Consider the following 55,280-nt stretch of genomic DNA (forward strand, 5'->3'; position numbering starts at 1 on the left):
GGCCGGGAGTGAGCGGGGGCGGGTTTCGCGGGCGCCTCGTGCGAGCCGTTGAGGGTCGCCGTCACGCTCTAGGGGCGGCCGCGTCTATCGGCGCCGTGGGCGCCGGGGCTGGCCGCCGTGCGTGACGCTCCGCGTCACGCGTCGTGGTCGGTGGTGAGGAAGGTCGCGAGCTCCTCGAGCACGGCCTGCTCGTTGTCGCCCTCGACGCTGACGGTGAGCTCGTCGCCGTGCTCGATTCCGAGCGAGATGATCCCGAGGATCGACGCGGCGTTGACCGGGGTCGCGTCGCCCTTGGCGACGAGGACCTTCTGACCCGACTTCGCCGCGGCCTGGCTGAAGAGCGAGGCGGGGCGGGCGTGGAGGCCCTTCGACGATGCAACCTGCACGGTGCGCTCGACCATGAACGTTTCTCCTTGATCCTGCAGTCGCGACTGCATCAGTGGTGCCCGGAGTCGGGCTCGCCCGGACGGACCGGGCGGGTGGAGGAGTCCCCGTCCGCGCCTGCGACGACCGCGCGAGCGGCGAAGAGGACGGGCAGGGTCTCGAGCACGGCATCGGCACCGTGCGCTCCGAAGACATCGGGCGGGAGGAGGGCGGCCGCGGCTCCCACGAGCTCCGCACGGTGGCGGAGCCCGTCGAACTGCGACTCGAGGTGCGGCCCCACGAGGAGGACGTCGGCCTCGGGGAGGGAGTGGTCGAGACCAGTGAGGGTCTCGGAGCGGAACACGGCATCCATGCCGCGCTCCTTCGCGCCCGCTCGCAGCCGGTGGGCCAGGAACGTGCTCGACGCGCCTGCACCGCAGACGATCAGGATCTTCCGCACCTCGTTCGCCTCCTCGCGTCCGGGTCGTGATTCATCCAAGCATCCTCTCGGAGGGGCGGCACCCTCCAGCAGACAATCTTCCGCGGGGGCGGAAGACGGCCCCTCCCGCCCGCGGCGCGGGGGCTCCCGGGCGCGTCGCCGGGGTGATTGACTGACGGGACGTACGACTCGCCGCCCGCGTCCTGCGGGCCCGCGGCAGGGTCGTGGCGCTCCCGGCGCCCGCCCCGACCGCACGCCTGGAGCCTGATGCCTGACAACCGCGAACGACTGCTGGAGTACCTCTCCCGCGCCGACGGCTGGGTGACGGCGCACGAGCTCGCCGACAGGCTCGGAGTCACCACCCGCAGCGTCCGCAGCTACGTCACCGCGGTGAAGGCGCAGGCCGCCCCGCTGGAGCCGGTCGAGTCCTCCGCGAACGGCTACCGGCTCGCGCGCGAGGCGTACGCGGCGTACCTGGAGGCGCAGCGCAGCCGCGACGTCGAGCCCGACACCCCGCGCGACCGGCTGTACAGCATCGTCCGCCGCCTGGTCGACTCCGACGAGGGCCTGGACGTCTTCGCCCTCGCCGACGCGCTGTCGGTGAGCGAGTCGACCGTCGACGCCGACCTGCGCCGGGTGAAGGCCCTCGCCGACGAGGCCGGCCTCGGGCTGGTCCGGCGCGGCCCGTCGGTGCGCCTCCAGGGCAGCGAGGAGGCCCGCCGCCGCCTGATCTCCCGGATGTTCCGCGACGAGAGCGCGCAGGGCGTCTTCACGCTCGACGACGTCCAGCGCGAGTTCGCCTCCTCCGGCCTCGGCGCCTTCAAGACCGAGCTGCTGGCCGAGCTCGAGACCCGCGGCTACTACATCAACGACTACGGCGTGAACAGCGTCCTCCTCCACATCGCGATCGCCGTCGACCGCGTCGCCCGGGGCATCGGGGACCCCTCCGGCTCCCGCCCCTCCCCCGCGATCCACGGCGAGCTCGCGGCCCTGCTGGCGGAGCTGGTGGAGCGGCACTTCGCGACGCGCCTGACCGACGCCGAGCTCGCCCAGCTCGCGATCCTGATGACGACGCGGGTGGCGACGCCCGGGCAGAACGAGCCGGTCGCCGCCGTGGTCGAGAACTACCTCGACCCGGAGGACCTCGCCGTCGTCCGCGAACTCGTCGCCGACGTCAACCGCGAGTACCTGGTCGACCTCGACGACGAGGGCTTCATCGTCCGCCTCGCCCTGCACGTGCGGAACCTGATCGCCCGGGCCGCCGAGGGCGGCTACTCCCGCAACCCGCTGACCCGCTCGATCAAGACCAGCTACCCGATGACCTACGAGATCGCGGTGTTCCTGGCGAGCGGGCTGCAGCGCCGGCGGGGCATCGTGGTCAACGAGGACGAGATCGCCTACATCGCCCTCCACGTCGGCTCGTTCCTCGAGCGGGTGTCGCGGCGGGAGGAGCGTCTGTCCTGCGTGATCGTCTGCCCCAACTACTACGACCTCGCGCACATGCTGCGCCTGCGCGTCGAGCGCTCGCTCGGCACCGAGGTGGAGGTGCGCTCGCTGATCACGCGGAGCGACGTCGACTGGGACCGGCTCACCGCCGACCTCGTGATCACCACGATCGACGAGCGCCCCGCGTCCGACGACGTCGTGGTCGTGCAGCCGTTCCTCACCGACCACGACGTCGAGACGGTGCGCCGGGCGATCGCCCGCGTCCGCCGGCACCGCCGCCGCGCGCAGATCAAGGACGAGCTGCTGCAGTTCTTCGACGAGGAGCTGTTCTTCCGCAACGTGCACGCGCGGGACGAGGCGGCGATGATCCGGATGCTGGGCGAGCGGATGATCGCCGGCGGCATCATCGACGAGGACTACGTCGACGGCGCCATCGAGCGCGAGCGGATGAGCTCCACGGCGTTCACCGACAACCTCGCGGTCCCCCACGCGATGGCGATGAGCGCCCGCCGCACCTCGATCGCGATCGTCGTGAACGACACGGCGATGGAGTGGGGCGAGCAGCGGGTGAACGTGATCGCGATGATCGCGTTCGCCTCGGCCGGCCGCAGCACGTTCCAGTCGGTGTTCGACCAGTTCGTCGAGGTGTTCGCCGACCGGGCGGAGGTGCAGCGCCTCATCCGGCGCTCCACGGACTTCGGCGGCTTCATCGAGGAGCTGGTGCGGGTGATCGACAGCTAGCCGCCTCCCGCACTCCGGGTGGAGCCGCAGGGCGCTGTCGTCCTCTCGCTCCCGCGCCCTGTGGGCGCCCGGCGGACCCGCGCCGGGCTCGAGAGGCCGACAGGAGCCTCCTCCGCATCGGATCGGAGGAGCTCTGCGCTGGGGCCTCTAGGCGAAGGGCGTCGGCACGATCCCGTAGGGGGCGAGGCCGGCCGCGCCGCCGTCGGCGAGCGTGGTGACCCAGATGCCGTCGTGGTGCACGGCGACGGAGTGCTCCCAGTGGGCGGCCATGCTGCTGTCCTCGGTTGCGACCGTCCACTCGTCCTCGCGGACGAAGGTCTCGGCGCTGCCCGCGGTGACCATCGGCTCGATCGCGACGACGAGTCCCGGCTTCACCTCGGGGCCGCGCTGGCGCACCCGGTAGTTGAAGACCGGCGGAGCCTCGTGCATGGTGCGCCCGATGCCGTGGCCGATGTAGTCGGTGAGGATGCCGTAGACGCGGCCCGAGTGCTCGGCCTCGTCCTCGATGTACTCCTCGATCGCCGCGCCGACCTCGTTGAGGTGACGGGCGGAGGCGAGGGCGGCGATCCCCCGCCAGAGGGATCCCTCGGTGACCCGCGAGAGCTCGGCGCGTGCCGCGACCTCCTCTGGACGGGAGGGGTCGGGCAGGACGACCGTCATCGCGGAGTCGCCGTTCCAGCCGTCGATCTCGGCGCCGCTGTCGATGGAGACCAGGTCGCCCGGCTCGAGCACGCGCCCGCCGGGGATGCCGTGGACCACCTCATCGTTGACCGAGGCGCAGATCGTGTGCCGGTAGCCCGGGACGAGCTGGAAGTTCGAGTGGCCGCCGAGCGCGACGATCGCCGACTCGGCGATCGCGTCGAGCTCGAGCGTGGTGACGCCCGGGCGGATCGCCGCGCGGACCGCGTCGAGCGAGGCGGCCGTGGCGAGGCCCGGAGCGAGCATCGCCCGCAGCTGCGCGGGTGTCTTGTAGAGCGAGGAGCGGAACGCCACGGCTCAGGCGGCCGGGGTGTCGAGGCGGCCCACGCGGTGGCCCTCGAGGGCGACGACGATCCGCTCGGTCACCTCGTCGACCGGTCCGAGGCCGTCGACCACGACCACGAGCCCGCGGGCCGCGTAGACGTCGATGAGCGGAGCGGTCTGCTCCTCGTAGAGCGCGAGTCGGCGCCGGATGACGTCCTCGGTGTCGTCGCTGCGCCCCTGCTCGAGCGAGCGCTTCAGCAGGCGGCCGACGACCTCGTCGGGGTCGGCCGTCAGCTGGACGACCGCGTCGAGCCGGTTGTCGTCCGCGGCGAGGATGCGGTCGAGCTCGTCGACCTGCTCCGTGGTGCGCGGGTAGCCGTCGAGCAGGAACCCGGTCGACGCGTCCGCCTCCTGGAGACGGTCGTGCACGATCGCGTTGGTCAGCTCGTCCGGCACGTAGCGCCCGTTGTCGAGGTAGGCCTTCGCCTGGAGACCGAGCTCGGTCTCGTTGGCGACGTTCGCGCGGAAGATGTCCCCGGTCGAGATGGCGGGCACCCGGAGGATGTCGCTCAGCCGAGCGGCCTGGGTCCCCTTGCCTGCGCCGGGAGGGCCGATCAGCAGGAGACGGAAGCCGATCGGGTGCGACGTCATCGGAGGAGTCCTTCGTAGTGGCGCTGCTGCAGCTGGGAGTCGATCTGCTTCACCGTCTCCAGGCCGACTCCGACGATGATCAGGATGGACGTGCCGCCGAAGGGGAAGTTCTGGTTCGCACCGACCAGCGCGAGAGCCACGAGGGGCACGAGCGCGATGAGGCCGAGGTAGACCGATCCGGGCAGCGTCACCCGGGTGAGCACGTAGTTGAGGTACTCGGCGGTCGGGCGGCCGGCGCGGATGCCGGGGATGAAGCCGCCGTAGCGCTTCATGTTGTCGGCGACCTCGTCCGGGTTGAAGGTGATCGCGACGTAGAAGTAGGTGAAGCCCACGATCAGGAGGAAGTACAGCGCCATGTAGAGCGGGTGATCGCCCTTGGTGAGGTAGTTCGTGATCCAGGTGACCCAGACCGGGGCCTCCTGGCCCGCGGCGGGCTGGTTGAACTGCGCGATGAGCGCGGGCAGGTACAGCAGCGACGAGGCGAAGATGACGGGCACGACGCCGGCCATGTTGACCTTGATCGGGATGTAGGTGTTGTTGCCGCCGTACGTCCGGCGGCCGACCATCCGCTTGGCGTACTGCACGGGGATCCGCCGCTGCGACTGCTCCACGAAGACCACGGCGACCACGAGCACGAGGCCCACGCCGAGGACGAGGAGGAAGGTCTCGAAGCCGCGCGACTGCGCGATCGACCACAGGGAGGTGGGGAACTGGGCGGCGATCGAGGTGAAGATCAGCAGCGACATGCCGTTGCCGATGCCGCGCTCGGTGATGAGCTCGCCCATCCACATGATGATGCCGGTGCCCGCGGTCATGGTGATGACCATGAGGAGGATGGAGTACCACTCGTCGGTGATGATGAGCGCCGAGCACTCCGGGACGCCGGAGTTGCCGAAGAGAGCGCCCGAGCGGGCGACGGTGATCAGCGTCGTCGACTGGAGGACGCCGAGCGCGATGGTGAGGTACCGCGTGTACTGGGTGAGCTTGCCCTGACCGGACTGCCCCTCCTTGTACAGCGTCTCGAAGTGAGGGATGACCACGCGCAGCAGCTGCACGATGATCGACGCCGTGATGTACGGCATGATCCCGAGCGCGAAGATCGACAGCTGGAGCAGTGCTCCACCGCTGAAGAGGTTCACGAGCTCGTAGAGACCCGAGGTGCCCTGGTTGCCGGCGAGACAGGCCTGCACGGCGCTGAAGTCGACGAACGGAGCAGGGATGAAGGATCCCAGCCGGAAGATCGCCACGATCGCGAGGGTGAAGCCGATCTTGCGGCGGAGGTCGGGGGTGCGGAAGATCCGCGCAACGGCGCCAAACACTACCTAAGGTCTCCTGCTCAATTCTGTGGTGCGGGATACAGGTCGAGCTTGCCACGCGCTCCCGGAGGGAGTCGGCGTGGCAAGCTCGACCGACAAGCTGCTGGTGCTACTTGATGGATCCGCCCGCAGCGACGATCTTCTGCTCGGCAGAGCTGGAGACCTTGTCGACCGCGACGTTCAGCTTAACCGCAATGTCGCCGTCCCCGAGGACTTTGACCTTCTCGTTCTTGCGGACAGCACCCTTGGCGACCAGGTCGCCGATGGTGACGTCGCCGCCCTGGGGGTAGAGCTCCGCGAGAGCGGACAGGTTCACGACCTGGTACTCGACCCGGAACGGGTTCTTGAAGCCGCGGAGCTTCGGGGTGCGCATGTGCAGCGGCATCTGCCCACCCTCGAAGCCGACGCGCACCTGGTAGCGGGCCTTGGTGCCCTTGGTGCCGCGACCGGCGGTCTTTCCCTTGGAGCCCTCACCGCGACCCACGCGGGTCTTGGCCTTCTTGGCTCCGGCAGCGGGGCGGAGGTGGTGGACCTTGAGCACGTGCTCCTTGGTCGCCGGCGCCGCCGCGCCCTTCGTGGTGGTCGCCTGCCCGGGAGTCGTGGACTCCGCGGCGGCGGCCTTCTTCGTCTCAGCCATTAGTCAATCTCCTCGACCTTCACCAGGTGGGCGACGGTCTTCACGTATCCGCGGTTCTGGGCGTTGTCCTCGCGGACGACGCTCTGACCGATCTTCCTGAGGCCGAGCGAGCGCAGCGTGTCGCGCTGGTACTGCTTCTCGCTGACCTTCGACTTGATCTGGGTCACCTTGAGCTGGGCCATCAGGCACCTGCCTTCGCGTTGGACGCGGCGGCGAGGGCGTCGGCCTCGGCACGGACGAGACGTGCCGGCGCGACCTGGTCGAAGTCGAGACCACGACGAGCTGCAACGGCGCGCGGCTCCTCGAGCTGCTTCAGAGCCTCGACGGTCGCGTGGACGATGTTGATGGTGTTCGACGAGCCGAGCGACTTGCTCAGGACGTCGTGGATGCCGGCGCACTCGAGGACGGCGCGGACGGGACCGCCGGCGATGACACCGGTACCCGCGGCGGCGGGGCGCAGGAGCACCACACCGGCGGCGGCCTCACCCTGGACGGGGTGCGGGATGGTCGAGGCGACGCGGGGGACGCGGAAGAAGTTCTTCTTCGCCTCCTCGACGCCCTTGGAGATGGCGGTCGGGACCTCGCGGGCCTTGCCGTAGCCGACGCCCACCAGTCCGTTGCCGTCTCCGACGACCACGAGCGCGGTGAAGCTGAAGCGACGACCGCCCTTGACGACCTTCGACACGCGGTTGATGGTCACGACGCGCTCGAGGAACTGGCTCTTCTCGGCGTCACGGCCACCGCGGTCGCGGCCACCCTGGTTGCGGTCGCGGCCGCCGCGGCGGGGCTCACGAGCCTCCTGCTGCGGCTGCGTGGACGCAGCGGTCTCGACGGGGGCCTCCGACACAGCGGCGACCTCGGGTTCCTTGTTCTCTGCGGCGCTCACAGGTTGAGCCCTGCCTCTCGTGCTCCATCGGCGATCGCGGCGACGCGACCGGCGTACTTGTTGCCTCCGCGGTCGAAGACGACCGCCTCGACACCGGCGTTCTTGGCGCGCTCGGCGACGAGCTCGCCGACCTTGCGGGCCTTGGCGGTCTTGTCGCCGTCGAACACGCGCAGGTCGGCCTCGAGGGTCGACGCCGACGCGAGGGTGCGGCCCTGAGCGTCGTCGACGACCTGCACGAAGACGTGGCGGGCCGAGCGGTTGACGACGAGGCGGGGGCGCTCGGCGGATCCGACGACCTTCTTGCGCAGACGGTCGTGACGACGACCGCGCGCAGCGGACTTGCTCTTTCCTCTGGTTCCGAGTCCCATGATCACTTACCGCTCTTTCCGGCCTTGCGGCGAACGACCTCGCCGGCGTAGCGCACGCCCTTGCCCTTGTAGGGCTCGGGCTTGCGGATCTTACGAATGTTGGCGGCCACCTCACCGACGGCCTGCTTCGAGATGCCGTGCACGGTGAGCTTGTTGTTGCCCTCGACCGTGAACGAGATGCCCGCGGGCGGGGTGACGACGACCGGGTGCGAGAAGCCGAGCGCGAACTCGATGTCCGAGCCCTTCGCCAGCACGCGGTAACCGGTTCCGACGACCTCGAGGCCCTTGGAGTAGCCCTGCGTGACACCGATGATGTCGTTCGCGATGAGCGTGCGGGTGAGTCCGTGGAGCGAGCGCGACTCGCGCTCGTCATCGGGACGCGAGACCAGCACCTGGCCGTTCTCGACGGACACCTGGATGGGGCTGGCGACCGAGACGGTCAGCTCGCCCTTGGGGCCCTTGACGGTCACAGCGGAACCGGCGACGGAGACGTCGACGCCCGCCGGGATCTCGATGGGGAGTCTTCCAATACGCGACATGAGGGGTTACCACACGTAGGCGAGGACTTCCCCACCCACGCCCTTCTTCTCGGCCTGGCGGTCGGTCAGGAGACCGCTCGAGGTGGACAGGATGGCGACGCCGAGGCCGCCGAGCACGGTGGGGATCTCGGCCGACTTCGCGTACACGCGGAGTCCGGGCTTCGAGACCCGCTTGATGCCGGCGATCGAGCGCTCGCGGTTCGGGCCGTACTTGAGGGAGATGGAGAGCGTCGTGCCGACGCGCGCCTCCTCGACCTTCCAGTCGGCGATGTAGCCCTCGGTCTTGAGGATCTCGGCGATGTTGGCCTTGAGCTTCGAGCCCGGGAGGGTGATGGAGTCGTGGTGCGCGGAGTTCGCGTTACGGATTCTGGTCAGCAGATCTGCGACCGGATCAGTCATGGTCATGGCTGATGGTGCCTTTCTCGCCTGGTTTCGGCACCCTTTACAAGAGTGACGACCTGTGGTGTGGGACGGCGCCGACGACGTCGACGCCCATGCGGCCGCGCGAACGCAGGCCAACGAGCCATGCTACATGGCCGAGGTCCTGCGGTCGAGGGCCGATCGTGCACGGGATCCGGGGATCCCGCGTGGCGCCCGCCGCCGGCTCCGGACGGACCGGTCCGGCGGCGGACGTACGACGAGGCCGGAGGGCGGTTCTCACCGTCCCCCGGCCTCGAGGCTTGCTGCTTACGCGTTGTCCGACGACTTGAACGGGAAGCCGAGCTGCTTGAGCAGCGCGCGACCCTCGTCGTCGGTCTTGGCGGTGGTCACGACGGTCACGTCGAAGCCGCGGACGCGGTCGATGCGGTCCTGGTCGATCTCGTGGAAGATCGACTGCTCCGTGATGCCGAAGGTGTAGTTGCCGTTGCCGTCGAACTGGCGGTCCGACAGCCCGCGGAAGTCGCGGATGCGGGGCAGCGCCACCGAGAGCAGGCGGTCCAGGAACTCCCAGGCGCGGTCGCCCCGGAGGGTGACGTGAGCGCCGATGGCCTGACCCTCGCGCAGCTTGAACTGCGCGATGGACTTGCGGGCCTTGGTGACCTGCGGCTTCTGACCGGTGATGGCGGTGAGGTCCTTGACCGCGCCGTCGATGATCTTGCCGTCGCGGGCGGCCTCACCGACACCGGTGTTGACGACGACCTTGACCAGGCCGGGGACCTGGTGGACGTTGCCGAAGCCGAACTGCTCCTTGAGAGCGGGGATGATGTCGGCCTGGTACTTGGCCTTGAGCCGCGGCTGAACCTTCGCAGCCACTGCGGTGGTGTCAGTCATTACAGTTCCTCACCCGACGCCTTCGCGTAGCGCACGCGAACGGTCTTGGTCACGCCGTCCTTGGTGACGGCCACGTTGCGGTGGCCGACCCGGGTCGGCTTCTTGGTCTTCGGGTCGACGAGCGCGACGTTGGAGATGTGGATCGAGGCCTCGACGGTCTCGATGCCGCCCTCCTTCGAGCCGCGCTGCGTCTGGCCGACGCGGACGTGCTTCTTGACGAAGTTCACGCCCTCGACGACGACGCGGTTGCGCTCGACCAGCACCTCGAGGACCTTGCCCTGCTTGCCGCGGTCTCCGCCGCGGGCCTGGGTAGCGCCCGAGATGACCTGGACGAGGTCACCCTTCTTGATCTTGGCCATGACTAGATAACCTCCGGTGCCAGCGAGACGATCTTCATGAACTTCTTGTCGCGGAGCTCGCGACCGACCGGTCCGAAGATGCGGGTGCCACGGGGGTCCCCGTCGTTCTTGAGGATGACGGCGGCGTTCTCGTCGAACTTGATGTACGAGCCGTCGGCGCGACGGGTCTGCTTAATGGTGCGGACGATGACGGCCTTGACCACGTCGCCCTTCTTCACGTTGCCACCGGGGATCGCGTCCTTGACGGTGGCGACGATGATGTCACCGAGGCCCGCGTAGCGGCGGCCGGAGCCTCCGAGGACGCGGATGGTGAGGAGCATCTTGGCGCCGGTGTTGTCGGCGACCTTGACTCGGGATTCTTGCTGAAGCATGTGTCTCTCCTGCTAACTCAAGTAGGCCGCGGCCTACTTGGCCTTCTCGAGGATCTCGACCAGGCGCCAGCGCTTGGTGGCGCTGAGGGGACGGGTCTCGCTGATGACGACGGAGTCGCCGATGCCGGCGGAGTTCAGCTCGTCGTGGACCTTGACCTTGGACGTACGGCGGATGACCTTGCCGTACAGCGGGTGCTTCACCCGGTCCTCGACCTCGACGACGATGGTCTTGTCCATCTTGTCGCTGGTGACGTAGCCGCGACGGGTCTTGCGGTATCCGCGAGCGCCCGCCTCCTTCACGTCGTGGGCGGCCGACTCGTGGCCGGCGCTGTCATTGACGGTTGCCATTACTTGGCCTCCTCGTTCGACTCGGTCGCCTCGACCTCGGCCTTGGCGGCCTTCTTGGTCTTCGGCTTCTTCTCCGCCTTGGCCGGGGCCTCGACGGGTGCGGGGGTGGCGCGGATGCCCAGCTCGCGCTCACGGATGACCGTGTAGATGCGGGCGATGTCGCGCTTGACGGCACGCAGGCGGCCGTTGGTGTCCAGCTGACCGGTGGCCGACTGGAAGCGGAGGTTGAACAGCTCCTCCTTGGCCTTCTTCAGCTCGGTGACGAGACGCTCGTCCTCGTAGGTGTCGAGCTCGGCGGGGGCGAGCTCCTTGGATCCGATCGCCATTACGCGTCTCCCTCCTCGCGCTTGATGATGCGTGCCTTGAGGGGCAGCTTGTGGATGGCACGGGTCATGGCCTCGCGAGCGAGCTGCTCGTCGACGCCGGCGACCTCGAAGAGGACGCGACCCGGCTTGACGTTCGCGACCCACCACTCCGGCGAGCCCTTACCGGAACCCATGCGGGTCTCGGCGGGCTTCTTGGTGAGCGGACGGTCGGGGTAGATGTTGATCCACACCTTTCCGCCGCGCTTGATGTGACGCGTCATCGCGATACGAGCGGACTCGATCTGACGGTTGGTCACGTAGGCGGGGGTGAGGGCCTGAATGCCGAACTCACCGAACGACACCTTGGTGCCACCGGTGGCCTGGCCGGACCGGCCCGGGTGGTGCTGCTTGCGGTGCTTGACTCGACGCGGAATCAACATGGTTATGCCTCAACTCCTGCTGCGACGGGCGCCTCGCTCTGCTGGCGGGGTGCACGGCGCGGACGGTCGCTGCGCTCGGGGCGCGACGACTTGCTGTTCGCCTGCTCGCGGGCGAGCTCCTTGTTGGTGATGTCGCCCTTGTAGATCCAGACCTTCACGCCGATGCGGCCGAAGGTGGTCTTCGCCTCGTAGAAGCCGTAGTCGATGTTCGCGCGGAGGGTGTGCAGCGGCACGCGTCCCTCGCGGTAGAACTCCGAGCGGCTCATCTCGGCGCCGCCGAGGCGGCCGGAGACCTGGATGCGGACGCCCTTGGCGCCGGCGCGCTGGGCGCCCTGCAGGCCCTTGCGCATCGCGCGGCGGAAGGCCACGCGGGCGGAGAGCTGCTCGGCGATGCCCTGGGCGACCAGCTGAGCCTCGGCCTCGGGGTTCTTGACCTCGAGGATGTTCAGCTGGATCTGCTTGCCCGTGAGCTTCTCGAGGTCGGCGCGGATGCGCTCGGCCTCGGCGCCGCGGCGGCCGATCACGATGCCCGGGCGGGCGGTGTGGATGTCGACGCGGACGCGGTCACGGGTGCGCTCGATCTCGATGCGGGCGACGCCCGCACGGTCGAGCTGCGTGGCGAGGAGTCGGCGGATCTTGACGTCCTCGGCGAGGTAGTCGCTGTACCGCTGGCCCTTCTTGGTGCTGTCGGAGAACCAGCGCGACACGTGGTCGGTGGTGATTCCCAGACGGAAACCGTAGGGGTTTACTTTCTGACCCATTACTTGGTCCCCTCCTCAGGAGTGGCCAGCACGACGGTGATGTGGCTGGTGCGCTTGTTGATGCGGAAGGCACGACCCTGAGCACGGGGCTGGAATCGCTTGAGGGTGGTTCCCTCATCGACGAAGGCGCGGGACACGATCAGGTCCTGGTCGTCGAGGTACTCGTTCGAGGCATCGGCCTTGACGCGAGCGTTGGCCATCGCCGAGGCGACGAGCTTGTAGACGGGCTCGGACGCACCCTGCGGCGCGAACTTCAGGATGGCCAGTGCCTCCTGAGCCTGCTTCCCGCGGATCAGGTTCACGACACGGCGAGCCTTCTGGGGGGTGACGCGGATGTGTCGCACGCGTGCGATCGACTCCACCATTTCTCTCCTCCTTCTCGTCGCCGCGTCAGCGGCGACGGCCCTTCTTGTCGTCCTTCTCGTGACCGCGGAAGGTCCGAGTGGGGGCGAACTCGCCGAGCTTGTGGCCGACCATGGTCTCGGTCACGAACACGGGGATGTGCTTGCGACCGTCGTGGACCGCGATGGTGTGACCCAGCATCGCCGGGATGATCATCGAACGGCGCGACCAGGTCTTGATGACGTTCTTGTTGCCGGCTTCGTTGGCCGTGAACACCTTGCGGAGCAGGTGGTCGTCAACGAAGGGGCCCTTCTTGAGACTGCGAGGCATCTTCTACAACTCCTACTTGCGCTTCTTACCGGCGGTGCGGCGGCGAACGATGAGCTTGTCGCTCTCCTTGTTGGGGCGACGGGTGCGTCCCTCGGACTGACCCCACGGGCTGACCGGGTGGCGTCCACCGGAGGTCTTGCCCTCTCCACCACCGTGCGGGTGGTCGACCGGGTTCATCGCGACACCGCGGACGGTCGGGCGGACGCCCTTCCAGCGCATGCGGCCGGCCTTGCCCCAGTTGATGTTCGACTGCTCGGCGTTGCCGACCTCGCCGATCGTGGCGCGGCAGCGCGCGTCGACGTTGCGGATCTCGCCCGACGGCAGGCGGAGCTGCGCGTAGGGGCCGTCCTTGGCGACGAGGCGGACCGAGGTGCCGGCCGAGCGGGCGAGCTTGGCGCCGCCTCCCGGCTTGATCTCGATGGCGTGGATGACCGTACCGGTCGGAATGTTGCGCAGCGGCAGGTTGTTGCCGGGCTTGATGTCGGCGCCGGCGCCCGACTCCACGACGTCGCCCTGCGAGAGCTTGTTCGGGGCCAGGATGTAGCGCTTGGTGCCGTCCACGAAGTGGAGCAGCGCGATGCGCGCCGTGCGGTTGGGGTCGTACTCGATGTGAGCGACCTTGGCGTTGACGCCGTCCTTGTCGTTGCGACGGAAGTCGATCAGACGGTACTGGCGCTTGTGGCCACCGCCGATGTGACGCGTCGTAATGCGGCCGGAGTTGTTGCGGCCACCGGTCTTGGACAGCGGGCGCAGGAGCGACTTCTCGGGCGTCGAGCGGGTGATCTCGGCGAAGTCGGCAACGCTGGAGCCGCGGCGACCGGGGGTCGTGGGCTTGTACTTACGAATAGCCATTGTCTGTTTCCTCTACGCTTCTTCGGCTCAGCCGACGCTCGTGAAGATGTCGATGGAGCCGGACTTCAGCGTGACGATCGCGCGCTTGGTGTCCTTGCGCTTGCCGGTGCCGAACTTCGTGCGGCGGGTCTTGCCCTGGCGGTTCAGCGTGTTGATCGACGCGACCTCGACGCCGAAGATCTTCTCGATGGCGAGCTTGATCTCGGTCTTGTTCGAACGCGGGTCGACCACGAAGGTGTACTTGCCCTCGTCGATCAGGCCGTAGGACTTCTCCGAGACCACCGGGGAGATGATGACGTCGCGGGGGTCCTTGTTGAACGCGGCGGACTGGCTCATGCGTTCACCTCTTCCTTGTTGGACTCGACGCCCGACTTGGCCGCGATGAACGCGTCGAGCGCGCCCTTCGAGAACACGATGTCGTCGGAGACGAGCACGTCGTACGCGTTGAGCTGGTCGGCCGGCAGGATGTGCACGAACGGCACGTTGCGGAGCGAGAGCTCGGCGATGTAGTCGTCGCGCTCGAGCACCACGAGGACGTTGCGCGACACCGAGAGGGCGTCGAGCAGGACGAGCACGTCCTTGGTCCGGGGGGTGTCGCCGAGGGCGAGGGACTCGACCACGTGGATGCGGGCACCGCGGGCGCGGTCCGAGAGAGCACCGAGCAGAGCCGCGGCGATCATCTTCTTGGGGGTGCGCTGCGCGTAGCTGCGGGGGGTCGGTCCGTGGACCACGCCACCACCGGTCATGTGCGGGGCGCGGATCGAGCCCTGACGAGCGCGACCGGTTCCCTTCTGCTTGAACGGCTTGCGACCGGCTCCGGAGACCTCACCGCGGTTCTTCGTCTTGTGGGTTCCCTGGCGCGCCGCGGCGAGCTGGGCCACGACGACCTGGTGGATGAGGGGGATGTTGGTCTGGACGTCGAAGAGCGCGGCGGGGAGCTCGACCGAGCCCGCCTTCTGGCCCTTGACGTCGATGATGTCGACAGAGGTAGCCATGGAACTACGCTCCCTTCACGGCGTTGCGAACGAACACGAGGCGACCGCGGGCACCGGGGACGGCGCCCTTGACGAGCAGCAGGCCCTTCTCGGCGTCGACGGAGTGCACCTTGAGGTTGAGCACGGTGACGCGCTCGCCACCCATGCGACCGGCCATGCGCATGCCCTTGAAGACACGGCTGGGGGTCGAGGAGGCGCCGATGGAGCCGGGCTTGCGGTGGTTGCGGTGCGAACCGTGCGAAGCCGAGACGCCCTTGAAGTTGTGACGCTTCATGACACCGGCGAAGCCCTTGCCCTTGCTGGTGCCGACGACGTCGACCTTGGTGCCGGCCTCGAAGACGGCGTCCACGGTCAGCTCCTGGCCGGCCGAGTAGTCGGCGGCGTCGGAGGTGCGGACCTCGGTGAGGTGGCGGCGGGGGGTGACGCCCGCGGCGTCGAAGTGACCGGCGGCGGGCTTGTTCACCTTGCGCGGGTCGATCGCACCGGCGGCGAGCTGAACGGCGGTGTAGCCGTCCTTCTCCTCCGTGCGGACCTGGGTCACGACGTTGGGGCTGATCTCGATGACGGTGACCGGCACGAGCTTGTTGTTCTCGTCCCAGACCTGGGTCATTCCGAGCTTGGTGCCGAGGAGGCCCTTGCTGGTCTTCAGCGTGGGGGAAACAGTGACAGACATGGTGGCACTCCTCCTTAGAGCTTGATCTCGATGTTGACGTCGGCCGGCAGGTCGAGGCGCATGAGCGAGTCGACGGCCTTGGGCGTCGGGTCGATGATGTCGATGAGGCGCTTGTGGGTGCGCATCTCGAAGTGCTCGCGGCTGTCCTTGTACTTGTGGGGAGAACGGATCACGCAGACCACGTTCTTCTCGGTCGGCAGCGGCACGGGGCCGACCACCGTTGCACCGGCACGGGTGACCGTGTCGACGATCTTGCGCGCCGACGTGTCGATGACCTCGTGGTCGTACGACTTCAGTCGGATGCGGATCTTCTGTCCCGCCATGTGTGATCTCTCACTCTCTTGTTATTGCGTCGTACGCGACTCCCCCGGCCGGAGCCGGATTCGTCTCGCATTGGACGCGCTCGCGAAGGAACTCCGGTGACCCGGAAAAGTGCAACCAGTGTTCTTCTGTCAAAAGCACCGCACCCCTGGGGCGCTCCGATCGCCGTGCAGAACGCACGACGCACGGAGAACCCGTTGAGATGTCGGTTGTTGTCGTTCTGCTACCCGCCGCCTCGACGTCGCACCCGCGCGGCCGCCCTCTCGGGTCGAGCCTCCGCGATGCCGTCTCGGCACTGCCTGGCAGTGTCCCCCTCCGAGCAGCACGCCGCCCGAGAGGAAATTTTGAACTAGAAGAGTCTCCCACAGATGCCCCACCCCTGCAACCCGGGCGTGTCGCGCCGGAGGGCTCCTCCGCGAGCACGTCGTGACGGCCCTGGGGAGCCGGTCGCTCCGAGCAGCAGCGCGGGTCGGAGGGCCTCCCCCGCTACTCGAAGAGCAGCGCCCGGACGGCGGTCTCGGCCGACGCGGGGCGCGACGCGTCGATGGTCTCGCCGGCGCGGAAGTGGTCCAGCAGCCGCGGGTCGACGTAGCTGGCGCGGGCGACCGTCGGCGTGTTCCCGAGCACGTCCGAGGCATCGCGCATCGCCTGGGCGATCGCCGAGTTCCGAGCGCGCTGCGTGGCCTGCGGGCCCGACTTCGCCAGGCTCAGCGCGGCCGCGACCGTGCCGTGCAGAGTGCGGAAGTCCTTCGCCGTGAAGTCGTCGCCGGCGCGCTCGCGCACGTAGTCGTTGATCTCGGGCGCCGAGATCGGCCGCCACTCCCGCCCGTCCTTCCAAGCGAGCAGGCGGGCGTTCGGCCCGCGACGCTTGAGAGCACGGACGACGCGCGAGAGGTCGTGGTCGAGGATCTCGCTCGTCCACGCCTGATGGCTCTTCCCGGGGAAGGCGAGGGCGACCCGGTCCCCGTGGGTCGTGGCGTGCGCGCACAGGAGCGTCGAGAGGCCGATGCTGCCGTGCTCCTTCGCGTACCTCTCGCTGCCGACGCGGAGCGATCCGGTGTCGAGCATCCGGAAGGCGGTGGCCAGCGCGCGCTCGCGGCCGGGTCCGTCCGAGCGGAGGGCGATGGTCACGGCCCGGCGCGCCCCGGGCAGGGCCTCCGCGAGCCGCAGCGCCCGGTCGAACTTGATCCGGTCCTTCTGCTCGCGCCAGGTCGGATGGTAGATGTACTGGCGGCGGCCGGCCGAGTCGACGCCGGTGGCCTGGATGTGCCCGTTGGGATACGGGGCGATCCAGACGTCCGTCCAGGCCGGCGGGATGCCGAGACGGTCGAAGCGCGCGCGCAGCTCCTTGTCGGCGACGGTCGCGCCCTTCGGGTCGCGGTAGCTGAAGCCGGAGCCCGCGCGCACCCGGGTGTAGCCGCGCCCGCTCGAATCGGTCCTGCGGAGTCGTTGCACGCGGGTGTCAGCCATCGATCCGACGATAGGACGGCGGATCCGAGGCCCGCACCCGCTTGACGGCGGGGAGGAGCAGTCGGACGGCAGCCGCTACTCGTTGCCGATCCGCTTGTCGGCCTGGCGCTTCAGGTCCTCGATGCGGTCGTCGTACTTGCCGTTGGTGAGGCGGCTGGCGATCTCGCCCGCCTTCTCGAGGGTCTGGTCGGAGACCTGCTCGGCCTTCTCGCTCCGCAGCGCGTCCTGGGCCTTCCGGCTGTTGAGCAGTTCGCCGGCCTGGCGTCCGAGCTTCCCGAGATCCACGATGATGCCTCCTTGTAAACGCGCACAGGGCGGCGCGTGCCTCAGTGTGGCGCTCCCGGCTGGGGGAACGATGCGGGCGCGCCGGTCAGCCGGCCAGTGCGATCACCTGCTCCGCTGCGTCTGCCAGGGCGCGGCCGTAGGAGGGACCGTGACCGGCGGCGTGGACGGCGAGCGGGTGCAGCTGGTGGAGTGGCACCCGCTCCTCGTAGCCGGCCCCCAGCGGATGCTGCTCGCGGTAGCCCTCGAGGACGGCGTCGAGGTGCGGAGCACCGAAGAGGGCCAGCATCGCCAGATCGGTCTCGCGGTGTCCCCCGTGAGCGGCGGGGTCGATCAGGACGGCGCCGTCCGCCGACCAGAGCACGTTGCCGGTCCAGAGGTCCCCGTGGATCCTGGCGGGCCCCGCACCGTCGTCGAAGGCTCCGGTCGCCACCCGGTCCAGAGCCTGCTCGGCGAGCCGCGACTCGGCTGCCGTGAGGTTGCCCGCCTCCACGGCGGGGCCGAGGAACGGCCGCACCCGCTGCTCCGCGTAGAAGCGCCCCCACGAGTCGTCCGGGCGGCACGGCATCCCGCGGCGGCCGATGTAGGCGGGGCCGGTCCATCCCGGGGGCGGCGCTCCGAACGCCGCGGCTCCGGCGTCGTGCGTCCGGGCGAGCGCCGCGCCGAAGGCCCGAGCCGACTCGGCGGAGGGTCGCGCGGAGCGGATCTCCTCCAGCTCGATGCGCCCGGGCGACACCCTCTCCACCCCGACACAGCGCGCACCGCCGTCCGCCGCGCGCAGCCAGTCCAGGCCGGCCGCCTCCCACTCGAAGAACTGCGGGAGGGCACGGGGGTCGCTCTTCACGAAGGGCATGCGGCCACGCTAGCCGGGCGTCGCCCAGAACGACGAGAGGGGCCGCCCGCCGAAGCGGACGACCCCTCTCAAGAGATCGGTAGGACGGACCTACTTGATGATCTTGGTGACCGTACCGGCACCCACGGTGCGTCCACCCTCACGGATGGCGAAGCCGAGGCCCTCCTCCATGGCGATCGGCTGGATCAGCGCGACCGTCATGTCGGTGGTGTCGCCGGGCATGACCATCTCGGTGCCCTCGGGCAGCGTGATGACGCCGGTGACGTCGGTGGTGCGGAAGTAGAACTGCGGACGGTAGTTCGCGTAGAACGGGTTGTGACGCCCACCCTCATCCTTGGACAGGATGTACGCGGTGCCCTCGAAGTCCGTGTGCGGCGTGACCGAACCCGGCTTGACGACGACCTGGCCGCGCTCGACGTCCTCGCGCTTGGTGCCGCGGAGGAGCAGACCGCAGTTCTCGCCGGCCCAGGCCTCGTCGAGCTGCTTGTGGAACATCTCGATTCCGGTGACCGTGGTCTTCTGCGTCGGGCGGATGCCGACGATCTCGACCTCGGAGTTCAGAGCGAGGGTTCCACGCTCCGCACGGCCGGTGACGACGGTTCCACGACCGGTGATCGTGAAGACGTCCTCGATCGGCATGAGGAACGGCTTGTCCTTGTCGCGCACCGGGTCCGGGATGGACTCGTCGACCGCGTCCATCAGGTCGAGGATCGACTGGGTCCAGGTGTCGTCGCCCTCGAGGGCCTTGAGGCCGGAGACGCGCACGACGGGGGCGTCGTCGCCGGGGAAGCCCTGCGACGAGAGGAGCTCGCGGACCTCGAGCTCGACGAGCTCCAGGATCTCCTCGTCGTCCACCATGTCGGCCTTGTTCAGCGCGACGAGGAGGTAGGGGACGCCGACCTGCTTGGCGAGGAGGACGTGCTCACGGGTCTGAGCCATCGGGCCGTCGGTGGCGGCGACCACGAGGATCGCGCCGTCCATCTGGGCCGCGCCGGTGATCATGTTCTTGATGTAGTCGGCGTGACCCGGGGCGTCGACGTGCGCGTAGTGGCGCTTCGGCGTCTCGTACTCGACGTGCGAGATGTTGATCGTGATGCCGCGCTGGCGCTCCTCGGGAGCGGAGTCGATCGACGCGAAGTCACGCTGGACGTTGGTCGCGGACGGGAACTTGTCCGCCAGAACCTTCGAGATCGCCGCGGTGAGCGTGGTCTTTCCGTGGTCGACGTGACCGATGGTTCCGATGTTGACGTGCGGCTTGGTCCGCTCGAACTTGGCCTTAGCCACTGTGGGTCCTCCTCAGGACTTAGGTGCAAGCATCCGCATCCGGGCGGCCGCACGGGGCGGCACGAGGACAGGAGGACTTGCGGGGGTTTTGTGTACGTATGTTACCGGCAGTGGTCGTGCGGCCGTCCCGCTGCGACAGGGGGCGCGCTGCACTCGGCAGCAAACCCGCACGACACTACCAGGCCGCCGCCGTTCCGGGGAACGGCGACGGCCCAGGGGCGGAGCTACTCGCCCTTGTTCTTCTGGACGATCTCCTCGGCCACGGCCTTGGGGACCTCGGCGTAGGTCTCGAACGTCATCGAGTAGACGGCGCGGCCCGAGGTCTTCGAGCGCAGGTCTCCGATGTAGCCGAACATCTCGGACAGCGGGACGTTGGCCCGGATGACCTTGATGCCGGTGGCGTCCTCCATCGACTGGATCATCCCGCGACGCGAGTTGATGTCGCCGATGACGTCGCCCATGTACTCCTCGGGAGTACGGACCTCGACGGCCATGAGCGGCTCGAGGAGGACCGGCTGCGCCTTGCGCGAGGCCTCCTTGAACGCGATCGAGCCGGCGATCTTGAACGCCATCTCGGAGGAGTCGACGTCGTGCGCCGCTCCGTCGACCAGGGTCGCCTTCACGCCGACCATGGGGTAGCCGGCGAGCACGCCGACCTGCATGGCGTCGCGGATGCCCGCGTCGACGGAGGGGATGTACTCGCGCGGGACGCGGCCACCGGTGACGCCGTTGACGAACTCGTAGGTCTTGTCGGCCTCGACCTCCATCGGCTCGATGGTGATCTGGACCTTCGCGAACTGGCCGGAGCCACCCGTCTGCTTCTTGTGGGTGTAGTCGTACTTCTCGACCGTGCGGCGGATCGTCTCGCGGTACGCGACCTGGGGCTTGCCCACGTTGGCCTCGACGTTGAACTCGCGCTTCATGCGGTCGACCAGGATGTCGAGGTGCAGCTCGCCCATTCCCTTGATGACCGTCTGACCGGTCTCCTGGTTCTGCTCGGTGCGGAAGGTGGGGTCCTCCTCCGCGAGCTTCTGGATCGCGGTGCCGAGCTTCTCCTGGTCCGCCTTCGTCTTGGGCTCGATGGCGACCTCGATGACGGGCTCCGGGAAGGTCATCGACTCGAGCACGACCTGCGCGGCCGGGTCGCTCAGGGTGTCACCGGTGGTGGTGTCCTTGAGGCCGATGACGGCGTAGATGTGGCCGGCGGTGACCGAGTCGACCGGGTTCTCCTTGTTGGAGTGCATCTGGAAGATCTTGCCGATGCGCTCCTTCTTGCCCTTGGTCGAGTTGATGACCTGGGCGCCGGAGTCGAGCTTGCCCGAGTAGACGCGGACGTAGGTCAGGCGGCCGAAGAACGGGTGCACGGCGACCTTGAACGCGAGCGCCGAGAAGGGCTCGGTCGAGTCCGCGTGGCGCATGATGACCTTCTCCTCGTCGCGGACGTCGTGCGCCTCGATGGCGGGGACGTCGAGCGGGGAGGGGAGGTAGTCCACGACAGCGTCGAGCATCGGCTGGACGCCGCGGTTCTTGAACGCGGAGCCGCAGAGCACCGGGTAGATCTCGGAGTTGACGGTCATCTTGCGGATGGCGCCCTTGATCTCCGCGACGGTGAGCTCCTCGCCGCCGAAGTACTTCTCGAGCAGCTCGTCGGAGGTCTCCGCGACGGTCTCGAGGAGCTTCTCGCGGTACTCCGCCGCCTTGTCGGCGAGGTCGGCCGGGATCTCCTCGATCTCGTACTTCGCGCCGAGCGCGACGTCGCCCTTCGAGTCGCCGCGCCACGTGAGCGCGCGCATCTCGACCAGGTCGACGACGCCCTCGAAGGAGGACTCCGCGCCGATGGGCAGCTGGATGACCAGCGGCTTCGCGCCGAGGCGCTTGATGATCGTGTCGACCGTGTAGTAGAAGTCGGCGCCGAGCTTGTCCATCTTGTTGACGAAGCAGATGCGCGGGACGTCGTACTTGTCGGCCTGACGCCAGACGGTCTCGGACTGGGGCTCGACGCCCTCCTTGCCGTCGAAGACGGCGACGGCGCCGTCGAGGACGCGGAGCGAGCGCTCGACCTCGACCGTGAAGTCGACGTGACCGGGGGTGTCGATGATGTTGATCTGGTTCTTGTTCCAGAAGCAGGTCGTCGCGGCGGACGTGATCGTGATGCCGCGCTCCTGCTCCTGCGCCATCCAGTCCATCGTCGCGGCGCCGTCGTGGACCTCGCCGATCTTGTGCGTGATACCCGTGTAGAACAGGATGCGCTCGGTGGTGGTGGTCTTGCCGGCATCGATGTGGGCCATGATGCCGATGTTGCGGACCTTGTTCAGGTCGGTGAGCACATCTTGTGCCACGGAGTTCCTCCGATAGGTGATGGAGCCAGCGCACCGGGTTCATGGCCGAATGGCTGGGATTCTGGTGGTGGCGGTCGCCCGGTCGCGGGGATCGGGCGATCCGCCGCCGGGACCGGGCCCGCAGCGGTGACGCCGCGGGCCCGGTGGTCGCGGTCGCCCGGAGGCGGCCGCGGGGTGCGCTACCAGCGGTAGTGCGCGAAGGCCTTGTTCGACTCGGCCATCTTGTGGGTGTCCTCGCGACGCTTGACAGCGGCGCCCAGACCGTTCGACGCGTCGAGGATCTCGTTCATGAGACGCTCGGTCATCGTCTTCTCGCGACGGGCCTTCGCGTAGCTGGTGAGCCAGCGGAGCGCGAGGGTGTTGGCGCGGTGGGGCTTGACCTCGACCGGGACCTGGTAGGTCGAGCCGCCGACGCGGCGGCTGCGGACCTCGAGAGTCGGGCGGACGTTGTCGAGCGCCTTCTTGAGGGTGACGACCGCGTCCTGGCCGTTCTTGCCGGCGACGCCCTCGAGGGCACCGTAGACGATGCGCTCGGCGAGGCCCTTCTTGCCGTCCAGGAGGATCTTGTTGACGAGCTGGCTGACGATGGGGGCGCCGTAGACGGGGTCTGCGACGACGGGGCGCTTGGGAGCGGGGCCCTTACGAGGCATTACTTCTTCTCCATCTTCGCGCCGTACCGGCTGCGAGCCTGCTTGCGGTTCTTGACGGCCTGGGTGTCCAGGGCGCCGCGAACGATCTTGTAGCGGACACCGGGGAGGTCCTTGACGCGACCGCCGCGCACGAGCACCATCGAGTGCTCCTGCAGGTTGTGGCCCTCGCCGGGGATGTAGGCGGTGACCTCGGTGCCGTTGGAGAGCTTCACGCGGGCCACCTTGCGGAGGGCCGAGTTCGGCTTCTTGGGCGTGGTCGTGTAGACGCGCGTGCAGACGCCGCGCTGCTGGGGGTTGGCCTTCAGGGCGGGCGCCTTGGTCTTGGTGACCTTCGGCGTGCGTCCCTTGCGGACCAACTGCTGAATCGTTGGCACTGGTTTTGCTCCTTGAATGCTGCACGGTGACAGCGGATCGATGGTCGACATTCGGCCCTCCCGTCTCCGGGAACGGCCGAGTTCATCTGGACCCGACGCACCCCGCGGCCCCGCGAGCGGGACCGGGAGGGTGAGGGGTATGCCGTGGGGGCCGCCCGATCGGACGAACCCGCGGATCCTCGCGGACCCGGTGGAGCGAAGTGCGGCGACCGCATCGACCCGGAGGCACGACACGAGCGCACGGCAAAGCGCACACCCGAAGAATATTACGGGGAGTGACGGGGCCGGTCAACCGAGCGGCGTTCGCCCTGGGAGATGCCGCAGGGCCGCGACGAGCCGCGCCGGGAGTCCGCCGTCACTCCCGCTCGTCGCCCTCCCAGCCCCAGTGAGGGCTGCGGCCGCCGGCGTCGCGACGGGCCAGGAGCAGGAGGAAGACGAGCTGGACGGCCGCCGCGAGCACGCCGGTCGCGATCGCGAAGACAGTGGGCGCGTGGTCGAGGATCCAGCCGAGGATCTCCCCCGGCTCCTGACGGCCGAGCCCGTAGAGCGCTCCGCCGGTGAGGAGGAAGAGCAGGTAGACGACGACCCCGGTCAGCAGCGACGGGCCGAGGACGCGGTGGACGGCGGGACGGGCGGCGAGGGTCACCATCGCGACCAGCACGGCGACGACGCAGACCGCCACCGACACCGGCCCCAGCAGCGGACCGGCGTCGCGCTCGGGCACGACGTCCTGGTCCAGCAGGAGGCTGAGGACCCCGAACGCGCAGACGACCAGGGCGAGGTAGAGGAACGCGGCGAAGCCGGCCAGCGCGAGGCCGTAGCCCAGACCGGCTCCGCGGCCCTGCCCCTGCCCCTCCGGAGTCACGACTGCGCGGCCGCTTCGCGCTCGGCGTTGCGGCGCTTGACGCCCCGGGCACGGCCCGCGATCGCGGCGCCGCCCCAGACGCTCGCCTCCCGGCCGAGGACGCCGGCAGCGAGGACCGCCGCGAGGACGGCGGGATCGCGGACGTAGTCGAGCGCGAGGGAGCGGTCGATCGGCAGGGCGAGCGGTCCGACGGCGCTCCAGCCGCCGACCAGCGCGGCCGCGGCCGTGAGGAGGGCGACGAGGAAGCCGCCGAGGACGTAGGCCCACCAGCCCGCGCGGTTCACGACCAGCACGATCAGCGCCAGGCCGACCAGGAACGCGGCCACCGGGGCGAGGAAGAGCGCGGTCGGTGCCGCGTCCAGCGCGAGGGCGACCGGGTCGCCGCCGACGCGGTCGACGAGGAGGCGGATCGCCGTCAGGGCGACGAGGTACAGGACGGCGAAGACCGCGGTCGTCAGGAGGGCGAGCGCGAGGCCCGCGAGACGGTTGCCGGAGCGCCGGACCGGCTCGGGCTCGGCCTCGACCGGCCCGAGGGCGCTAGGGGACGCCGCGACGGCCGGGGCGACGGGCTCGACGGTCGGCTGCCGGCCCGTCACGGGTTCGGGCCAGACGTACTCCCGGGTCGGCTGGGGTCCGGTTCCGCCGGACGTCTCGGTCGCGGAGGGGATCCGCGTGGTCTCGGCGTCGCTGCTCCAGGTCACCCGGACAGCATAGGCACGCCTTCCGCCGCGCCCGGTGCGCCGCGCGGCTCCCCGTCGACGGGGGACAGCGCCGACCGTCTACTCGAGCGGGTGGAGGAGGCGGTGCAGGAACTGCCGGGTGCGCGGCTCCCGCGGCTCCCGGAGGATCTGCGCAGGGGCGCCCCGCTCGACGACCACGCCGTCGGCCATGAAGACGACCTCCGAGGCCACCTGCCGGGCGAACTCGAGCTCGTGCGTCACGACGAGCATGGTCCAGCCCTCCCCCGCCAGCTCCCGCATCAGCGAGAGCACGTCGCCGACCAGCTCCGGGTCCAGCGCCGAGGTGGGCTCGTCGAAGAGGAGCAGATCGGGCCGCAGCGCGAGCGCCCGGACGATGCCCACGCGCTGCTGCTGACCGCCGGAGAGCTCGAAGGGGAAGGCGCTCCCCCGGCCGCCGAGGCCGACGCGCTCGAGCAGGCGCTCCGCCTCCGGGACCACCTCGGACGCGGGACGGCGCTGCACTCGCAGCGGCCCCTCCGTCACGTTCTGGAGGACGGTCAGGTGCGGGAAGAGGTTGAAGTGCTGGAAGACCATCGCGGAGTGGTCGCGCAGCCCGGTCAGCGCCTTCCGTCCGACGCCGCGGTCGAAGTCGAGGACGCTGCCGTCGGCGAGCTCGACCACCCCGCCGTCCGGCACCTCGAGGCTGTTCAGCGAGCGCAGGACGGTGGTCTTGCCCGAGCCGGACGGCCCGATCAGGGCGACGACCTCGCCACGATGGACCTCCAGGTCGATGCCGCGCAGCACCTCCACTCCGCCGAACGACTTGCGGAGGCCGCGGGCCGTGAGCACGGGCCTGGCGTCGGTCGGAGTGTCAGCGGGCGACATAGCGGTCCAATCGCTTCTCGAGCAGGCCCTGGCCGCTGGAGAGCACCAGGCAGATGAGCCAGTAGATCAGAGCGGCCTCGAGGTAGAGGAGCATGAACTCGCTCGACGCGGTGGCGATCTTCTGCGCCTGCCGGAAGAGCTCGGTCACCAGGATGAGGGAGGCCAGCGAGGTGTCCTTCACCAGCGAGATGAAGGTGTTCGACAGCGGCGGGACGGAGACGCGCGCGGCCTGCGGGAGGATGATGCGCCGCAGCGAGAGCGAGCGGCTCATGCCGATCGTGTGCGCCGCCTCCCACTGCCCCTTCGGGACGCTGAGGATCGCCGCGCGGATCACCTCCGCCGCGTAGCCGCCCACGTTGAGGGCGAACGCGATGGTGGCGCTGGGCCAGGGGTCGATCTTCAGTCCGAGGCTCGGCAGCCCGTAGAAGATCACGAACAGCTGCACCAGGAGCGGCGTGCCCCGGATGACGGAGATGTAGGCACGCGCGATCCAGGAGAGGATCCGCACCCGGGAGAGCCGCATCAGGGCGACCGCCAGCGCGAGCACGAGCCCGATGGCGAAGCTCGCCAGCGCGAGCGGGATCGTCCCGACGATGCCCCCGGAGAGGATCGGCCAGAACGACCGGAGGACGAGATCCATTGTGTTCTCCCGCCTTCGCGGGAGGATCCGCGGTCGGCTCGATCGGGTGGTGGCGTCGGGGGCGGATCGTGTCCGCCTCCTGGGGAATGCTGGCACGCTTCGCGCCGGGGCGGGCGCCCTTGCGGGCGGACCCGCGGCCTGAGCCGCTCCGCCGCTCCCCGCGTCGGGGCGGCTCACGCACGAGACGGCCCCTCCCGGAAGGGGAGGAGCCGTCTCGGGGCCGGGCTACTGGGAGACGTCGGCTCCGAAGTAGCGCTCGGAGATGGAGGCGAGGGTGCCGTCCTCGCGCAGCTCGTCGAGGGCGGAGTCGACGGCCTCGACGAGGTCGTCCGAGCCCTTCGGGAAGGTGAAGGCGCTCTCGGAGGTGTCGTCGGTGGTGACGGCGACCTTGAGGCCCGCGGCCTGGTCGGGGTAGGTCGTGGACCAGTCGAGCCAGGTGAGGCGGTCGTTCACGGTCGCGTCGACGCGGCCCTGCTCGACGAGGGCGATGGCCTGCGCCCAGCCCTCGACGCCCTCGACCTCGGCGCCGTTCTCCTGCGCGACGGTGTACCAGTTGCTCGAGAGCGACTGCGCGGTGGTCTTGCCGGAGAGGCCGGCGAGGTCGGTGATCGAGGTGTCGCTCGAGGGGACGATCACGACGCCGGGGCTGACCGAGTACGGCTCCGAGAAGTCGTACTTCGCCTCGCGCTCGTCGTTGATCGAGACCTGGTTCGCGATCACGTCGAAGCGCGCTCCGTCCAGGCCCGCGAACATCGCGTCCCACTGCGTCTCCTGGAAGTCGGGCTCGACGCCCAGCTTCTCGGCCACGGCGGTGATCACGTCGACGTCGTAGCCGGTGAGGGCTCCGGTCCCGCCGTCGGCGTGGAAGGAGAAGGGCGGGTAGGTGCCCTCGGTGCCGATGGTGAGCTTCCCCGAGTCCTCGACCTCGGCCAGGGTCAGGCCGGAGCTCGCGGAGGCGGTGCCCTCGCCGCTCGAGCCGGAGACCACGTCGTCGGTCGAGGCGGGCGCGCAGCCGGCGAGGACCAGGGCGGCGGCGGCGGCGGTCGTGCCGAGCAGGACGCGCAGGGAGGTGCGGGCGGAGAGGGTCACGGTGTTGTCCTTCGGTGCATCACGGAGTCGTGGAGGTCCCGCTGCGCCGGATGCGGCGCGGGGATCGACGAGGGGACGGGTCGTCCCGGGGCGGACCGCTGCTCGGCGGAACCGCCCGGAGTGACGATAACCAGTGGAGGGGGCGGCCCTATTCCCGGATGTCGCCGTGTGACGCCGGGAGTCCGGCCAGGAAGTGCTCGGCACCGGCGACCTCGTCGCTCGTGAGGCCCGTCGCCGACTCCGGACGCACCAGGTGGAAGGGGGTGCTCTGCTCGCGGGCCCAGTCGTACGCGTCCTCGTGGAGGTTGTCGTCGATCCACACCACGGCGTCGATCGCGCCGCGCTCGGCGGCCGCCTCGAGCCACACCGCGACGGGCTGGAGCTTGCCCGTCCGGCCCGGGAACCGCGGGTCGCGCGGGAGGCCGCCGTCGAAGACGATCGCCTCCGTGCCCGCCGGCAGCCCGAGGTCCTGGGCGAGGACCCTCGTCAATCTCGGCGGCCAGGTCGTGGCCCACACGATCGTGCCGACCGCGGCCAGACGGGCGACGAGCGCTGCCCGCTCCGGCTCGAGCTCCAGGCGGTGCGAGCCCGAGGCGCGATCGCTGCGGACGGAGGGGTTCAGGACGCCGTCGACGTCGAGCAGGATCAGGGCGGCCATGCCTGTCACCGTAGCGGCGGCTGGGCGGATCGCGCGAGGAGCGCTAGCGTGACGAGATGCCTCCGTCCCTCCTGCTGCCGGGAGGCCGCACAGCCGTGCTGGGGCCGGATCCCGTGCGACCGGAGGCGCTGCTGCTCACGGTCGACGGCGCGGAGCAGTCGCTGATCGATCCGGGCGATCCCCGTGCTCTGCACCTCGAGTACCTCGCGCGCCTCGGCGCGGTGGTCGACGCCGCCGCCCCGCCCGGCGAGCCGCTGCGCGTGCTGCACCTCGGAGCCGGAGCCCTGGCCCTGGCCCGGTACGTCGCCGCGACCCGGCCGGGCTCCGAGCAGCTCGCGGTGGAGAGCGCGGCAGGACTCGTGGAGTTCGTGCTCGAGCACGCGCCGCTCCCCCGCGGCGCGCGCGTCCGGCTCCTCACGGCCGACGCCGCAGGGCCCCTGCCGCCCTGGAGCGCCGACCTCGTCGTGCTCGACGTCTACGACGGGGACGAGATCCCGGAGGCGTTCTACCGCGCGTCCGTCCTCGCTCCGCTCGCCGCCCGGGTCGGCGCCGACGGGCTCCTCGCGGTCAATGTCGCCGACGACGCCGACCACCGGAGGCTGGACCGCCTGCGCGGGGTCGTCCGGGAGCTGCTCCCCGTCACCGCCGCGGTCGGATCGACGGCCTTCGTCGAGGGGCGCACCGGCGGGAACGCGATCCTGCTCGCCTCAGGCTCGGCGCTCGCCGACCACGTCGCCGGCCGCCTGCTGCGCGCCGGCCCGCACCCGGTCTCCGCCGCGGCGGATGGCGACGTCGTGGTCGCCGAGGTGGCGGTAGAAGTCGACCCGTGAGTCGAGAGTGACGCCGGTCTCGAGGTACTTGGCGCGGATCCGCTTGATGTAGGTGCGGACGGTGTGCTCGGCGACGCTGAGGTCGACCGCCACGGCGCGGACCGCGGCACCCGCTCCGTAGGCGCGCATCACACGGCTCTCCTGGGGGCTCAGCACCGGGCGGCGCTCCTCGCGCCCGTGCACGAGCCGGTGGCGGGCGGTGTCCGAGATCCAGGTCCGGCCGGAGGCGACGGAGACGACCGCCGCGGCGAGCTCGCTGGGGTCGTCGCCCTTCCAGACGTAGGCCGCTCTCTCCCGTCGCAGCACGGCCCGCACCGGCTCCAGGGAGTCGGAGGAGGAGAGCACGACGAGGCCGACGGTCCGGGCCGCCGCACGCTCGAGGGTGTCGGCCACCTCCTCGCCGGGCACGCCGTCCAGGTCGAGGACCGCGATGCGGTCGACGCCCTCCTCGTCGTGCGAGAACTGCGGCAGCAGCTGCGCGAGCAGCGCCTGCAGCGCGGCGCGCTCGATCGCTGGTCCGTCGACGACGGCCAGCGTGAACCGATCGAATCCGGTCACGGGGGTCCCCTAGCAGGGGCAGGTTCGGGTCCGCCCCGGCTGCACCGTAGCGGTCCGCGACGTCGTCGTGCACGTGATGGGACATTCCGTCTCAGTGAGAGGACGCCCCCATAGCGCTCCGGATCGGCTCACGGAGCGCGTGGAGGACCACCCGCGGCACCGTCTCCGGCTAGTGTCCCTCTCCATGGACGACAGCGCAGAGGGCTCCCGGCGGGCCCGGAGGATCCCCGCGGAGCAGGTCCGCAGCCGCATGATCGCCACGGCGCGCGACGTCGTCTCGAACCACGGCCTCACGGTGAGCTTCGCGCACCTGCCCATGGAGGAGTACATCCGCCTGGCCGGCGTGCCGCGCAGCTCCGTCTACCGGATCTGGAGCACGCGCGAGGAGTTCGTGGCCGACCTGGTCGGCGAGGTCTTCGTGCGGGACCGGTACGCGGAGGGCGCCGACCCCGAGGCCCAGCAGGAGATGCGCGAGGTCTACGAGCGCTCCACCGATCTGCTCTCCACGGCCGCCGGCCGCCGCCGGGTCGCCTGGGAGACCATCCGCATCGGCGCGCGGGCCAATGCCGAGTCGCTCCGCCGCTCCGCCGACTGGTCGTCGTACAACGCACTGCTCGCCTGCACCTTCTCGATGGAGGAGGGGCCTGCACGCGACGCCGTGCGCGCCACGGCGAAGCGGATCGAGGGCATGCTCACGCGCCGGATGCGCGACTTCTACGAGGAGACGCTGCAGGTCTTCGGCGGGACGATGCGCCCGGGGTTCACGACGCTCCAGCTCGCCCACCTCACCGCGATCGTGATCGACGGGCTCGCGCACCGCGGTCGGCTCCTCGACGACGACCTCGACGCTCCGGTGACCGCCCCCGGCCTCGACGGCGAGCCGGTCGAGTGGACCCTGGCGGCCTGGACGATCCGCTCGATCGTCGACGGGATGCTGGAGCCGGTCGCGGAGGACTGAGCGGACCCCGCGACCCGGATCACTCGTTCGGTTCGGTGAACCCGTCGATCAGCAGCAGCACCGACACCACCGCCAGCGACGGCCCCTCGGGATCGGCCGGGTCGAGCGGGCCGGTCACCAGCTCCGGTGCCGCGATGCGTGCGATGCACAGCCCCTCGATCAGGGCCGAGACGGCGGAGGCGAGAGCGTCGGAGCCGCGGCCCGGGCGCAGCCGGAGCCCCGCCTCGGCGAGGGTGTGCTCGTAGTACTTCGCCATGTTGTCGATGAAGTGCAGTTGGCGGGCGCGCAGTGCGGCTCCGATGGCGGTCCGCGCCGGCTCCTCGTGCGAGCCGACCGCGCCGGCGAGAGCGATGAAGTTGCGCCAGTGCTGTGAGGAGAAGACGTTGTCGACGTTCGCGTCGACGGCGACCCGGACGGAGGCGATCAGGGCCTCGCGGCACTGCTCCGGGGTCGGCTCGGGGTCGAGGCTGCGGTGGAGGTGGGAGTTCCCGGCCCGCAGGGACGGCTCGTCGAGCCGGGTGGCGAGGACCCGCTCCGGGATCGCGGCGATCAGCTCGTCGTAGAACGACTGGCGGGTGGGCCAGATCCGGTACACGGTGCTGCGCGGAACACCCGCCGAGCGGATGACGTCCTCGAGGGGCAGATGGGCGACTCCGACGCGCAGGCCCTCGGCGCGGACGACAGCGAGAGCGGCGTCCAGCAGGCGGGTGCGGACCTGCTCGCGGGTCAGGCGGGGAGGACGCGCCGACTCCTCCGCATCGAGGGGGTCGTCGCTCATCAGGCCTCCGGCGCCGGAATGCACGGAGGAAGTCTCCGACATCTGCTGTCCAGCCGAGCGTACCCGGAGGGAGCGCGGAACGTGAGAGGAGATCGGAGACGGGCGCGGCCCGCGCATGCGGCTCGGGTGCCGCGCGGGCCGCGCTGCCTGTCCCCCAGGCGGCCTCCCCATGGGCCGGTCCGACCGTATGCTTCCCGACAGACGTCCGTCAACTGACGCGACATGATGTCTCCTCGGCGGTGTCCGCTGACCGGTCACGAGGACCGCCTCCGGGACTCCTCCGCCGCCGGGAGCGCCCTCGCCGCGGTCTGCGCTCGAGAGGCGTGCGGAGCGGACAGCTCGCCCGCGACGACGTCCGACACGACGCCGGTGGCGTGCTCGACGAGGTCGATGTTCCGGGTCAACCGCGCGTGATGGCACGGGCTCGCGTCGACGTCGACCACGAGCTTCGCGAAGCGCAGAGCATCGCCGAGCCGCGCGAACGGCGAGAGCTCGGCGACGAGGGACGGCACGTCCGCTGCGGCGAGGTAGGTGTAGCGGCAGGTCGAGACCACGTAGTCGTCGACCCCGGCCGTCGCCGATCCGGTCGCGACCATGATGTCGCCGAGGTCGACCGGGGCGCTGGCCAGGCCGAGCGCCACCGCGGCGGTCACCTGGATGTCACCCACCAGCGCCGTCACGTGGACACCGGCGGGCCAGGGCGGCAGCGAGCCGAGCTCGGTCGACCCCGTCCGCAGTCCCTTGCCCGCCGCCGAGGCGAGGGCGTCGATCATCGGCACTCCCGTGCACTCCCCCGCGTGCTCCGCGTCCTCCGAGACGGCGTCCCCGCAGGAGGCGAGCATCGCCGAGACGCTCAGCCGGCTCTGCGGGTCCAGTCCTGCGATCACCGCGGGGCTGACCTGACCGGAGTCGTCGACCATCCGTCCGAGGCGCTCCGCGACGTCGGATCCCGTGTTCGGGGTGCCGAAGGTGAGGACGGACGAGACCATCGAGGCGACGGCGGTCCCGTCGACCGAGCCGCTCAGCGCCTGGCGGGCGGCGAGCCCTCCCATCGAGTGCGCGACGACGACGGCTCGGTGCCCGGTTGCGGAGACGAGGCAGGCGATCGAGGAGGCGAGCGCGTCGCTGATCCCCGGGTCGGTGACCCAGCGCGCGGCGAGCCGGCGGTAGTCGAAGGTGTAGACCGCGGCGCCGTCGATCTGCTGCAGGCGGCCGAGGAGGGACGGCTCGGGAGCGTCGAGCGGAGCGGTCGCCGACTCCGACGACACCATGTCGACGAGATGGGAGAAGGCCCCTGTGCGGTCGGCGTCGTGCGTCGCTGTGCCCAGCCAGCCGTGCAGCATCACGATGGGGACCAGGGCGGCGGCGGAGCGCGGTCGGACGTCGTCGCCCGTGAGCACGGGAGCCAGCTCCGCGACGCCGCAGGACGAGGGTGCGACCGCCTCGGCCGCCTCCGCCCGCCCCGCGGGCACCACGACGACGCCGACCACCACGAGCAGTGCGGCCAGCACGACGATCACGAGTCTCATCCGCGCGTTTCCTCACGTGCCGCGACCAGGACGGGGAACGGGTACGGGCTCGACCCGACGAGCACGCATCGAGTCAATCACCCCGCTTCTGCGGGGAAGGCCGCTCGTCGCGAACGGGCGGCCCCCCGTGCGGGTGACCGCGGGCCGCGGACGACGAAGGCCCCGCCGGTGTCCCGACGGGGCCTTCGATCGTTCAGCTCACCTGGATCAGCTGTAGTTGCCCGGCTCGTAGCCGTCGCTCGAGAACGAGTCGAAGTCGACGAACGAGAGGTCGGCGTCGCTGAACGCGGCGTCGTCGGCGAAGATCCGGTTGGGGTACCGCTCGGCCTTCGCCTCCTCGGTCGCCTCGACCGACACGTTCCGGTACTTGGGCAGACCGGTTCCCGCCGGGATCAGCTTTCCGATGATCACGTTCTCCTTCAGGCCCATCAGGGGGTCGCGCTTGCCCTCCATGGCCGCCTGCGTCAGGACGCGGGTGGTCTCCTGGAAGGACGCGGCCGACAGCCACGACTCGGTCGCGAGCGAGGCCTTGGTGATGCCCATGACCTCCTGGCGGGCGGACGCGGTCCGCTTGCCCTCGGTCAGAGCCGCACGGTTGACCTCGCTGTAGCGCGAGCGGTCGACGAGCTCGCCCGGCAGCAGCTCCGTGTCGCCGTGGTCGACCACGGTGACCTTGCGGAGCATCTGACGCACGATGACCTCGATGTGCTTGTCGTGGATCGGCACACCCTGCGAGCGGTAGACGCCCTGGACGCCGCCCACCAGGTGCTTCTGGACCTCGCGGACGCCCAGCACGCGCAGGACCTCCTTGGGGTCGACCGTTCCGACGTGCAGCTGCTGCCCGAGCTCGACGTGCTGGCCGTCCTCGATGAGGAGCTGCGAGCGCTTGAGCACCGGGTAGATGACCGCCTCGTCGCCGTTGTCCGGCTGGAGGATGACGCGGCGGGCACGGTCGGTGTCCTCGATGGTGATCCGGCCGGCGGCCTCCGCGATCGGCGACGCGCCCTTGGGGGTGCGGGCCTCGAAGAGCTCCTGCACGCGGGGAAGACCCTGCGTGATGTCGTCGGCCGAGGCCGATCCACCGGTGTGGAAGGTGCGCATCGTGAGCTGCGTGCCGGGCTCGCCGATCGACTGGGCCGCGATGATGCCGACGGCCTCTCCGATGTCGACGAGCTTGCCGGTGGCGAGCGAGCGGCCGTAGCAGGCCGCGCAGACGCCGACGGCGGACTCGCAGGTCAGGACGGAGCGCACCTTGATGTGGCGCACGCCCGCTCCGACCAGCTTCTCGATGAGCACGTCGCCCACGTCCTCGCCGGCCTCGGCGACGAGCTCGCCGGCCTCGTTCGACGCCGGGGTGGCGAGCGAACGGGCGTAGACGGAGTTCTCGACGTTGGAGTCCTTGATCCAGGCGCCGGTGGCGTCCTGGAGCATGATCGGCAGGTCGAGGCCCTTCGAGGTGCCGCAGTCCTCCTCGCGGATGATGACGTCCTGCGAGACGTCGACGAGTCGACGCGTCAGGTAGCCCGAGTCCGCGGTGCGGAGCGCGGTGTCGGCCAGGCCCTTGCGGGCACCGTGCGTGGCGATGAAGTACTCGGCGACCGACAGGCCCTCGCGGTACGAGGAGATGATCGGTCGGGCGATGATCTCGCCCTTCGGGTTGTTCACCAGGCCTCGCATGCCGGCGATGTTGCGCACCTGCAGCCAGTTGCCGCGGGCACCGGAGGTGACCATGCGGTTGATGGTGTTGTCCGTCGGGAAGTTCGCGCGCATGGCCTTGGCGACCTCGTCGGTCGCCTCGGTCCAGATCTTCACGAGCTCCTGGCGGCGCTCGGCCTGAGTGGTCAGACCCTTGTCGTACTCGGACTCGACCTTCGCGGCCTTCTTCTCGTAGCCCGCGATGATCTCGGGCTTCGACGGAGGCGTGAGGATGTCGGACAGCGCCACGGTGACACCCGAGCGGGTGGCCCAGTAGAAGCCGGCGTCCTTGATCCGGTCGAGGGAGGCGGCGACCTCCACCTTCGGGTAGCGCTCCGCGAGGTCGTTGACGATCCCGGAGATGGTCGTCTTGTCGGCGACCTGCTCGAAGTAGGGGTAGTCGACCGGCAGCGCCTCGTTGAAGAGGGCGCGGCCGAGCGTGGTCTCGAGGAGGACCGGCGCGGTGACCTTGCCGTTCTCGTCGATCTCGACGCCCTCGGGTGCCTGACCCTGCGCGAAGTACACGTCCGACATGCGGATCCTGACCTTCGAGTTCAGGTGCAGCGAGCCCTGGTCCTTCGCGAGGATCGCCTCCGAGACGGAGGAGAACGCGCGGCCCTCGCCGGCGGCGCCCTCGCGGATCGTCGTCAGGTGGTGGAGGCCGATGATCATGTCCTGCGTGGGCAGGGTGACCGGACGGCCGTCCGAGGGCTTGAGGATGTTGTTCGACGCGAGCATCAGGATGCGCGCCTCGGCCTGGGCCTCGACGGACAGCGGCAGGTGGACGGCCATCTGGTCGCCGTCGAAGTCCGCGTTGAACGCGGCGCAGACGAGCGGGTGCAGCTGGATCGCCTTGCCCTCGACCAGCTGGGGCTCGAAGGCCTGGATGCCGAGACGGTGCAGCGTGGGCGCGCGGTTCAGCAGGACGGGGCGCTCGCGGATGATCTCCTCGAGCACGTCCCACACCTGCGGGCGCGAGCGCTCCACCATGCGCTTGGCGGCCTTGATGTTCTGCGCGTGCGACAGGTCGATCAGGCGCTTGATCACGAACGGCTTGAACAGCTCCAGCGCCATCTGCTTGGGCAGACCGCACTGGTGCAGCTTGAGCTGCGGGCCGACGATGATGACCGAGCGGCCCGAGTAGTCGACGCGCTTGCCCAGCAGGTTCTGGCGGAAGCGACCCTGCTTTCCCTTGAGCATGTCGCTCAGGGACTTCAGGGCGCGATTGCCGGTTCCGGTGACGGGGCGGCCGCGGCGGCCGTTGTCGAAGAGGGCGTCGACCGCCTCCTGGAGCATGCGCTTCTCGTTGTTCACGATGATCTCGGGGGCACCGAGGTCGAGCAGGCGGCGGAGTCGGTTGTTGCGGTTGATCACGCGACGGTAGAGGTCGTTCAGGTCGCTGGTCGCGAACCGGCCTCCGTCGAGCTGCACCATCGGGCGCAGCTCCGGCGGGATGACCGGGACGACGTCGAGGACCATCGCGGCCGGCGAGTTGCCGGTGGCGAGGAACGAGTTGACGACGCGCAGGCGCTTGATGGCGCGGATCTTCTTCTGACCCTTGCCCTCGGCGATCTGCAGGTGCAGCGTCTCGGCCTCGGCCTGGAGGTCGAACTGCTCGAGGCGCTTCTTGATCGCCTCGGCGCCCATGTAGGCCTCGAAGTAGACGCCGTACCGGTCGACGAGCTCGTTGAAGACCGCGTCCTCGGGCTTGAGGTCGCCGACCTTGAGGGTGCGGAACTGCTCCCACACGCTCTCGAGCCGCGCGATGTCCTCGTCGAAGGACTTGCGGATCTGGCCCATCTCCTTCTCGGCGCCGTCCTTGGTGCGGCGCTTCTGGTCGCTCTTGGCGCCCTCCGCCTCCAGGGCGGCGAGGTCGGTCTCCAGGCGCGCCAGGCGGTCCGCGATGCGGGAGTCGCGCTGGTCCGAGAGGGTCTTGATCTCGAGCCGGAGCTCGTTCTCGAGGCCGGGCATGTCGGCGTGACGGCCGTCGTCGTCCACGTCGATGATCATGTACGCCGCGAAGTAGATGACCTTCTCGAGGTCCTTCGGCGCCATGTCCAGCAGGTATCCGAGGCGCGAGGGGACGCCCTTGAAGTACCAGATGTGGGTGACGGGGGCGGCGAGCTCGATGTGGCCCATCCGCTCGCGGCGGACCGAGGACTTGGTGACCTCGACGCCGCAGCGCTCGCAGACGATGCCCTTGAAGCGGACTCGCTTGTACTTGCCGCAGGAGCACTCCCAGTCGCGAGAGGGTCCGAAGATCTGCTCGCCGAACAGGCCGTCCTTCTCGGGCTTCAGGGTGCGGTAGTTGATGGTCTCGGGCTTCTTCACTTCACCGTGCGACCAGCGACGGATGTCATCGGCCGTTGCGAGGCCGATGCGCAGCTCATCGAAAGTGGTTACGTCGAGCAATGTTTTCTCCTTGTCGGAAAACAGGGTGTCTCGTCAGAGACGGGAGGTCGTCAGATGCTGGCGCGGATCAGATGTCGTCGACGGAGGACGACTCGAACCGGGAGGAGATGTTGATGCCGAGCTCTTCCGCGGCGCGGTAGACCTCGTCATCGGTGTCGCGCAGGCTGACCGCGGTGCCGTCGGCCGAGAGGACCTCGACGTTCAGGCACAGGGACTGCATCTCCTTGATGAGGACCTTGAAGGACTCCGGGATGCCGGGCTCCTGGATGTTCTCGCCCTTGACGATGGCCTCGTACACCTTCACGCGGCCGAGGATGTCGTCCGACTTGATGGTGAGGAGCTCCTGGAGGGCGTAGGCGGCGCCGTAGGCCTCGAGGGCCCACACCTCCATCTCGCCGAAGCGCTGTCCGCCGAACTGCGCCTTACCACCGAGCGGCTGCTGGGTGATCATCGAGTACGGGCCCGTCGAGCGCGCGTGGATCTTGTCGTCGACGAGGTGGTGCAGCTTCAGGATGTACATGTAGCCGACCGAGACCGGGTCCGGGAAGGGCTCCCCGGAGCGGCCGTCGAACAGCTGCGTCTTGCCGGACGAGCCGATCAGGCGCTCTCCGTCGCGCGTCGGGGTGGTGGAGTCGAGGAGCCCTGCGAGCTCCTCCTCCGCCGCACCGTCGAAGACGGGGGTCGCGACCTTGGTGCCGGGCGCCGCCTCGCGGGCGTGCTCGGGCAGGCGCGCGGCCCACTCCGGCTGACCCTCGACCTTCCAGCCCTGCTTCGCGATCCACCCGAGGTGGATCTCGAGGACCTGGCCGAAGTTCATGCGGCCGGGGACGCCGAGCGGGTTGAGGACGATGTCGACCGGGGTGCCGTCGGCGAGGAACGGCATGTCCTCGACCGGCAGGATCTTCGAGATGACGCCCTTGTTGCCGTGGCGGCCGGCGAGCTTGTCGCCCTCGGTGATCTTGCGCTTCTGGGCGATGTAGACGACCACGCGCTGGTTGACGCCCGAGCCGAGCTCGTCGTCGCCGTCCTGCGCGTCGAACACCTTGACGCCGATGATCGTGCCCTGCTCGCCGTGGGGCACCTTCAGCGACGTGTCGCGGACCTCGCGGCTCTTCTCGTTGAAGATCGCGCGGAGCAGGCGCTCCTCGGCCGAGAGCTCGGTCTCGCCCTTGGGCGTGACCTTGCCGACGAGGATGTCGCCGGGGCGGACCTCGGCGCCGATGCGGATGATGCCGCGCTCGTCCAGGTCGGCCAGGAGCTCGGGGCTGACGTTGGGGAGGTCGCGGGTGATCTCCTCCTTGCCGAGCTTGGTGTCGCGGGCGTCGACCTCGTACTCCTCGATGTGGATCGAGGAGAGGACGTCGTCCTTCACCAGGTTCTGGCTGAGGATGATCGCGTCCTCGAAGTTGTGGCCCTCCCACGGCATGAACGCGACGAGCAGGTTCTTGCCCAGCGCGAGCTCGCCGTTCTCGGTGGCGGGGCCGTCGGCGACGACCTCGCCGACCTCGATGCGCTCGCCGGCCGAGACGACCACGCGGTTGTTGTACGAGGTGCCCTGGTTGGAGCGGTCGAACTTGCGGAGGAAGTAGGTCTGCGTGCCGCCCTCGTCCAGCTGGACGGTGACGGAGTCGGCGGAGACCTCCTGGACGACACCGGCCTTGTCGGCGGTGATGACGTCGCCGGCGTCGATGGCCGCGAAGCCCTCCATGCCGGTTCCGACGACGGGCGACTCGCTGCGCAGCAGCGGGACGGCCTGACGCTGCATGTTCGCGCCCATGAGCGCGCGGTTCGCGTCGTCGTGCTCGAGGAACGGGATCAGCGAGGTCGCGACCGAGACCATCTGGCGCGGCGAGACGTCCATGTAGTGGACGCGCTCGGCGTCGACGAGCTCGACCTCTCCGCCCTTGGGGCGGACCAGGACCTTGCCCTCCGCGAAGCGGAAGTCCTTCGTGAGGGGGGCGTTCGCCTGGGCGACCAGGTACTCGTCCTCCTCGGACGCGGTGAGGTAGTCGATCTGCGAGGTGACGGTGCCGTCGACGACCTTGCGGTACGGGGTCTCGATGAATCCGAAGGAGTTGATGCGCGCGAAGGACGCGAGCGATCCGATCAGGCCGATGTTCGGGCCTTCCGGGGTCTCGATCGGGCACATGCGGCCGTAGTGCGAGGGGTGCACGTCGCGGACCTCGACGCCGGCGCGCTCACGGGAGAGTCCGCCGGGGCCGAGCGCCGACAGGCGGCGCTTGTGGGTCAGACCCGCGAGCGGGTTGTTCTGGTCCATGAACTGCGACAGCTGGCTGGTCCCGAAGAACTCCTTGATCGCGGCGACGACGGGGCGCACGTTGATCAGGGTCTGCGGGGTGATCGCCTCGATGTCCTGCGTGGTCATGCGCTCGCGGACGACGCGCTCCATGCGGGACAGTCCGGTGCGGACCTGGTTCTGGATCAGCTCGCCGACCGCGCGGATGCGGCGGTTGCCGAAGTGGTCGATGTCGTCGACGTCGAGACGCAGCTCGACCGGCTCGCCGTCGCGCACGCCGGGGAGGGCGGTGCGGCCGTCGTGCAGGGCGACCAGGTACTTGATGGTCGCGATGATGTCCTCGACCGTGAGCACCGAGTCGGACAGCGCCTTGTCGATGCCGAGCTTGCGGTTGATCTTGTAGCGGCCGACCTTCGCGAGGTCGTAGCGCTTGGAGTTGAAGTAGAAGTTGTCCAGCAGCGCGCGGGCGGCCTCGGCGGCAACCTGCTCGCCCGGACGGAGCTTGCGGTAGATGTCGCGGAGGGCGTCCTCCTTGGTGAGGATGTTGTCCTTCTCGAGGGTCAGCTCGATCGACTCGTAGCCGGCGAACTGCTCGAGGATCTCCTCGCTCGTGAGGCCGAGAGCCTTGAGGAACACGGTGACCGACTGCTTGCGCTTGCGGTCGATGCGCACGCCGACCTGGTCGCGCTTGTCGATCTCGAACTCGAGCCAGGCGCCGCGGCTCGGGATGACGCGGGCGGAGTAGATGTCCTTGTCGGACGTCTTCTCCTGCTGGCGCTCGAAGTAGACGCCGGGGCTGCGCACGAGCTGGGACACGACGACACGCTCGGTGCCGTTGATGATGAACGTGCCCTTCTCGGTCATCAGCGGGAAGTCGCCCATGAAGACCGTCTGGGTCTTGATCTCACCCGTGAGGTGGTTCATGAACTCGGCCTCGACGTAGAGCGGAGCGGCGTAGGTCTTGCCGCGCTCCTTGCACTCCTCGATCGTGTACTTCTCGGGCTCGAGGTACGGGTTCGTGAAGCTCAGCTGCATCGTCTCGCTGAGGTCCTCGATCGGGGAGATCTCCTCGAAGATCTCGTCGAGGCCGGAGTTGGCGGGGAGGTCCTCCCGGCCGGCGGCCTTCGCCTCGGCGACGCGGGTCTTCCACGCCTCCGAGCCGACGAGCCAGTCGAAGCTCTCGGTCTGCAGCGCGAGCAGATCCGGAACGGTCAGGGTGTCGCTGATCTTGGCGAACGAGAGACGCGAAGCTCCGCGTCCGTTCTTGGGTGAGGTGGTGGTCGCGGTGGACGCAGCAGCCAAGGAAGGAACCTCCGTAGACCCTCGCGGGTCTCAATCTGTGGGATGTGTGGAGTGGGCTCCCGCCGGACGGGCCGCCACCCCTGCCCGCACGCCGTGCGGACCGAGGCGACTCGGTCTTGGGGGCGGGGCTAGAGTGTGGCAACGGCATCCACCATCTGATGCCGGGTTCCGGTGACCTGCCGACCGCGATATGAGGGCATGGGTACTCGGGAGCGCAAAGTACGAATATAGCCGCATCGCGCCACGCCGCGCAAGTGCGGATGCTTGCGCCGCCCCGCGGGGTCCGGTATACGAGGCCACGGCCTCCCGGATCGATCCGACCGGGCCGGGCGCGGAGCCCCGCCGTCCCGCCGCCGCGGCAGACTGGTCGGATGCAGGAACGCACCGGCCGCCGACGCGGAGACGACTCCGAGCACCCCCGCGCCGTGCTCGCCAGCGGGTACACCGCGCGGATCGAGCCCGACCGCCACTCGCCCGAGGCGGCGACCCTGGTCGTCGACGGCACTCCGCAGTCGCACGTCGACCTCGCGGATCCGACGCACCTCTCCTTCGAGTACGTCCGCCGGATCGGCCACGCGATCGACCTCGTCGCCCCCGAGGGCGAGAGCGTCACGGCGCTGCACCTGGGCGCCGGAGCGCTGACCCTCCCCCGCTACGTCGCCGCGACCCGGCCGGGCTCGCGCCAGCAGGTCGTCGAGATCGAGGGCGCTCTGGTCGAGCTGGTGCGCGAGGCGCTCCCGCTCCCCCGCGGGGCGCAGATCCGCATCCGCCAGGGCGACGCCCGCGAGGTGCTCGGCAAGCTGCCGCCCGGGCTGCGGGGCACGGTCGACGTGGTCGTCGTCGACATCTTCTCGGGCGCGCGCACTCCCGCGCACGTGACCAGCGCCGAGTTCTACGGGGCGATCGCGCCGCTGCTCGCCCCCGGCGGCCTGGTCGCGGTGAACGTGGCCGACGGCGGCGCGCTCGCCTTCGCCCGCGCCCAGGCCGCGACGCTCGCCTCCGTCTTCGCGCACACCGCGATCATGACCGACACGCAGATGCTCAAGGCCAAGCGCTTCGGGAACGTGGTGATGCTCGCCTCCGCCGATCCGCTGCCGCTCGACGGCCTGCCGCGGCGCCTCGCCTCCGACCCCGCGCCCTCCAAGCTGGTGCAGGGGCGGGAGCTCGAGAACTTCATCGCCGGCGCCCTCGTCGTCACGGACGAGACCGCCACCCCGTCGCCGCTGCCGGCGCGGAGCGTCTTCCAGGTGCGACGGGGCTGACCCGGGCCGCGCGTCGGGGCGCCGTCCGGGGACCCGCCGGTACACTCGACGCCGGGGTCAGCGACCCCGACCGTCCTCTCGTCCGCCGCGCGCGACGATCCGGATCCGCACTCCACGAGGAAGCATCGCCCTGAGCATCATCATCCGCCACGACCCCGCGACCCTCCACGAGGAGATCGACGTCGACGCCGCCCAGGAGCGCCTGGAGGAGATCGGCGCGCTGCGCAGCCTCGCCGCGCTCACCGAGAAGGCGGAGCTGCTGCGCCTGCTCGGGCGCGTCGACGAGGCGTGGGACCTCGCGAACGAGGCCGTCCGCCGCACCCGCTTCTCCGGCGACCGCGCCGAGCTGCTCACCGCCCGCGTCCGCCGCGCCCGCCTCATGCAGCTGCGGGGCCGCACCGACGAGGCCCTCTCGGAGCTCGCGCTCTGCGTCGAGGAGGCGCGCACGCACGAGTGGCACCTCGAGCACTCCTTCGCGCTCAAGCACCGCGGCCTCACCTTCTTCGAGCTGGGCGAGTACGGCCGGGCGATGCGCGACTTCGACGCCGCGACCGCCCTCGGCGAGCGCGTCGGGGTCCCCGAGGAGGAGCTCGAGGTCGCCCGCCTGGGCTACGCCGCCGCCTCCGAGTTCCAGGACGGGACCGACCGCGAGGCCCGCACCGACGGCACCGCCCGCGGCCGCCGCCGCGCCGACGGCGACGAGTCCTAGGCAGCGCCACCGGTGGCCGACCTCGAGGACGTGGCCCGCTGGGCCGACGCGCTGATCGAGGAGCACCTCGACCCCTCCTGGTCCTTCGCGCTCGACCACGCGCGCACCCGCGGCGGCGCCTGCCACTGGACGCGCCGCCGGATCACGGTCTCGCGCCACCTCGCAGCCCGCTGGAGCGACGAGGAGGTCCGGCAGACACTCCTGCACGAGGTCGCTCACGCGCTCGCGGGGCCCGACGCCGGGCACGGACCGCCGTGGCGGCGGATCGCGGCGCGGCTCGGCTACACGGGATCGCGCACCCACAGCAACCCGACCGCGGACGAGCTCGCGCCGTGGGTCGGCACCTGCCCGGGCGGTCACCTCTTCTACCGCCATCGCCGGCCCACCCGGCCCCTGGCCTGCGGCCGCTGCGCGCGCCGGTTCGAGCCCGCGAACGCGATCCAGTGGCGGCGCCGACCGGTCCCGGCGCCGTGACCCCGGACGAGGCCCCGCACGGCGGGCGCACGCCGGTCACCGGGCAGTGGCTCCCCGAGGCCGACGGCCGGCGCTGGTGGTTCGACTCCGGAAGCCTCGCGCTCGACTTCGCCACGACCGGAGCACTGCCTCCGGGAGCGGCCGAGCACCTCGACTCCGATGCCGCCCTGGCCGCCTGGCTCGCCGAGCGCTTCGAGGCGGTCGGCCCCGAGAGCAGGGATGCGCGCCTGGACGACGCGCTGATGCTCCGGGGCGCGATCGCCCGGCTGGCCGTCGCGGCCGAGGCCGGCACCGCGCTCGACCCGCGCGACGTCGACGTGGTCAACCTGGTCGCGGCGATGCCCGACATCCCGCCAGTGCTGAGCGGCGGATCGCGGCAGGCAGGACGGCTCCACGCGGCGGGCAGGCAGGCGCTCGCGTCCATCGCCCGCGAGGCCGTGGGGCTGCTGGGCCCGACCGCGGCCGGACGGCTGCGGCGCTGCGCGGATCCGGAGTGCCGGATGCTCTACCTCGACACGTCCCGCGCCGGCTCGCGCCGCTGGTGCTCGATGCAGCGCTGCGGGAACCGGTCGAAGGTCCGGGCGTACCGGGCGCGCGCCGCCTCCCCGCGCGGCTGACGCACCGCCGCGGCACCGGGAGCGGCACCGCGGCGGAACGGGTCAGTCGGAGACGCGGACGGAGCGGTCGAAGGCGACGTAGCCCGAGAAGTCCTTGCCGACGCGGTCGAACGCCGTCGGGTAGGGGTGCGGGTACGACCAGGCCTTGTCCTTCTGCAGGCCGTCGCCGGTCTGCACCGAGAAGTACTGGCACTCGCCCTTCCACGGGCAGGTGTAGGGCGTGGGGCTCTCGACGAGCACGCCCTCGGCGATGCTCGACGGCGGGAAGTACCAGTTGCCCTCGATCGAGATCAGGTCGGAGTCGGGGGCGTCGGCGAGGACGACGTCGTTGAGGACGGCTTTCATGCGGGCCAGCTTTCGGTCGGGGCGGGGGCGGAGGGACCGCCTCCGCCGAACGCTACGCCGGGGGCGGGCGAGTGGTCGAGGCGGCGGCTCGGATCCGCAGCGGCTTGTGCGCTCCGCGGACGCCCTGCACCGCTCGGAGGTCGCGCCCGCCGGAGCGGCGGGTCAGCGGAGGACCGCCACCTCGTCGACGGTGTCGACCCGGGCGGCGGCCCGGACCTCGTCCGCCCGCCCCTCGGCGGCGAGCAGGCGGCCGGACTCGGACGCGGTGAGCAGGTGCGCGCACGCCCGGCGCAGGCCCTCGTAGGACGCGCAGGCCACCGCGGCCTCGGGCGAGACGTGGTCGATGCCCAGTCCGATGAGTGCGTCGACGACGGCGCCGGCCGCCAGCTGGTCCTCCATCGCGAACCGCGCCCCTCCGCTGTCGTCGACGTCGCCGAGGGCGATCACGTTGACGCTCGTGCGCCCGCCGTTCTCGTGCTGGCGCTCCAGGATCCAGCGGGCGACGGCCGAGCGGTCGGCCAGGCCCGCGCGGACGACGCGGCCCTCCACACCCCCGAGGTCGGGGCCCTCGCCTCCGGGCAGGGCGTCGACGAGCACCGTGACGTGGGCGGGGGCGAGCACGCGGAGGGCGCGGGCGCCCCACTCGAAGCGGATCTGGTAGGTCGACTGGTCGACGGAGGCGGCGGGAGCGATCACCCTGACACGGTAGCGAGCACCGGAGGCGCATACACGTCCGGGACTCCGCGCGCACCCGGTTCCCGTGCAGGGGCGGGCGGAGGAGGATGTCCCTCGTGAAGGTGATGCTCAAGCACGTGCTCGACACCGACGCCGACTCCGCCTGGCGCGCCCTGCAGAGTCCGGCCGTGTTCCGGGAGGTGATGTCCCCGCTCCTGACCGCCGCGTCGCTGGACGAGGGCGGCTTCCGCCCGACCTGGGGGCTCGGCTCCCACGAGGTCGCGATGGACGCCCTCGGGATCGTGCCGATGGGCGCGCAGGAGATCGACCTCTCCTACCGCCGCGTCCCCTCGATGCCCGACGTGCGGATCCTGCGCGACAGCGGCGGACCGCTCACCGGCTCCCTCCGCCTGATCACCGCGTGGGACCACCGCATGGCCGTCGCCCCGCTCCCCGACGGGCGCACGCTCTTCCGCGACCGCCTCGAGTTCTCGGCGGGCCTCGCCTCGGCCGCGCTCTGGCCGTCGATGTGGGCGTTCTGGCAGTGGCGCGGCATCCGCATCCGCTCCCTCGCCCCGTCCTGGCGCCACGATGTCGGTGCCGACACCCGCCCGCGCGGGGAGTCCGCCGCATGAGCCCCGACGGCGTCGCCGAGGAGGAGACCGAGCTGTCGCGCTCGGAGCTCCTGCGCCTCCAGTGGCCCTCCGCCGACGAGGAGGAGCAGGACGACGACGGCGTCTCGCCCCGCCGCCGCCTCACGAACGCGGTCGAGGTGTCGGACTGGCGCCGCCACGTCCAGGCCCTCTACGCGGAGGTGCGCCGGCTCTCGAACGTGGACCTGCTCGCCGCGCACGCGTCCTGGATCCGCGGGCGCAACGCGCTCTTCGCGCAGCACCCTTCCACCCCCCTCCTCCCGGCCGACCGCGCGCACTTCCGCTCCCTGCCGATCGCGCCCTACGACGCGGCCTGGCGCTTCGAGCTCGAGGTGGCCCCGGCCGAGGAGGCGCGGCGGATGGACGTGGAGACCGGCACCGACGGCACCGTCCCCTTCGAGCTGATCGGCACGGTCGAGGTGCCGGACGCCGGCAGCCTCGACGTCTGGCGCCTCGCGTCCTACGGCGGAGGCCTGTTCGTGCCGGTCAAGGACGCCCTCGCGGGGACACCCGGCGGCACCTACGGCGGCGGCCGCTACCTCCTGGACACCGTGAAGGGCGCCGACCTCGGTCCGGGCTCCGCCCCGGGGACGCTGGTCCTCGACTTCAACTTCGCCTACAACCCCTCCTGCGCCTACGACCCGGCCTGGGCCTGCCCGCTCGCCCAGGCGGGCAACCGGCTGCCGGTCGAGGTGCCGGTCGGCGAGCGCTACCGGGGCTGACGCCGACCCTGGACGTTCTCGGAGGGGCGGCCGATAGCCTCCGGGCGGCGCCGTCGTGCGCCGGAAAGCAGGAAAGCCGCATGCCCCGTCCCGTCCTCCTCGTCACCGGAACCTCCACCGGCATCGGCCGCGCCACCGCGATCGAGGCCGCGCGCGCGGGCTGGCGGGTGGTCGCCACCGTGCGGGATCCGGAGCGGGCGGAGGACCTGCGCGCCGCCGCCGCCGAGGCCCGCGTCGAGCTCGACCTGCGGGCGCTCGACGTGACCGACGCGGACTCCGTCGCCGGCTGCCTCCGCGCCGTGGAGGAGGAGCTCGGCGGTCTCGACGCCCTCGTGAACAACGCCGGAGCCGGCCACCTCGGCACCCTCGAGCTGGAGGATCCGCAGGAGCTGCGCCGCGTGATGGAGGTCAACTTCTTCGGCACCGTCGCGGTCACCCGCGCCGCGCTGCCGATGCTGCGCTCGTCCCGCGGCCGCATCGTCACCGTCTCGAGCGTCGGCGGCGCGATCGGGCAGCCGTTCAACGAGGACTACTGCGCGGCGAAGTTCGCGGTCGAGGGGTTCTTCGAGGCGCTCGCCCCGGTCGCCGCCTCCGTCGGCGTCCACGTGTCGCTGATCGAGCCGGGAGCGGTCCGCAGCAGCTTCGTCGAGAACGTCGGCATCGACGCGGCGGCGATGCTCGCGCAGGCCGGCCCCTACGCGCCGGCGCTCGGCGCCTACCTCGACCGCGCCGCGTCGTCCTTCTCCTCGACCCACGCGCAGGACCCGTCCGACGTCGCCGCCGTCATCCTGAAGACCCTGCGCGACCCGGAGCCGGCCTTCCGCGTGCAGACCTCGGACTGGGCGGGCGACTTCGTCGGCACCAAGCTGAGCGACCGCGACGGCTCCCGCGTGCAGGCCGCGATGCGCGGATGGATCGGCATCCACTAGAGTGAGATGGTGCGAGCGCAGCGACTGCGCTCCCCCGCGTCGTAGAACGCCCCTTGTCCCCTAGGACTCTGACCGTCGAGGATCCGTCCCGACCATCTGGCGCACGTGCATGAGGCCCCCGGCCGCGCGCACCGAATCGTACGGCGAACGGATGTGACCACCGTCACCTTCGCCCGAACGCCGATCACCCGCGCCCCCGGCCACCGCCCGCGCGTCCTCGATCGGCATGATGCCCCCGAAAGGCACCACTCCATGTCGAACACCCCCCTCTCCTTCAGCGCCCTCGGCGTGCCGGCCCCCCTCGTGGCCGCGCTCACCGCGAGCGGCATCACCGAGCCCTTCCCGATCCAGGTCGACACGCTGCCCGACACCCTCGGCGGACGCGACGTCCTCGGCCGCGGCAAGACCGGCTCCGGCAAGACCCTCGCCTTCTCCATCCCGATGATCGCCCGCCTCGGCGGCTCGCTCGCCGGCGGACGCCGCCGCCCCGGCCGCCCGCTCGGACTCGTCCTCGCGCCGACCCGCGAGCTCGCCACGCAGATCACCGCCGCGATGCAGCCCCTCGCCGACGCCTACGGCATCGTCACCACCACGATCTTCGGAGGCGTCTCGCAGCAGCGCCAGGTCGCCGCGCTCAAGCAGGGCGTCGACATCGTCGTGGCCTGCCCGGGCCGCCTCGAGGACCTGATGAAGCAGGGCTTCGTGAACCTCGACGCCGTCGAGATCACCGTGCTCGACGAGGCCGACCACATGGCCGACCTCGGCTTCCTGCCGGTCGTCACGCGCATCCTCGACAAGACCCCCCGCGGCGGGCAGCGCCTGCTGTTCTCCGCGACGCTCGACAACGGCGTGGACAAGCTGGTCAAGAAGTACCTCCAGAACGAGGTGCTCCACTCGGTCGACGAGGCCAACTCGCCGGTCGCGCTGATGACCCACCACGTGTTCGAGGTCGACGGCCTCGACGCCAAGAACGCGCTCGTGAAGACGCTCGCGTCCGGCACCGGCCGCCGCATCCTCTTCATGCGCACCAAGCACCACGCGAAGAAGCTCGCCAAGCAGCTCACCGGCCAGGGCATCCCGGCGGTCGACCTGCACGGCAACCTCTCGCAGGTCGCCCGCGACCGGAACCTCGCCGCGTTCGGCGCCGGCACCGTCAAGGTCCTCGTCGCCACCGACGTCGCCGCCCGCGGCGTGCACGTCGACGACGTCGAGCTCGTCATCCACGTCGACCCGCCGATGGAGCACAAGGCGTACCTGCACCGCTCGGGCCGCACCGCCCGCGCCGGCAGCGAGGGAGACGTCGTCACCGTCGTCCTGCCCACGCAGCGCAGCGACGTGAAGACCCTCCTCCGCAAGGCCGCGATCCAGGTCGCGCCCCAGCAGGTGACGGCCGACTCGGCCGCCGTCGCGAAGCTCGTCGGCGACGTCGCTCCGTACGTCACCCCCAGCGCCGTCGTCGAGCCCGTCCGCAGCCAGTCGCAGGGCGGACGCTCGCAGGGCGCCAACGCGCAGCGCAAGCGCGCGGCCCGCACCGAGGGCACCGCCGCACCCCGCGGCGGACGCTCGACGGGTGCCGCGACCGGCGGAGGCGACCGCCCCCGCCGCGACCGCACCGCCGCCGAGGGACCCGCCCGCGGCGGCGCCCGCGGAGGCCGCAGCCGCTCGGCCGCCGGCGCCCCCTCGACCTCGGGCGGATCGCGCTCGTTCTACAGCACCGCGACCGGCGGAGCAGCCTCGGCCGCTCCCGCCCGCGAGTCCGCCGGCGGCGGCGCCCGACGCGGCGGCCGCCGCGCGCAGGGCTGAACCGTTGTGTGCGCCGCAGAGCGGCGCACCGCGGTCGGCCGGCAGGACGGTCGCGATCCGCAGAGCGGGTCACGACCGGCTAGGCCGATCCGCTGACACGCGGATCGACCGTTCGCCTCGCAGGAGGCGGCTGGTCCGGGGGCTGGGCGCTCGGTGATCGCACTTCAGCGCTCGTCCTGATCAGGACGACACCACGAGGGGCCGGGGCCCGCGATCACAGGTCGCAGGTTCCGGCCCTTCGTCGTTCGCGCTTCAGATCTCCGAGCAGAGCCCCGTGCAGGGAGATCCGGAAGTCCTCACCGCGTCGCGAGCAGTCGATCCTCTGCTCTTCGCCGTCGTCGGGCAGCGCCGCCACCTGTCCTCGCCCGACAACGGGAGGTCCAGTGGACACCGGGTCCACGAGCCGAACGGCGGATTCGCGTGCCAGCGAATCCGTCTAGGCGAACGCCCGACGCTCCACCCGCCCGGCCGTCCCTGAGAGCCGACCGCGGCGCGCCGCCCCGCGGCGCGCAAGAAGTCCGCTCCGCGCCGCTAGGACAGACGCCCGACGGAGGCCAAGGCGGCGCGGATCAGCGCGCCCCGCCCGCCCTCCATCTCGGCGGAGATCGCGTCGGAGCAGGCCTCGTCGGGGGTCATCCAGGTGAGCTCGAGGGCGTCCTGGCGGGGGTCGCAGGTGCCGGTGACGGGGACGACGTAGGCGAGGGAGACCGCGTGCTGGCGGTCGTCGGTGAACGGCCCCATGCCGGGCATCGGGAAGTACTCGGCGACGTGGAAGGGGAGCGGGCTCGCCGGGAGGAGGGGGAAGGCCATCGGGCCGAGGTCCTTCTCGAGGTGGCGGAACAGCGCGTCGCGCAGCGTCTCGCCGTACATCACGCGGCCCGAGACGATCGTGCGGGTGATCTGGCCGGAGGGGGTCGCGCGCAGGAGCACGCCGACCTCGGTGACCTGCCCGAGCCCGTCGACCCGGACGGGCACGGCCTCCACGTACAGCAGCGGGAGCCGCCGGCGGATCTCGGCGAGTTCGTCGTCGGACAGCCACCCGGAGTTCGGGTCAGGGGTGCGCACGCTCATGCAGCCATTCTCACCCTTCGCGGCTGGTGTTCCGACCGGCGGCGGCGATCCCGCACTCAGGGGGATGATGGTGCGATGGGAATCGACGCGAACGCGGTGCTGTGGTCCTCCTCCGAGCGCGACCGCGTCGGCAGGCCCCTCCTGGTGCTGCTGCACGGCTACGGCTCGCACGAGGGGGACCTGTTCTCGCTCGGCGCCTACCTGCCGCTGGAGCCGGTTCTCGCGTCCCTCCGGGCGCCTCTCGCCCTGGGTGGCGGGGCGAACGCGTGGTGGCCCCTCCGGGTGCCGCTGGTGCCTGATGAGCCGCGGGCCGATCCCGAGGCCGTCGAGGCGGCGGCGGCCGGTGTGATCGAGTGGCTCGACGCTCTGGGGCACCCGGGTCCGGTGGGGCTGCTGGGCTTCTCCCAGGGCGCCGCGCTGGCGGTGCAGCTGCTTCGGCGCGCGCCGGGCCGCTTCGCCTTCGCGGTCGCCCTGTCCGGGTTCGTGGTCCCGCTCGCCGAGGGCGACGACGCGGACGAGCGGCTCGCCCGCGAGCGTCCGCCGGTGTTCTGGGGACGCGGGACGCTCGACGCGGTGATCCCGGAGGAGCTCGTGCGGGACGCGGCGGCCTGGTTCCCGGAGCACACGGCGCTCGACGCCCGGGTCTACGAGGGCGTCGCCCACGGAGTCGGGCAGGCCGAGCTCGCCGACATCGGCACGTTCGTGCGTCTCGGCTTCGCCTGACGGACGGGCTCCCCCGCGTCAAGGGCTCGCCCCCGGGCCGCGGCCCCGGCAATGTCGGAGGTGGCAGGGAGGATGGGTGCATGCCGGACGTCCTCGAGCGCTTCTCCCCCGCCACGCGCGCGTGGTTCGAGGGCGCGTTCCCGGCGCCGACCGCCGCCCAGGAGGGCGCCTGGTCGGCCATCTCGAGCGGAGCGCACGCCCTCGTGGTCGCTCCCACCGGCTCCGGCAAGACGCTCTCGGCCTTCCTCTGGGCGATCGACCGGCTCGTGCAGGGCCCGCCGCCGGAGGATCCGCAGCACCGCACGCGCGTGCTCTACGTCTCGCCGCTGAAGGCTCTCGGCGTCGACGTCGAGCGCAACCTCCGCTCGCCGCTCGTCGGCGTCACCCAGACGGCGCTGCGGCTGAGCGCCGAGGGCATCGGGAGCGCGCCGGCCACGGTCACCGTCGGGGTGCGGTCGGGAGACACGCCCCCCGCCGAGCGGCGCGTGCTGCAGAAGACGCCGCCGGACATCCTGATCACGACCCCCGAGTCGCTCTACCTCATGCTCACCTCGGCGGCGCGCGAGTCGCTCCGCGGCGTCGAGACGGTCATCGTCGACGAGGTCCACGCCGTCGCATCGACCAAGCGCGGGGCGCACCTCGCCGTCTCCCTCGAGCGGCTCGACGCCCTGCTCCCGAAGCCGGTGCAGCGCATCGGCCTCTCGGCGACGGTGCGCCCGCGCGAGGAGGTGGCCCGGTTCCTCGCCGGCCGCTCCCCGGTCGCGATCGTGGCTCCGGCGTCCGAGAAGCAGTGGGACCTCAGCGTCGTCGTCCCGGTCGAGGACATGTCCGAGCTGGGGACGGCGGCTCCGCAGGACGGATCGACGATGGGGGCCACCGGTCCGCAGAGCGGGTCGATCTGGCCGCACGTCGAGGAGTCGATCGTCGACCGGGTCCTCGCGCACACCTCCTCCATCGTCTTCGCGAACTCCCGCCGCCTCGCCGAGCGGCTGACCGCCCGGCTCAACGAGATCTACGCCGAGCGCCGCGAGCTCGCCGCGGAGCGGGCGCGTGAGGCAGGCGAGCCCGTGGCGGTCGGGGCCCTGCTCGCCGAGGCGGCCTCCTCCTCCGTCCGCCGCTCCCCGGCCGAGGCGATGGGAGCGGCCGGGGGCACGAGCGGCAGCGGGCAGTCCGCGCCCGACGAGGAGCCGCTGCTCGCCCGCGCCCACCACGGCTCGGTGAGCAAGGAGCAGCGCGCGATCATCGAGGACGACCTGAAGTCCGGCCGCCTGCGCTGCGTGGTCGCGACCTCGAGCCTCGAGCTGGGGATCGACATGGGCGCGGTCGACCTCGTCGTCCAGGTCGAGACGCCGCCCTCGGTCGCGAGCGCCCTGCAGCGCGTGGGCCGAGCCGGCCACCAGGTCGGCGAGGTCTCGCGCGGGTCCTTCTACCCCAAGCACCGGGCCGACCTGCTCCACTCCGCCGTGACGACGGAGCGGATGCGCTCCGGCCTGATCGAGGCGATCGCCGTCCCTGCGAACCCGCTCGACATCCTCGCGCAGCAGACCGTCGCCGCGACGGCCCTCGAGAGCCTCGACGTGGACGACTGGTTCGACACCGTCCGCCGCAGCGCCCCGTTCGTGTCCCTGCCCCGCTCCGCCTACGAGGCGACCCTCGACCTGCTCTCGGGCCGCTATCCCTCCGATCAGTTCGCGGAGCTGCGGCCGCGCCTCGTCTGGGACCGCGACGCGAACACGCTCACCGGCCGGCCCGGCGCCCAGCGCCTCGCCGTCACCAGCGGCGGCACCATCCCCGACCGCGGGCTCTTCGGCGTGTTCATGGTCGGCGAGCCGGGCTCGACCGGCAACCGCGTCGGCGAGCTCGACGAGGAGATGGTCTACGAGTCCCGCGTCGGCGACGTCTTCGCGCTCGGAGCCACCAGCTGGCGCATCCAGGAGATCACCTACGACCGCGTGATCGTGACGCCGGCGTTCGGCGAGCCCGGGCGCCTCCCGTTCTGGAAGGGCGACTCGCAGGGGCGCCCCGCCGAGCTCGGCGAGGCGATCGGGGCGTTCACCCGCGAGGTGGGCGCCGCCGCCCCCGAGACGGCGCGCGAGCGCTGCACGGCGGCCGGGCTCGACGAGTACGCGACCAACAACCTCCTCTCCTTCCTCGACGAGCAGCGCCTGGCCACCGGGCAGATCCCGGACGACCGCACCCTCGTGCTCGAGCGCTTCCGCGACGAGCTGGGCGACTGGCGGCTGGTGCTGCACTCCCCGTACGGGATGCAGGTGCACTCGCCGTGGGCGCTCGCCATCGGCGCCCGCGTCCGCGAGCGGCACGGCGTCGACGGAGCGGCGATGGCCGGGGACGACGGCATCGTCGTGCGGATCCCCGACACCGAGTCGGAGCCGCCGGGCTCCGAGCTGTTCCTGTTCGAGCGCGAGGAGCTGGAGCAGCTGGTCACGAGCGAGGTCGGCGGCTCCGCCCTCTTCGCCGCCCGGTTCCGCGAGTGCGCGGCGCGGGCGCTCCTGCTCCCGAGGTACAACCCCGGCAAGCGCTCCCCGCTCTGGCAGCAGCGGCAGCGGGCGGCGCAGCTGCTCGACGTCGCCCGCACCTACCCGACCTTCCCGATCATCCTCGAGACCGTCCGCGAGTGCCTCCAGGACGTCTACGACCTGCCCGCGCTGCTCCGGCTCGCCGCGCGGCTGGACGGGCGCGAGCTGCGGATCCTCGAGGTCGAGACGCCGACCGCCAGTCCGTTCGCGCGGTCCATGCTCTTCGGCTACGTCGCGGCCTTCATGTACGAGGGCGACAGCCCGCTCGCCGAGCGCCGTGCCGCGGCGCTCTCGGTCGACGCGACGCTCCTCGGCGAGCTGCTCGGCCGGGCGGAGCTGCGTGAGCTGCTCGACCCGGCCGTCCTCGCGCAGATCGAGCGCGAGCTGCAGCGCGTCGAGCCCGAGCGCCGCCTCCGCGGGCTCGAGGGCGCCGCCGACCTGCTCCGGCTGCTCGGCCCGCTGACGCTCGACGAGCTCGGGGCGCGCCTGGTCGACGAGTCGGTCGCGTCTGCGGACGTCGCGAAGGCGCCCGCGATCGAGCGCGCGGTGCTCGAGGCCGACGTGGCCGCGCTCGTGAAGGCCAAGCGCGTCCTGCCCGTGGGCCTCGGCGGGGAGCAGCGGTACGCCGCGATGGAGGACGCGTCGCGGCTCCGCGACGCCCTCGGCGTGCCCCTGCCGATCGGCGTCCCCGTCGCCTTCATCGACCCGGTCCGCGATCCGCTCGGCGACCTCGTCGCCCGCTACGCGCGCACCCACGGCCCCTTCACCGCCGCCGCCGTCGCCACCCGCCTGGGCCTCGGCGTCGCGGTCGTCACCGACACCCTGCGCCGCCTCGCGGGCGAGCGCCGCGTCTCGGAGGGCGAGTTCCGCCCCACCGGCACCGGGACCGAGTGGTGCGACGCCGAGGTGCTGCGCCGCCTGCGCAGCCGCTCTCTCGCCGCGCTCCGCAAAGAGGTGGAGCCGGTCGACGCGGCCGCCTACGCCCGCTTCCTCCCCGCCTGGCAGCACGTCGGCGGCTCGCTCCGCGGCATCGACGGCGTGGCCTCCGTGATCGACCAGCTGGCCGGCGCGCCCATCCCCGCGTCCGCGTGGGAGTCGCTGATCCTGCCCGCCCGGGTGCGCGACTACTCCCCCGCGATGCTCGACGAGCTCACCGCGACCGGCGAGGTCCTCTGGGCCGGCGCGGGCACCCTCCCCGGCAACGACGGCTGGGTGAGCCTCCACCTCGCCGACACGGCCGGTCTGACCCTCCCCGTCCCCGCCGCCGAGTCCGTGACCCTGACCGAGCTCCAGCAGGAGATCGTCGGCGTACTCGGCTCGGGCGGCGGCTACTTCTTCCGCCAGCTCTCCGACGCGGTCGGCTCCACAGACGACGCCGGCCTCGTCGAGGCCCTGTGGGAGCTGGTCTGGGCCGGGCTCGTCACGAACGACACCCTGGCGCCGCTGCGCACCCTCGTCGGCTCGACCGGCGGCGCGCACCGCCAGCCGCGCGCCCCCGCCCGCGCCCGCGCGCCCCGGGGTCGGATGACCGCCCGCCCCACGATGGCCACCCGCGTGGGGCCGCCGACCGCCGGCGGCCGCTGGTCGATCGTGCCGCTCGCGGAGTCGGACGCGACGATCCGCGGGCACGCGCTCGGCGAGACGCTGCTCGAGCGGTACGGGATCGTCACCCGCGGCTCCGTGCAGGCCGAGGGCGTCCTGGGCGGCTTCGCCCTCGCCTACAAGGTGCTGAGCGGCTTCGAGCAGCAGGGCCGCGCCCGGAGGGGCTACTTCATCGAGAAGCTGGGAGCAGCGCAGTTCGGCACCGCCGGCAGCGTCGACCGGCTCCGCACGTTCGCCCCGCAGGACGAGGCGCAGGAGCGCTCACGACCGGTGCTCGCGCTCGCGGCGACCGACCCCGCCAATCCGTTCGGCGCCGCTCTGCCGTGGCCGCAGGGCGAGGGGCACCGCCCCGGTCGGAAGGCCGGCGCGCTGGTCGCCGTCGTCGACGGAGCGCTCGCGGTCTATCTCGAGCGCGGCGGCAAGACCGCCCTCACCTTCACCGCCGACGTGGCGACCCTCGCTGACGCGGCCGGCGCCCTCTCGCAGCTGGTCCGCTCCCGCGGGGTCGAGAAGCTCACCGTCGAGAAGATCGACGGCGTCTTCGCGCTCGGCACGCCCTTCGGCGACGCCCTCGTCGCCGCCGGCTTCGTCGCGAATCCGCGCGGCCTGAGGATGCGCTCGTGAGCGCCGGAGGGAGCCCGCGTGCCCGAGGGTGACACCGTCTACCGATCCGCCCACAACCTCGCCGAGGCGCTGGACGGCGAGGTCCTGACCCGGTGCGACGTCCGCGTGCCGAAGTACGCGACGGTCGACCTCACCGGCGAGACGATCGACGAGGTCGTCCCCCGCGGCAAGCACCTGCTGATGCGTGTCGGCGACGCGCTGATCCACTCCCACCTCAAGATGGAGGGGAGCTGGCACCTCTACGCCCGCGGCGAGGGCGAGCGGCCGAAGTGGCACCGGCCGGCGTTCCAGGCCCGGATCGTCCTCGAGACCGAGGACTGGCAGGCGGTCGGCTTCGAGCTCGGGCTCCTCGAGATCGTCCCGCGCTCGGCCGAGGAGGACGTGGTCGGCTACCTCGGCCCCGATCTGCTCGGCGCCGACTGGGACGC

59 protein-coding genes (1 of these 59 running past the window's edge) are annotated in these 55,280 nt (G+C 71.0%); 13 read left to right on the forward strand and 46 right to left on the reverse strand.

What is annotated here, in order from left to right; all coding sequences use genetic code 11:
• Nucleotides 1-134: 134 nt before the first annotated feature.
• Both C5C59_RS13215 and C5C59_RS13220 read right to left on the reverse strand, forming a co-directional pair.
• Nucleotides 135-401 carry an HPr family phosphocarrier protein gene (locus tag C5C59_RS13215; RefSeq protein ID WP_104224553.1) on the reverse strand — a complete coding sequence of 89 codons (267 nt, stop codon included), beginning with the start codon at nt 399-401 and terminating at the stop codon, nt 135-137.
• Nucleotides 402-436: 35 nt separating this feature from the next.
• Nucleotides 437-862 (reverse strand): PTS sugar transporter subunit IIB, encoded by a 426-nt coding sequence (locus C5C59_RS13220; protein WP_181065531.1) that lies wholly within the window; start codon nt 860-862, stop codon nt 437-439.
• Between the two features lie 207 nt (nt 863-1,069).
• Here C5C59_RS13220 and C5C59_RS13225 point away from each other — a divergent pair, with 207 nt between their 5' ends.
• On the forward strand, nt 1,070-2,989 hold the full coding sequence (locus tag C5C59_RS13225; protein WP_104238066.1) for a BglG family transcription antiterminator: 1,920 nt from the start codon (nt 1,070-1,072) through the stop codon (nt 2,987-2,989).
• 147 nt (nt 2,990-3,136) lie between these two features.
• Here C5C59_RS13225 and map read toward each other — a convergent pair whose 3' ends face one another.
• The 37 genes from map to C5C59_RS13410 form a co-directional block, all read right to left on the reverse strand.
• Nucleotides 3,137-3,982 (reverse strand): type I methionyl aminopeptidase, encoded by an 846-nt coding sequence (gene map / locus C5C59_RS13230; RefSeq protein WP_104238067.1) that lies wholly within the window; start codon nt 3,980-3,982, stop codon nt 3,137-3,139.
• A gap of 3 nt (nt 3,983-3,985) precedes the next feature.
• Nucleotides 3,986-4,603: an adenylate kinase gene (locus C5C59_RS13235; protein ID WP_181028829.1), complete on the reverse strand. Its 618-nt coding sequence runs from the start codon at nt 4,601-4,603 to the stop codon at nt 3,986-3,988.
• Complete coding sequence (gene secY / locus C5C59_RS13240; RefSeq protein ID WP_104224557.1) at nt 4,600-5,922, reverse strand: preprotein translocase subunit SecY; 1,323 nt, start codon at nt 5,920-5,922, stop codon at nt 4,600-4,602. Before secY ends, C5C59_RS13235 begins: the two co-directional genes overlap by 4 nt.
• 106 nt (nt 5,923-6,028) lie before the next feature.
• Nucleotides 6,029-6,556, reverse strand: coding sequence for a 50S ribosomal protein L15 (rplO, locus tag C5C59_RS13245; protein ID WP_104238068.1), 528 nt, complete (start codon nt 6,554-6,556; stop codon nt 6,029-6,031).
• On the reverse strand, nt 6,556-6,738 hold the full coding sequence (rpmD, locus tag C5C59_RS13250) for a 50S ribosomal protein L30 (protein ID WP_181024623.1): 183 nt from the start codon (nt 6,736-6,738) through the stop codon (nt 6,556-6,558). Before rpmD ends, rplO begins: the two co-directional genes overlap by 1 nt.
• Entirely contained in the window at nt 6,738-7,442 is a 705-nt protein-coding gene (rpsE, locus tag C5C59_RS13255; protein WP_104224559.1) for a 30S ribosomal protein S5, read from the reverse strand. Before rpsE ends, rpmD begins: the two co-directional genes overlap by 1 nt.
• Nucleotides 7,439-7,810 carry a 50S ribosomal protein L18 gene (rplR, locus tag C5C59_RS13260; RefSeq protein ID WP_056037296.1) on the reverse strand — a complete coding sequence of 124 codons (372 nt, stop codon included), beginning with the start codon at nt 7,808-7,810 and terminating at the stop codon, nt 7,439-7,441. The genes rpsE and rplR overlap by 4 nt, the downstream gene beginning before the upstream one ends.
• A gap of 2 nt (nt 7,811-7,812) precedes the next feature.
• Nucleotides 7,813-8,349 (reverse strand): 50S ribosomal protein L6, encoded by a 537-nt coding sequence (gene rplF / locus C5C59_RS13265; protein ID WP_104224560.1) that lies wholly within the window; start codon nt 8,347-8,349, stop codon nt 7,813-7,815.
• 6 nt (nt 8,350-8,355) lie between these two features.
• Entirely contained in the window at nt 8,356-8,754 is a 399-nt protein-coding gene (rpsH, locus tag C5C59_RS13270) for a 30S ribosomal protein S8 (protein ID WP_068209423.1), read from the reverse strand.
• Between the two features lie 282 nt (nt 8,755-9,036).
• Nucleotides 9,037-9,621 carry a 50S ribosomal protein L5 gene (gene rplE, locus C5C59_RS13275; RefSeq protein WP_068209425.1) on the reverse strand — a complete coding sequence of 195 codons (585 nt, stop codon included), beginning with the start codon at nt 9,619-9,621 and terminating at the stop codon, nt 9,037-9,039.
• On the reverse strand, nt 9,621-9,980 hold the full coding sequence (rplX, locus tag C5C59_RS13280) for a 50S ribosomal protein L24 (RefSeq protein ID WP_104224561.1): 360 nt from the start codon (nt 9,978-9,980) through the stop codon (nt 9,621-9,623). Before rplX ends, rplE begins: the two co-directional genes overlap by 1 nt.
• A gap of 2 nt (nt 9,981-9,982) precedes the next feature.
• Nucleotides 9,983-10,351, reverse strand: a complete 369-nt coding sequence (gene rplN, locus C5C59_RS13285; protein WP_104224562.1) for a 50S ribosomal protein L14 — start codon at nt 10,349-10,351, stop codon at nt 9,983-9,985.
• 33 nt (nt 10,352-10,384) lie between these two features.
• Nucleotides 10,385-10,699, reverse strand: coding sequence for a 30S ribosomal protein S17 (gene rpsQ, locus C5C59_RS13290; protein WP_104224563.1), 315 nt, complete (start codon nt 10,697-10,699; stop codon nt 10,385-10,387).
• On the reverse strand, nt 10,699-11,025 hold the full coding sequence (rpmC, locus tag C5C59_RS13295; protein WP_104224564.1) for a 50S ribosomal protein L29: 327 nt from the start codon (nt 11,023-11,025) through the stop codon (nt 10,699-10,701). The genes rpsQ and rpmC overlap by 1 nt, the downstream gene beginning before the upstream one ends.
• Entirely contained in the window at nt 11,025-11,444 is a 420-nt protein-coding gene (rplP, locus tag C5C59_RS13300) for a 50S ribosomal protein L16 (protein ID WP_068209436.1), read from the reverse strand. Before rplP ends, rpmC begins: the two co-directional genes overlap by 1 nt.
• A 2-nt stretch (nt 11,445-11,446) precedes the next feature.
• Nucleotides 11,447-12,205 (reverse strand): 30S ribosomal protein S3, encoded by a 759-nt coding sequence (gene rpsC / locus C5C59_RS13305; RefSeq protein WP_068209439.1) that lies wholly within the window; start codon nt 12,203-12,205, stop codon nt 11,447-11,449.
• Nucleotides 12,205-12,570: a 50S ribosomal protein L22 gene (gene rplV, locus C5C59_RS13310; RefSeq protein ID WP_077221988.1), complete on the reverse strand. Its 366-nt coding sequence runs from the start codon at nt 12,568-12,570 to the stop codon at nt 12,205-12,207. The genes rpsC and rplV overlap by 1 nt, the downstream gene beginning before the upstream one ends.
• 25 nt (nt 12,571-12,595) lie before the next feature.
• Nucleotides 12,596-12,877, reverse strand: coding sequence for a 30S ribosomal protein S19 (rpsS, locus tag C5C59_RS13315; protein WP_055787078.1), 282 nt, complete (start codon nt 12,875-12,877; stop codon nt 12,596-12,598).
• A 12-nt stretch (nt 12,878-12,889) separates the two neighbouring features.
• On the reverse strand, nt 12,890-13,729 hold the full coding sequence (gene rplB / locus C5C59_RS13320; protein WP_068251462.1) for a 50S ribosomal protein L2: 840 nt from the start codon (nt 13,727-13,729) through the stop codon (nt 12,890-12,892).
• 27 nt (nt 13,730-13,756) lie between these two features.
• A complete protein-coding gene (gene rplW / locus C5C59_RS13325) occupies nt 13,757-14,065 on the reverse strand; it encodes a 50S ribosomal protein L23 (RefSeq protein ID WP_068209445.1) in 309 nt (102 codons plus the stop codon).
• Nucleotides 14,062-14,724 (reverse strand): 50S ribosomal protein L4, encoded by a 663-nt coding sequence (gene rplD, locus C5C59_RS13330; protein WP_104224565.1) that lies wholly within the window; start codon nt 14,722-14,724, stop codon nt 14,062-14,064. Before rplD ends, rplW begins: the two co-directional genes overlap by 4 nt.
• 4 nt (nt 14,725-14,728) lie before the next feature.
• Complete coding sequence (gene rplC, locus C5C59_RS13335) at nt 14,729-15,397, reverse strand: 50S ribosomal protein L3 (RefSeq protein ID WP_104224566.1); 669 nt, start codon at nt 15,395-15,397, stop codon at nt 14,729-14,731.
• A 14-nt stretch (nt 15,398-15,411) separates the two neighbouring features.
• On the reverse strand, nt 15,412-15,720 hold the full coding sequence (gene rpsJ / locus C5C59_RS13340) for a 30S ribosomal protein S10 (protein WP_005050520.1): 309 nt from the start codon (nt 15,718-15,720) through the stop codon (nt 15,412-15,414).
• Between the two features lie 484 nt (nt 15,721-16,204).
• Nucleotides 16,205-17,188, reverse strand: a complete 984-nt coding sequence (locus C5C59_RS13345) for a DNA topoisomerase IB (RefSeq protein WP_104238069.1) — start codon at nt 17,186-17,188, stop codon at nt 16,205-16,207.
• Nucleotides 17,189-17,263: 75 nt separating this feature from the next.
• Nucleotides 17,264-17,473, reverse strand: coding sequence for an antitoxin (locus C5C59_RS13350; RefSeq protein WP_159939075.1), 210 nt, complete (start codon nt 17,471-17,473; stop codon nt 17,264-17,266).
• Nucleotides 17,474-17,558: 85 nt separating this feature from the next.
• Nucleotides 17,559-18,323, reverse strand: a complete 765-nt coding sequence (locus tag C5C59_RS13355) for a fructosamine kinase family protein (RefSeq protein WP_104238071.1) — start codon at nt 18,321-18,323, stop codon at nt 17,559-17,561.
• Nucleotides 18,324-18,413: 90 nt separating this feature from the next.
• Nucleotides 18,414-19,607: an elongation factor Tu gene (gene tuf, locus C5C59_RS13360; RefSeq protein ID WP_104224570.1), complete on the reverse strand. Its 1,194-nt coding sequence runs from the start codon at nt 19,605-19,607 to the stop codon at nt 18,414-18,416.
• 224 nt (nt 19,608-19,831) lie between these two features.
• Nucleotides 19,832-21,946: an elongation factor G gene (gene fusA, locus C5C59_RS13365; protein ID WP_104224571.1), complete on the reverse strand. Its 2,115-nt coding sequence runs from the start codon at nt 21,944-21,946 to the stop codon at nt 19,832-19,834.
• Nucleotides 21,947-22,125: 179 nt separating this feature from the next.
• The gene (gene rpsG / locus C5C59_RS13370; RefSeq protein WP_068251443.1) at nt 22,126-22,596 is read right to left on the reverse strand and encodes a 30S ribosomal protein S7; all 471 of its coding nucleotides are present in this window, start codon (nt 22,594-22,596) and stop codon (nt 22,126-22,128) included.
• Nucleotides 22,596-22,970, reverse strand: a complete 375-nt coding sequence (rpsL, locus tag C5C59_RS13375; RefSeq protein WP_011186743.1) for a 30S ribosomal protein S12 — start codon at nt 22,968-22,970, stop codon at nt 22,596-22,598. Before rpsL ends, rpsG begins: the two co-directional genes overlap by 1 nt.
• Nucleotides 22,971-23,325: 355 nt before the next feature.
• On the reverse strand, nt 23,326-23,835 hold the full coding sequence (locus C5C59_RS13380; protein WP_104233922.1) for a DUF6121 family protein: 510 nt from the start codon (nt 23,833-23,835) through the stop codon (nt 23,326-23,328).
• On the reverse strand, nt 23,832-24,536 hold the full coding sequence (locus C5C59_RS13385) for a hypothetical protein (protein ID WP_104238072.1): 705 nt from the start codon (nt 24,534-24,536) through the stop codon (nt 23,832-23,834). The genes C5C59_RS13380 and C5C59_RS13385 overlap by 4 nt, the downstream gene beginning before the upstream one ends.
• A 78-nt stretch (nt 24,537-24,614) precedes the next feature.
• Complete coding sequence (locus C5C59_RS13390; RefSeq protein WP_104238073.1) at nt 24,615-25,400, reverse strand: amino acid ABC transporter ATP-binding protein; 786 nt, start codon at nt 25,398-25,400, stop codon at nt 24,615-24,617.
• Nucleotides 25,387-26,040, reverse strand: a complete 654-nt coding sequence (locus C5C59_RS13395) for an amino acid ABC transporter permease (protein ID WP_104224574.1) — start codon at nt 26,038-26,040, stop codon at nt 25,387-25,389. Before C5C59_RS13395 ends, C5C59_RS13390 begins: the two co-directional genes overlap by 14 nt.
• 225 nt (nt 26,041-26,265) lie before the next feature.
• Entirely contained in the window at nt 26,266-27,129 is an 864-nt protein-coding gene (locus C5C59_RS13400; RefSeq protein WP_374953121.1) for an amino acid ABC transporter substrate-binding protein, read from the reverse strand.
• 148 nt (nt 27,130-27,277) lie between these two features.
• Nucleotides 27,278-27,787, reverse strand: a complete 510-nt coding sequence (locus C5C59_RS13405; RefSeq protein WP_104224575.1) for an HAD domain-containing protein — start codon at nt 27,785-27,787, stop codon at nt 27,278-27,280.
• Nucleotides 27,788-28,494: 707 nt separating this feature from the next.
• Nucleotides 28,495-29,175 carry a LuxR C-terminal-related transcriptional regulator gene (locus tag C5C59_RS13410; RefSeq protein ID WP_104238074.1) on the reverse strand — a complete coding sequence of 227 codons (681 nt, stop codon included), beginning with the start codon at nt 29,173-29,175 and terminating at the stop codon, nt 28,495-28,497.
• Nucleotides 29,176-29,359: 184 nt separating this feature from the next.
• Between C5C59_RS13410 and C5C59_RS13415 the strand changes: the two genes are divergently transcribed.
• Nucleotides 29,360-30,133, forward strand: coding sequence for a hypothetical protein (locus tag C5C59_RS13415; RefSeq protein ID WP_146076607.1), 774 nt, complete (start codon nt 29,360-29,362; stop codon nt 30,131-30,133).
• 19 nt (nt 30,134-30,152) lie between these two features.
• On the opposite strand, the gene C5C59_RS13420 is transcribed toward C5C59_RS13415, so the two are convergent.
• From C5C59_RS13420 to rpoB, 4 genes are all read right to left on the reverse strand, one after another.
• Nucleotides 30,153-30,911: a TetR/AcrR family transcriptional regulator gene (locus C5C59_RS13420; RefSeq protein ID WP_104238076.1), complete on the reverse strand. Its 759-nt coding sequence runs from the start codon at nt 30,909-30,911 to the stop codon at nt 30,153-30,155.
• A gap of 254 nt (nt 30,912-31,165) precedes the next feature.
• Nucleotides 31,166-32,440 (reverse strand): triacylglycerol lipase, encoded by a 1,275-nt coding sequence (locus tag C5C59_RS13425; RefSeq protein ID WP_104313755.1) that lies wholly within the window; start codon nt 32,438-32,440, stop codon nt 31,166-31,168.
• A gap of 207 nt (nt 32,441-32,647) precedes the next feature.
• Nucleotides 32,648-36,547: a DNA-directed RNA polymerase subunit beta' gene (locus C5C59_RS13435; RefSeq protein WP_104224580.1), complete on the reverse strand. Its 3,900-nt coding sequence runs from the start codon at nt 36,545-36,547 to the stop codon at nt 32,648-32,650.
• Nucleotides 36,548-36,614: 67 nt separating this feature from the next.
• The gene (gene rpoB, locus C5C59_RS13440) at nt 36,615-40,106 is read right to left on the reverse strand and encodes a DNA-directed RNA polymerase subunit beta (RefSeq protein WP_104224581.1); all 3,492 of its coding nucleotides are present in this window, start codon (nt 40,104-40,106) and stop codon (nt 36,615-36,617) included.
• A gap of 371 nt (nt 40,107-40,477) precedes the next feature.
• Between rpoB and C5C59_RS13445 the strand changes: the two genes are divergently transcribed.
• The 4 genes from C5C59_RS13445 (at nt 40,478) to C5C59_RS13460 (ending at nt 43,168) form a co-directional block, all read left to right on the forward strand.
• Complete coding sequence (locus tag C5C59_RS13445) at nt 40,478-41,368, forward strand: spermidine synthase (protein ID WP_104238078.1); 891 nt, start codon at nt 40,478-40,480, stop codon at nt 41,366-41,368.
• 379 nt (nt 41,369-41,747) lie between these two features.
• A complete protein-coding gene (locus C5C59_RS17365; RefSeq protein ID WP_181027192.1) occupies nt 41,748-42,077 on the forward strand; it encodes a hypothetical protein in 330 nt (109 codons plus the stop codon).
• Nucleotides 42,078-42,089: 12 nt separating this feature from the next.
• Nucleotides 42,090-42,551 carry a SprT-like domain-containing protein gene (locus C5C59_RS13455; RefSeq protein ID WP_104233929.1) on the forward strand — a complete coding sequence of 154 codons (462 nt, stop codon included), beginning with the start codon at nt 42,090-42,092 and terminating at the stop codon, nt 42,549-42,551.
• On the forward strand, nt 42,521-43,168 hold the full coding sequence (locus C5C59_RS13460; protein ID WP_258062780.1) for a CGNR zinc finger domain-containing protein: 648 nt from the start codon (nt 42,521-42,523) through the stop codon (nt 43,166-43,168). Before C5C59_RS13455 ends, C5C59_RS13460 begins: the two co-directional genes overlap by 31 nt.
• Before the next feature lie 42 nt (nt 43,169-43,210).
• On the opposite strand, the gene C5C59_RS13465 is transcribed toward C5C59_RS13460, so the two are convergent.
• The gene (locus C5C59_RS13465) at nt 43,211-43,513 is read right to left on the reverse strand and encodes a DUF427 domain-containing protein (RefSeq protein WP_104224584.1); all 303 of its coding nucleotides are present in this window, start codon (nt 43,511-43,513) and stop codon (nt 43,211-43,213) included.
• A 162-nt stretch (nt 43,514-43,675) separates the two neighbouring features.
• Complete coding sequence (locus C5C59_RS13470) at nt 43,676-44,209, reverse strand: 2-phosphosulfolactate phosphatase (RefSeq protein ID WP_258062781.1); 534 nt, start codon at nt 44,207-44,209, stop codon at nt 43,676-43,678.
• 86 nt (nt 44,210-44,295) lie between these two features.
• On the opposite strand from C5C59_RS13470, the gene C5C59_RS13475 reads away from it, so the two are divergent.
• From C5C59_RS13475 to C5C59_RS13495, 4 genes are all read left to right on the forward strand, one after another.
• Complete coding sequence (locus C5C59_RS13475; protein WP_104238079.1) at nt 44,296-44,823, forward strand: hypothetical protein; 528 nt, start codon at nt 44,296-44,298, stop codon at nt 44,821-44,823.
• Entirely contained in the window at nt 44,820-45,563 is a 744-nt protein-coding gene (locus tag C5C59_RS13480; protein ID WP_104238080.1) for a DUF1684 domain-containing protein, read from the forward strand. Before C5C59_RS13475 ends, C5C59_RS13480 begins: the two co-directional genes overlap by 4 nt.
• A gap of 80 nt (nt 45,564-45,643) precedes the next feature.
• Complete coding sequence (locus C5C59_RS13485; RefSeq protein WP_104238081.1) at nt 45,644-46,492, forward strand: SDR family oxidoreductase; 849 nt, start codon at nt 45,644-45,646, stop codon at nt 46,490-46,492.
• Between the two features lie 252 nt (nt 46,493-46,744).
• Nucleotides 46,745-48,295 (forward strand): DEAD/DEAH box helicase, encoded by a 1,551-nt coding sequence (locus C5C59_RS13495; RefSeq protein ID WP_104238083.1) that lies wholly within the window; start codon nt 46,745-46,747, stop codon nt 48,293-48,295.
• A gap of 531 nt (nt 48,296-48,826) precedes the next feature.
• On the opposite strand, the gene C5C59_RS13500 is transcribed toward C5C59_RS13495, so the two are convergent.
• A complete protein-coding gene (locus tag C5C59_RS13500; RefSeq protein WP_104225113.1) occupies nt 48,827-49,366 on the reverse strand; it encodes an NUDIX hydrolase family protein in 540 nt (179 codons plus the stop codon).
• A gap of 75 nt (nt 49,367-49,441) precedes the next feature.
• Between C5C59_RS13500 and C5C59_RS13505 the strand changes: the two genes are divergently transcribed.
• The 3 genes from C5C59_RS13505 to C5C59_RS13515 all read left to right on the forward strand — a co-directional run.
• Entirely contained in the window at nt 49,442-50,089 is a 648-nt protein-coding gene (locus tag C5C59_RS13505) for an alpha/beta hydrolase (protein ID WP_104238084.1), read from the forward strand.
• Nucleotides 50,090-50,169: 80 nt separating this feature from the next.
• The gene (locus tag C5C59_RS13510; RefSeq protein WP_104238085.1) at nt 50,170-54,852 is read left to right on the forward strand and encodes an ATP-dependent helicase; all 4,683 of its coding nucleotides are present in this window, start codon (nt 50,170-50,172) and stop codon (nt 54,850-54,852) included.
• Nucleotides 54,853-54,870: 18 nt separating this feature from the next.
• Nucleotides 54,871-55,280: the 5' portion of a DNA-formamidopyrimidine glycosylase family protein gene (locus tag C5C59_RS13515; RefSeq protein WP_104226773.1), read on the forward strand. Its footprint extends 382 nt past the window's final position; 410 of the gene's 792 nt are visible here — the first part of the coding sequence; it begins with the start codon at nt 54,871-54,873; its stop codon lies beyond the right edge, outside the window.

Origin of the sequence: Rathayibacter sp. AY1F4, assembly GCF_002931775.1 — a bacterium.
Lineage (GTDB): Bacteria > Actinomycetota > Actinomycetes > Actinomycetales > Microbacteriaceae > Rathayibacter.

Bases quoted from the DNA above. Each gene is read 5' to 3' on its own strand.
- C5C59_RS13215 (WP_104224553.1), bottom strand. From the start codon at position 401: ATGGTCGAGCGCACCGTGCAGGTTGCATCGTCGAAGGGCCTCCACGCC.
- C5C59_RS13225 (WP_104238066.1), top strand. From the start codon at position 1,070: ATGCCTGACAACCGCGAACGACTGCTGGAGTACCTCTCCCGCGCCGAC.
- C5C59_RS13235 (WP_181028829.1), bottom strand. From the start codon at position 4,603: ATGACGTCGCACCCGATCGGCTTCCGTCTCCTGCTGATCGGCCCTCCC.
- rplO (WP_104238068.1), bottom strand. From the start codon at position 6,556: ATGGCTGAGACGAAGAAGGCCGCCGCCGCGGAGTCCACGACTCCCGGG.
- rpmD (WP_181024623.1), bottom strand. From the start codon at position 6,738: ATGGCCCAGCTCAAGGTGACCCAGATCAAGTCGAAGGTCAGCGAGAAG.
- rplR (WP_056037296.1), bottom strand. From the start codon at position 7,810: ATGGGACTCGGAACCAGAGGAAAGAGCAAGTCCGCTGCGCGCGGTCGT.
- rplF (WP_104224560.1), bottom strand. From the start codon at position 8,349: ATGTCGCGTATTGGAAGACTCCCCATCGAGATCCCGGCGGGCGTCGAC.
- rpsH (WP_068209423.1), bottom strand. From the start codon at position 8,754: ATGACCATGACTGATCCGGTCGCAGATCTGCTGACCAGAATCCGTAAC.
- rplE (WP_068209425.1), bottom strand. From the start codon at position 9,621: ATGACTGACACCACCGCAGTGGCTGCGAAGGTTCAGCCGCGGCTCAAG.
- rplX (WP_104224561.1), bottom strand. From the start codon at position 9,980: ATGGCCAAGATCAAGAAGGGTGACCTCGTCCAGGTCATCTCGGGCGCT.
- rplN (WP_104224562.1), bottom strand. From the start codon at position 10,351: ATGCTTCAGCAAGAATCCCGAGTCAAGGTCGCCGACAACACCGGCGCC.
- rpsQ (WP_104224563.1), bottom strand. From the start codon at position 10,699: ATGGCAACCGTCAATGACAGCGCCGGCCACGAGTCGGCCGCCCACGAC.
- rpmC (WP_104224564.1), bottom strand. From the start codon at position 11,025: ATGGCGATCGGATCCAAGGAGCTCGCCCCCGCCGAGCTCGACACCTAC.
- rplP (WP_068209436.1), bottom strand. From the start codon at position 11,444: ATGTTGATTCCGCGTCGAGTCAAGCACCGCAAGCAGCACCACCCGGGC.
- rpsC (WP_068209439.1), bottom strand. From the start codon at position 12,205: ATGGGTCAGAAAGTAAACCCCTACGGTTTCCGTCTGGGAATCACCACC.
- rplV (WP_077221988.1), bottom strand. From the start codon at position 12,570: ATGGTGGAGTCGATCGCACGCGTGCGACACATCCGCGTCACCCCCCAG.
- rpsS (WP_055787078.1), bottom strand. From the start codon at position 12,877: ATGCCTCGCAGTCTCAAGAAGGGCCCCTTCGTTGACGACCACCTGCTC.
- rplB (WP_068251462.1), bottom strand. From the start codon at position 13,729: ATGGCTATTCGTAAGTACAAGCCCACGACCCCCGGTCGCCGCGGCTCC.
- rplW (WP_068209445.1), bottom strand. From the start codon at position 14,065: ATGAGCCAGTCCGCCGCGTTCAACAAGGACCCCCGCGACGTCATCATC.
- rplD (WP_104224565.1), bottom strand. From the start codon at position 14,724: ATGGCTACCTCTGTCGACATCATCGACGTCAAGGGCCAGAAGGCGGGC.
- rplC (WP_104224566.1), bottom strand. From the start codon at position 15,397: ATGTCTGTCACTGTTTCCCCCACGCTGAAGACCAGCAAGGGCCTCCTC.
- rpsJ (WP_005050520.1), bottom strand. From the start codon at position 15,720: ATGGCGGGACAGAAGATCCGCATCCGACTGAAGTCGTACGACCACGAG.
- C5C59_RS13345 (WP_104238069.1), bottom strand. From the start codon at position 17,188: ATGGCTGACACCCGCGTGCAACGACTCCGCAGGACCGATTCGAGCGGG.
- C5C59_RS13355 (WP_104238071.1), bottom strand. From the start codon at position 18,323: ATGCCCTTCGTGAAGAGCGACCCCCGTGCCCTCCCGCAGTTCTTCGAG.
- rpsG (WP_068251443.1), bottom strand. From the start codon at position 22,596: ATGCCTCGTAAGGGCCCCGCTCCCAAGCGCCCCGTCGTCGCAGACCCC.
- C5C59_RS13390 (WP_104238073.1), bottom strand. From the start codon at position 25,400: ATGTCGCCCGCTGACACTCCGACCGACGCCAGGCCCGTGCTCACGGCC.
- C5C59_RS13395 (WP_104224574.1), bottom strand. From the start codon at position 26,040: ATGGATCTCGTCCTCCGGTCGTTCTGGCCGATCCTCTCCGGGGGCATC.
- C5C59_RS13405 (WP_104224575.1), bottom strand. From the start codon at position 27,787: ATGGCCGCCCTGATCCTGCTCGACGTCGACGGCGTCCTGAACCCCTCC.
- C5C59_RS13415 (WP_146076607.1), top strand. From the start codon at position 29,360: ATGGACGACAGCGCAGAGGGCTCCCGGCGGGCCCGGAGGATCCCCGCG.
- C5C59_RS13420 (WP_104238076.1), bottom strand. From the start codon at position 30,911: ATGAGCGACGACCCCCTCGATGCGGAGGAGTCGGCGCGTCCTCCCCGC.
- C5C59_RS13425 (WP_104313755.1), bottom strand. From the start codon at position 32,440: ATGAGACTCGTGATCGTCGTGCTGGCCGCACTGCTCGTGGTGGTCGGC.
- C5C59_RS13445 (WP_104238078.1), top strand. From the start codon at position 40,478: ATGCAGGAACGCACCGGCCGCCGACGCGGAGACGACTCCGAGCACCCC.
- C5C59_RS17365 (WP_181027192.1), top strand. From the start codon at position 41,748: ATGCAGCTGCGGGGCCGCACCGACGAGGCCCTCTCGGAGCTCGCGCTC.
- C5C59_RS13465 (WP_104224584.1), bottom strand. From the start codon at position 43,513: ATGAAAGCCGTCCTCAACGACGTCGTCCTCGCCGACGCCCCCGACTCC.
- C5C59_RS13475 (WP_104238079.1), top strand. From the start codon at position 44,296: ATGTCCCTCGTGAAGGTGATGCTCAAGCACGTGCTCGACACCGACGCC.
- C5C59_RS13480 (WP_104238080.1), top strand. From the start codon at position 44,820: ATGAGCCCCGACGGCGTCGCCGAGGAGGAGACCGAGCTGTCGCGCTCG.
- C5C59_RS13485 (WP_104238081.1), top strand. From the start codon at position 45,644: ATGCCCCGTCCCGTCCTCCTCGTCACCGGAACCTCCACCGGCATCGGC.
- C5C59_RS13495 (WP_104238083.1), top strand. From the start codon at position 46,745: ATGTCGAACACCCCCCTCTCCTTCAGCGCCCTCGGCGTGCCGGCCCCC.
- C5C59_RS13500 (WP_104225113.1), bottom strand. From the start codon at position 49,366: ATGAGCGTGCGCACCCCTGACCCGAACTCCGGGTGGCTGTCCGACGAC.
- C5C59_RS13505 (WP_104238084.1), top strand. From the start codon at position 49,442: ATGGGAATCGACGCGAACGCGGTGCTGTGGTCCTCCTCCGAGCGCGAC.
- C5C59_RS13510 (WP_104238085.1), top strand. From the start codon at position 50,170: ATGCCGGACGTCCTCGAGCGCTTCTCCCCCGCCACGCGCGCGTGGTTC.